Annotated in this window: 50 protein-coding genes, 1 rRNA gene and 1 pseudogene (1 of these 52 only partly in view); 15 read left to right on the top strand and 37 right to left on the bottom strand. The window is 73.3% G+C overall.

Annotation, left to right across the window (positions count from 1 at the left end; all coding sequences use genetic code 11):
* Nucleotides 1–142: the beginning of an MFS transporter gene (locus ACFYXE_RS35320; protein WP_389319691.1), read on the bottom strand. 1520 nt of this gene lie to the left of the window's left edge; 142 of the gene's 1662 nt are visible here — the first part of the coding sequence; the start codon lies at nt 140–142; the stop codon falls past the left edge of the window.
* A gap of 227 nt (nt 143–369) precedes the next feature.
* Here ACFYXE_RS35320 and ACFYXE_RS35315 point away from each other — a divergent pair, with 227 nt between their 5' ends.
* On the top strand, nt 370–1539 hold the full coding sequence (locus ACFYXE_RS35315; RefSeq protein ID WP_389319689.1) for a glycosyltransferase family 39 protein: 1170 nt from the start codon (nt 370–372) through the stop codon (nt 1537–1539).
* A 260-nt stretch (nt 1540–1799) separates the two neighbouring features.
* Nucleotides 1800–2825 carry a phosphatase PAP2 family protein gene (locus tag ACFYXE_RS35310; RefSeq protein WP_361178596.1) on the top strand — a complete coding sequence of 342 codons (1026 nt, stop codon included), beginning with the start codon at nt 1800–1802 and terminating at the stop codon, nt 2823–2825.
* Nucleotides 2826–2958: 133 nt separating this feature from the next.
* Here ACFYXE_RS35310 and ACFYXE_RS35305 read toward each other — a convergent pair whose 3' ends face one another.
* Nucleotides 2959–3174 (bottom strand): I78 family peptidase inhibitor, encoded by a 216-nt coding sequence (locus ACFYXE_RS35305; RefSeq protein ID WP_389319686.1) that lies wholly within the window; start codon nt 3172–3174, stop codon nt 2959–2961.
* Between the two features lie 419 nt (nt 3175–3593).
* Here ACFYXE_RS35305 and ACFYXE_RS35300 point away from each other — a divergent pair.
* Nucleotides 3594–5138: pseudogene (locus ACFYXE_RS35300) on the top strand (cbb3-type cytochrome c oxidase subunit I); the annotation flags it as partial.
* A 46-nt stretch (nt 5139–5184) separates the two neighbouring features.
* Here the strand turns inward: ACFYXE_RS35300 and ACFYXE_RS35295 are convergent.
* The 5 genes from ACFYXE_RS35295 to ACFYXE_RS35275 form a co-directional block, all read right to left on the bottom strand.
* A complete protein-coding gene (locus ACFYXE_RS35295; protein WP_389319685.1) occupies nt 5185–6261 on the bottom strand; it encodes a helix-turn-helix transcriptional regulator in 1077 nt (358 codons plus the stop codon).
* 92 nt (nt 6262–6353) lie between these two features.
* Nucleotides 6354–7268: a hypothetical protein gene (locus tag ACFYXE_RS35290; RefSeq protein WP_389319683.1), complete on the bottom strand. Its 915-nt coding sequence runs from the start codon at nt 7266–7268 to the stop codon at nt 6354–6356.
* The gene (locus ACFYXE_RS35285; protein ID WP_389319681.1) at nt 7265–8527 is read right to left on the bottom strand and encodes a glycosyltransferase family 4 protein; all 1263 of its coding nucleotides are present in this window, start codon (nt 8525–8527) and stop codon (nt 7265–7267) included. The genes ACFYXE_RS35290 and ACFYXE_RS35285 overlap by 4 nt, the downstream gene beginning before the upstream one ends.
* 163 nt (nt 8528–8690) lie before the next feature.
* On the bottom strand, nt 8691–9983 hold the full coding sequence (locus tag ACFYXE_RS35280) for an ABC transporter substrate-binding protein (RefSeq protein WP_389319679.1): 1293 nt from the start codon (nt 9981–9983) through the stop codon (nt 8691–8693).
* On the bottom strand, nt 9958–10530 hold the full coding sequence (locus ACFYXE_RS35275) for a hypothetical protein (protein WP_389319677.1): 573 nt from the start codon (nt 10528–10530) through the stop codon (nt 9958–9960). The genes ACFYXE_RS35280 and ACFYXE_RS35275 overlap by 26 nt, the downstream gene beginning before the upstream one ends.
* Before the next feature lie 148 nt (nt 10531–10678).
* On the opposite strand from ACFYXE_RS35275, the gene ACFYXE_RS35270 reads away from it, so the two are divergent.
* From ACFYXE_RS35270 to ACFYXE_RS35260, 3 genes are read left to right on the top strand one after another with little or no spacing between them, the layout of a single operon-like run.
* Complete coding sequence (locus ACFYXE_RS35270) at nt 10679–11230, top strand: hypothetical protein (RefSeq protein WP_389319892.1); 552 nt, start codon at nt 10679–10681, stop codon at nt 11228–11230.
* Nucleotides 11231–11234: 4 nt separating this feature from the next.
* Nucleotides 11235–13877, top strand: a complete 2643-nt coding sequence (locus ACFYXE_RS35265) for a branched-chain amino acid ABC transporter permease/ATP-binding protein (protein ID WP_389319675.1) — start codon at nt 11235–11237, stop codon at nt 13875–13877.
* Nucleotides 13877–14563, top strand: coding sequence for an ATP-binding cassette domain-containing protein (locus ACFYXE_RS35260; protein WP_389319673.1), 687 nt, complete (start codon nt 13877–13879; stop codon nt 14561–14563). The genes ACFYXE_RS35265 and ACFYXE_RS35260 overlap by 1 nt, the downstream gene beginning before the upstream one ends.
* Here the strand turns inward: ACFYXE_RS35260 and ACFYXE_RS35255 are convergent.
* Complete coding sequence (locus tag ACFYXE_RS35255; protein WP_361180895.1) at nt 14529–15110, bottom strand: transglycosylase family protein; 582 nt, start codon at nt 15108–15110, stop codon at nt 14529–14531. The two genes, ACFYXE_RS35260 and ACFYXE_RS35255, sit on opposite strands and share 35 nt — an antisense overlap.
* Before the next feature lie 84 nt (nt 15111–15194).
* The gene (locus ACFYXE_RS35250) at nt 15195–15812 is read right to left on the bottom strand and encodes a transglycosylase family protein (RefSeq protein ID WP_389319670.1); all 618 of its coding nucleotides are present in this window, start codon (nt 15810–15812) and stop codon (nt 15195–15197) included.
* Between the two features lie 529 nt (nt 15813–16341).
* Between ACFYXE_RS35250 and ACFYXE_RS35245 the strand changes: the two genes are divergently transcribed.
* Both ACFYXE_RS35245 and ACFYXE_RS35240 read left to right on the top strand, forming a co-directional pair.
* On the top strand, nt 16342–17124 hold the full coding sequence (locus ACFYXE_RS35245; protein ID WP_361180896.1) for a hypothetical protein: 783 nt from the start codon (nt 16342–16344) through the stop codon (nt 17122–17124).
* 173 nt (nt 17125–17297) lie between these two features.
* A complete protein-coding gene (locus ACFYXE_RS35240) occupies nt 17298–17615 on the top strand; it encodes a hypothetical protein (RefSeq protein WP_389319668.1) in 318 nt (105 codons plus the stop codon).
* Nucleotides 17616–17706: 91 nt separating this feature from the next.
* Here ACFYXE_RS35240 and der read toward each other — a convergent pair whose 3' ends face one another.
* The 6 genes from der to ACFYXE_RS35210 all read right to left on the bottom strand — a co-directional run bounded on the left by der (nt 17707) and on the right by ACFYXE_RS35210 (nt 22799).
* Entirely contained in the window at nt 17707–19185 is a 1479-nt protein-coding gene (gene der / locus ACFYXE_RS35235; RefSeq protein ID WP_361180898.1) for a ribosome biogenesis GTPase Der, read from the bottom strand.
* An 82-nt stretch (nt 19186–19267) separates the two neighbouring features.
* Nucleotides 19268–19999 carry a lysophospholipid acyltransferase family protein gene (locus ACFYXE_RS35230; RefSeq protein ID WP_389319666.1) on the bottom strand — a complete coding sequence of 244 codons (732 nt, stop codon included), beginning with the start codon at nt 19997–19999 and terminating at the stop codon, nt 19268–19270.
* Nucleotides 19957–20652: a (d)CMP kinase gene (gene cmk, locus ACFYXE_RS35225; RefSeq protein ID WP_361180899.1), complete on the bottom strand. Its 696-nt coding sequence runs from the start codon at nt 20650–20652 to the stop codon at nt 19957–19959. The genes ACFYXE_RS35230 and cmk overlap by 43 nt, the downstream gene beginning before the upstream one ends.
* 112 nt (nt 20653–20764) lie before the next feature.
* On the bottom strand, nt 20765–21850 hold the full coding sequence (locus ACFYXE_RS35220) for a prephenate dehydrogenase (RefSeq protein WP_389319663.1): 1086 nt from the start codon (nt 21848–21850) through the stop codon (nt 20765–20767).
* Nucleotides 21847–22209 (bottom strand): chorismate mutase, encoded by a 363-nt coding sequence (gene aroH / locus ACFYXE_RS35215; RefSeq protein WP_361180901.1) that lies wholly within the window; start codon nt 22207–22209, stop codon nt 21847–21849. The genes ACFYXE_RS35220 and aroH overlap by 4 nt, the downstream gene beginning before the upstream one ends.
* Nucleotides 22210–22328: 119 nt before the next feature.
* Nucleotides 22329–22799 (bottom strand): YidB family protein, encoded by a 471-nt coding sequence (locus ACFYXE_RS35210; protein ID WP_389319889.1) that lies wholly within the window; start codon nt 22797–22799, stop codon nt 22329–22331.
* Between the two features lie 155 nt (nt 22800–22954).
* On the opposite strand from ACFYXE_RS35210, the gene ACFYXE_RS35205 reads away from it, so the two are divergent.
* Entirely contained in the window at nt 22955–23707 is a 753-nt protein-coding gene (locus ACFYXE_RS35205; protein WP_389319661.1) for a DNA polymerase beta superfamily protein, read from the top strand.
* A 142-nt stretch (nt 23708–23849) separates the two neighbouring features.
* Here the strand turns inward: ACFYXE_RS35205 and ACFYXE_RS35200 are convergent, their stop codons facing one another.
* The 11 genes from ACFYXE_RS35200 to ACFYXE_RS35150 all read right to left on the bottom strand — a co-directional run bounded on the left by ACFYXE_RS35200 (nt 23850) and on the right by ACFYXE_RS35150 (nt 36555).
* Nucleotides 23850–24851, bottom strand: a complete 1002-nt coding sequence (locus ACFYXE_RS35200) for an ADP-ribosylglycohydrolase family protein (RefSeq protein WP_389319659.1) — start codon at nt 24849–24851, stop codon at nt 23850–23852.
* Nucleotides 24848–25573, bottom strand: coding sequence for an NUDIX domain-containing protein (locus tag ACFYXE_RS35195; RefSeq protein WP_389319657.1), 726 nt, complete (start codon nt 25571–25573; stop codon nt 24848–24850). Before ACFYXE_RS35195 ends, ACFYXE_RS35200 begins: the two co-directional genes overlap by 4 nt.
* A gap of 97 nt (nt 25574–25670) precedes the next feature.
* Nucleotides 25671–26837 carry a pseudouridine synthase gene (locus tag ACFYXE_RS35190; protein WP_361174824.1) on the bottom strand — a complete coding sequence of 389 codons (1167 nt, stop codon included), beginning with the start codon at nt 26835–26837 and terminating at the stop codon, nt 25671–25673.
* Nucleotides 26838–26849: 12 nt separating this feature from the next.
* Nucleotides 26850–27506 (bottom strand): SMC-Scp complex subunit ScpB, encoded by a 657-nt coding sequence (gene scpB, locus ACFYXE_RS35185; protein WP_389319655.1) that lies wholly within the window; start codon nt 27504–27506, stop codon nt 26850–26852.
* Nucleotides 27503–28534, bottom strand: coding sequence for a segregation and condensation protein A (locus ACFYXE_RS35180; protein WP_389319653.1), 1032 nt, complete (start codon nt 28532–28534; stop codon nt 27503–27505). Before ACFYXE_RS35180 ends, scpB begins: the two co-directional genes overlap by 4 nt.
* Nucleotides 28535–28553: 19 nt before the next feature.
* The gene (locus ACFYXE_RS35175; RefSeq protein ID WP_389319651.1) at nt 28554–29147 is read right to left on the bottom strand and encodes a hypothetical protein; all 594 of its coding nucleotides are present in this window, start codon (nt 29145–29147) and stop codon (nt 28554–28556) included.
* Nucleotides 29132–30304, bottom strand: a complete 1173-nt coding sequence (locus tag ACFYXE_RS35170) for a ParA family protein (protein ID WP_361174836.1) — start codon at nt 30302–30304, stop codon at nt 29132–29134. Before ACFYXE_RS35170 ends, ACFYXE_RS35175 begins: the two co-directional genes overlap by 16 nt.
* Before the next feature lie 348 nt (nt 30305–30652).
* Nucleotides 30653–31768 (bottom strand): alanine dehydrogenase, encoded by a 1116-nt coding sequence (gene ald / locus ACFYXE_RS35165; RefSeq protein ID WP_389319648.1) that lies wholly within the window; start codon nt 31766–31768, stop codon nt 30653–30655.
* A gap of 144 nt (nt 31769–31912) precedes the next feature.
* Nucleotides 31913–34006: a tetratricopeptide repeat protein gene (locus ACFYXE_RS35160; RefSeq protein ID WP_389319646.1), complete on the bottom strand. Its 2094-nt coding sequence runs from the start codon at nt 34004–34006 to the stop codon at nt 31913–31915.
* A 159-nt stretch (nt 34007–34165) separates the two neighbouring features.
* Complete coding sequence (locus ACFYXE_RS35155; protein ID WP_361174842.1) at nt 34166–34792, bottom strand: NUDIX hydrolase; 627 nt, start codon at nt 34790–34792, stop codon at nt 34166–34168.
* An 86-nt stretch (nt 34793–34878) separates the two neighbouring features.
* The gene (locus tag ACFYXE_RS35150; protein WP_361174845.1) at nt 34879–36555 is read right to left on the bottom strand and encodes a CTP synthase; all 1677 of its coding nucleotides are present in this window, start codon (nt 36553–36555) and stop codon (nt 34879–34881) included.
* 444 nt (nt 36556–36999) lie between these two features.
* Here ACFYXE_RS35150 and ACFYXE_RS35145 point away from each other — a divergent pair, with 444 nt between their 5' ends.
* Complete coding sequence (locus ACFYXE_RS35145; RefSeq protein WP_389319886.1) at nt 37000–38811, top strand: glycoside hydrolase family 15 protein; 1812 nt, start codon at nt 37000–37002, stop codon at nt 38809–38811.
* 183 nt (nt 38812–38994) lie between these two features.
* Nucleotides 38995–40638 (top strand): PucR family transcriptional regulator, encoded by a 1644-nt coding sequence (locus tag ACFYXE_RS35140; RefSeq protein WP_389319644.1) that lies wholly within the window; start codon nt 38995–38997, stop codon nt 40636–40638.
* A 3-nt stretch (nt 40639–40641) separates the two neighbouring features.
* Here ACFYXE_RS35140 and ACFYXE_RS35135 read toward each other — a convergent pair whose 3' ends face one another.
* A complete protein-coding gene (locus ACFYXE_RS35135; RefSeq protein ID WP_389319642.1) occupies nt 40642–41778 on the bottom strand; it encodes a glycosyltransferase family 4 protein in 1137 nt (378 codons plus the stop codon).
* Between the two features lie 509 nt (nt 41779–42287).
* Complete coding sequence (recN, locus tag ACFYXE_RS35130; RefSeq protein ID WP_361174854.1) at nt 42288–44039, bottom strand: DNA repair protein RecN; 1752 nt, start codon at nt 44037–44039, stop codon at nt 42288–42290.
* A gap of 240 nt (nt 44040–44279) precedes the next feature.
* Here recN and ACFYXE_RS35125 point away from each other — a divergent pair, with 240 nt between their 5' ends.
* Complete coding sequence (locus ACFYXE_RS35125; protein WP_389319639.1) at nt 44280–45647, top strand: FtsX-like permease family protein; 1368 nt, start codon at nt 44280–44282, stop codon at nt 45645–45647.
* An 89-nt stretch (nt 45648–45736) separates the two neighbouring features.
* Here the strand turns inward: ACFYXE_RS35125 and ACFYXE_RS35120 are convergent, their stop codons facing one another.
* Genes ACFYXE_RS35120 through ACFYXE_RS35110 form a run of 3 tightly spaced genes read right to left on the bottom strand, consistent with a single transcriptional unit; the run spans nt 45737 to nt 47800 of the window.
* Nucleotides 45737–46642, bottom strand: coding sequence for an NAD kinase (locus tag ACFYXE_RS35120; protein ID WP_361174859.1), 906 nt, complete (start codon nt 46640–46642; stop codon nt 45737–45739).
* Nucleotides 46643–46653: 11 nt separating this feature from the next.
* Nucleotides 46654–47469 carry a TlyA family RNA methyltransferase gene (locus ACFYXE_RS35115; protein ID WP_361174862.1) on the bottom strand — a complete coding sequence of 272 codons (816 nt, stop codon included), beginning with the start codon at nt 47467–47469 and terminating at the stop codon, nt 46654–46656.
* A gap of 7 nt (nt 47470–47476) precedes the next feature.
* Entirely contained in the window at nt 47477–47800 is a 324-nt protein-coding gene (locus ACFYXE_RS35110; protein WP_361174865.1) for a hypothetical protein, read from the bottom strand.
* 42 nt (nt 47801–47842) lie between these two features.
* On the opposite strand from ACFYXE_RS35110, the gene ACFYXE_RS35105 reads away from it, so the two are divergent.
* Nucleotides 47843–48190 carry an alkyl sulfatase C-terminal domain-containing protein gene (locus ACFYXE_RS35105; protein ID WP_361174868.1) on the top strand — a complete coding sequence of 116 codons (348 nt, stop codon included), beginning with the start codon at nt 47843–47845 and terminating at the stop codon, nt 48188–48190.
* Here ACFYXE_RS35105 and ACFYXE_RS35100 read toward each other — a convergent pair.
* From ACFYXE_RS35100 to ACFYXE_RS35085, 4 genes are all read right to left on the bottom strand, one after another.
* Nucleotides 48187–48975, bottom strand: a complete 789-nt coding sequence (locus tag ACFYXE_RS35100; protein WP_389319636.1) for an ABC transporter ATP-binding protein — start codon at nt 48973–48975, stop codon at nt 48187–48189. The genes ACFYXE_RS35105 and ACFYXE_RS35100 overlap by 4 nt on opposite strands.
* Nucleotides 48976–49054: 79 nt before the next feature.
* A complete protein-coding gene (locus ACFYXE_RS35095; RefSeq protein ID WP_389319634.1) occupies nt 49055–50083 on the bottom strand; it encodes a FecCD family ABC transporter permease in 1029 nt (342 codons plus the stop codon).
* The gene (locus ACFYXE_RS35090) at nt 50080–51123 is read right to left on the bottom strand and encodes a FecCD family ABC transporter permease (protein WP_389319632.1); all 1044 of its coding nucleotides are present in this window, start codon (nt 51121–51123) and stop codon (nt 50080–50082) included. The genes ACFYXE_RS35095 and ACFYXE_RS35090 overlap by 4 nt, the downstream gene beginning before the upstream one ends.
* Before the next feature lie 289 nt (nt 51124–51412).
* A complete protein-coding gene (locus ACFYXE_RS35085; RefSeq protein ID WP_389319630.1) occupies nt 51413–52465 on the bottom strand; it encodes an HAD hydrolase-like protein in 1053 nt (350 codons plus the stop codon).
* A gap of 72 nt (nt 52466–52537) precedes the next feature.
* On the opposite strand from ACFYXE_RS35085, the gene ACFYXE_RS35080 reads away from it, so the two are divergent.
* Nucleotides 52538–53827, top strand: a complete 1290-nt coding sequence (locus tag ACFYXE_RS35080) for a DUF1015 family protein (RefSeq protein WP_389319628.1) — start codon at nt 52538–52540, stop codon at nt 53825–53827.
* A 77-nt stretch (nt 53828–53904) separates the two neighbouring features.
* On the opposite strand, the gene ACFYXE_RS35075 is transcribed toward ACFYXE_RS35080, so the two are convergent.
* Nucleotides 53905–54699, bottom strand: a complete 795-nt coding sequence (locus ACFYXE_RS35075; RefSeq protein WP_361174895.1) for a tetratricopeptide repeat protein — start codon at nt 54697–54699, stop codon at nt 53905–53907.
* 15 nt (nt 54700–54714) lie between these two features.
* On the opposite strand from ACFYXE_RS35075, the gene ACFYXE_RS35070 reads away from it, so the two are divergent.
* Complete coding sequence (locus ACFYXE_RS35070; RefSeq protein WP_389319626.1) at nt 54715–55992, top strand: hypothetical protein; 1278 nt, start codon at nt 54715–54717, stop codon at nt 55990–55992.
* Between the two features lie 120 nt (nt 55993–56112).
* On the opposite strand, the gene rrf is transcribed toward ACFYXE_RS35070, so the two are convergent.
* Nucleotides 56113–56229 (bottom strand): 5S ribosomal RNA (gene rrf / locus ACFYXE_RS35065).
* Between the last annotated feature and the right edge of the window lie 201 nt (nt 56230–56430).

The raw sequence follows: 56430 nt of genomic DNA, 5'->3' as shown, positions 1-56430 counted from the left end.
CGACGTGCAGCACGGTGGCGTCGACGGCGACGAGCAGCAGGCTGACGCAGAGGACGACGAGCACGACCCAGCGGTTGGCCCCGGCACCGGCCCCGGATCCCCGACGGCTCTGCGGTGCTGCGGCCGTGGTCGTCCCGGACATGTGCGTACCTCCCAGTGATCTCGCATCGGCGGCCTGCGGGAGGTGAACTCCCAGCTCCGGCGGCGCGGACAAGGCGAGTGAGCCGTCAGCGTACGCGAGTACGCGCCGGGGGCGCGTGGCGGACCTCTCATGGTTGTGCGGATGCGGTGTGGCATGCGCCACGCCCGCGCGGTCCGGCCCCGCCCCGCCGAGGCGTCCCGGCGCGCCGACGGCCGATAATCGAGCCCGTGACTGATCTTGATCAACGCCCTCCGCCGTCCCGGGCGGGCCACGCGCTGCGCCGTGCGGCGCCCGCGCTGCTGGTGTACGCCGGGGTGCGTGCGCTGGGCCTCGCCGTCCTCGCGGCGTGGGGCGCGGCGGCGGGCAAGAGCCCGCACACGCTGCTGACCGCCCGCTGGGACTCGCTCTGGTACACCCGCGTCGCCGAGCACGGGTACGGCTGGGAAGTGACGCTGCCGGACGGCAGTGTCCACTCGAACCTCGCGTTCTTCCCGCTGCTGCCCTGGCTGGAGCGGCTCGTCGCGACGACCGGCCTGTCGCACGCCGACGCGGGCCTGGTGGTGAGCTGGGTCGCGTCGCTGTGCGCCGCCGCGGGCATCTTCGCGATCGCCGACCACCTCTACGGGCGCCGGGCCGGGATCTGCGCGGCCGCGCTGTGGGCGGTGCTGCCGGTCGGCATCGTGCAGTCGATGGCGTACAGCGAGTCGCTGTTCACGGCGCTGGCCGCCTGGTCGCTGTACGCGGTGCTGCGGGGGCGCTGGGTGACGGCGGGGCTGCTCGCCTCCGGTGCCGGTCTGACCCGGCCGGTGGGCGCGGCGGTGGTCGCCGCGATCTGGGCGGCGGCGGCCCTCCAGGTCGTACGCGAGCGGCGGGCGGGCGCCGTCCGGGAGCGGCGGGCCGACGCGCGGATGCTGCTCGGGGTGGTCCTGGCGCCGCTCGGTGCCGCGGGCTACGTGCTGTGGGTCGGCCACCGCACGGGCGGCGGGCTCCTCGGGTATCTCGACGTGCAGGCGGGCTGGGGCAACGGCTTCGACTTCGGCTACGCCTTCGCGCGCTTCGTCGGGGAGAAGTTCACCTCCGTGCCGGGCGCCCTCGCGGGCGTGGGCCTGATCGTCGGGGTCGCCCTGGTGGTCTGGCTGTACGTCCTCGGCGTCCGTGCGCGCCAGCCGCTGCCGCTGCTGGTGTACTGCGGGATCGTCGTCGTGCTCGCGCTGTGCGCGGCCGGTTACTTCGGCTCGAAGCCACGGCTCCTGATGCCCGCCTTCCCGCTGCTGCTGCCGGTCGCGGTGGCGCTGGCCCGGCTGCGTACGTCCAGGTCGGCGCTGGTCCTGGGCGGTGTGGCGGTGGCGAGCGCGGCCTACGGGGCGTTCTGGCTGCACGGCTCGGGGCCGCCCTGATCCCGTCATGATCGTTTCCGGGGCGCCCCGATGATCGAACGGGAAATTCCACGCCAGGTCGCGGTGAACGAATTCATAAGCGCCATAAAACGCCCCCCGGAAATGATCAACGAATTCGGCAACCGACTCCCAAGTAACTCGCACGTAAAGGGAATCATCCGGGAATAAACTCCCTCCTGAGATCAATCCCACATCACATCGTCATCACAAAGCCACTGATTCGGCCTAGTCCCGCACTCACTCGCTGTAACGTCGATTGGGTGCGTACCGAACGAAACCTCACCCGTCTTGACCGGGTCTTCGCCCGGCTGGACCGTGAGCCGGAACGACCGGCCCACCTCGACGTGCCGAGGATGAGCCGGCACAGGATCGTGCTCTTCAGTGCGACCCTGGCGTTCTACCTGGCCATCGTCGTCGCCGTGCTGGTCACCTCGTGGCTGGTCCGGTTCGACTGGCAGGTCATGTTCTTCCGGCCCTACCAGCAGTGGCCCGAGATCCACGCCTTCCTCGACTACTGGGTCGTGCTCGGCCAGCGCGGGCCGACGGCGGTGATGGTCGCGGCCTGGCTGGGCTGGCGCTCCTGGCGCCAGCACACGCTCCGCCCGCTCCTGATGTTCGGCACCGCCCTGCTGCTGCTCAACGTCACGGTGGGCGCCGCCAAGATCGGCATGGGCCGGCTCGGCCCGCACTACGCCACCACCATCGGCTCGAACGAGATGGGTCTCGGCGGCGATATATTCCCCTCGGGCCACACCGCGAACGCGGTCGTGACCTGGGGCATCCTGGCCTACCTCGCCTCCACCCCGGTCACCCGCCGCTATCTGTCGGCCCTGTCCGCCGTGGTCTCGCTGAGCGTCGGCCTCACCACCGTCTACCTGGGCACGCACTGGCTGAGCGACGTCTTCCTCGGCTGGGCCGCGGGCCTGCTCATCCTGCTGGCGCTGCCCTGGTTCGAGCCGCTGATCACCCGGGCGGAGACCATGATCTTCGGGGTCCGGGCCGCCCTGCGGGAGCGCCGCGCCGGTGTCATCACCGTGCCCGACCAGGGCCCCGCGCCCGTCGGCGCCCCCGTGATGGTGCCGCAGCGCCCGGCCGCGGACGGCGACGCGCCCTCGCGCGAGCCGGTCGGCGCGGCCCGCGGCCCGCGCACCGGCTATCTCGCCCCCGGCCCGCACACGGCCCGCTCCGAGCGCACCCCGGTCACCCCCGCGGGCAGCCGCCGCCCGCCGCACACCGACCGCGTCACCCGCGGCACCACGTCGGCCCGCCCGGTGGCCGGCGGCTGACCCCACGAACGGCGGGGGCCGGTACGCACAGCCCATCCCCCGCACCCGGAAGGCCCCGGTTCCGCACGGAACCGGGGCCTTCGTCGTGGGTGGGCCCAGCCGTCGTGGGTGGGCGCCCCCGTCGTGGGTGGGCTCAGCCCTTCCAGCAGCGCTTCACGACGCCTGCCTCGACCTCGAAGTTGAGCCGCCCCGCGAGGTACTCCATGGTGATCATCGCGCCCGGGGGCAGCGACCTGACCGGGGACCAGCCCTGCTCGCGCGCCTGCCGCTCGGCTCCGTCGGCCGGCAGGCCCACGTAGCGGTCCGGGCTGTCCTGGGGCTCTGCGGGAGGGGTCGGAATAGGTGCCATGGCCGCCACGTTAGGCGGCGCGGCACCGGCGGGGAAGGCCGGGGGCCGACACCTTGCGTCACCGGTACCTCTCCGGTCACGCTTTTGTCACAGGATCACGACGTGCGTTTCGGTCGAACTCCGTCACACGTATGGGCGGTTCCGTACCCGTAACGAGGTAATTCACCGACTACTTCGACCGGTCGCGGAGCACTCTTCGCCATCCCCGGAAAAGGACGCGCCGAATAAGATCACGGGCCCTTTTCCCGGCCGCCGCAATTCTGATTCCCGGCCGCCGCACGGGAGCTGACGGCGCATGGGGGAATTCGCCATTCCGCCACGGCCGGGGCGTGTCCGGCAAGCGGAGTGCCGGTACGCCCCCTGTCGCAGCCGGGGCGACACGAGCATCATGGCTGTGCTTCGGGCAGGCCCAGGACGCAATGGCGAAGGGGCGAGCGATGGGGACCGGGACGGCGCGGGCGGCGGAACGACCGGTGCGGGAGCGACGCCCCGGCCGGGTGGCGGTGGACTGGCTGACGACCACGGACCACAAGAAGATCGGCCACCTCTACCTGATCACGTCGTTCGTCTTCTTCCTGGTCGCCGGTCTGCTGGCCCTGATGATGCGGGCCGAACTGGCCCGCCCCGGGCTGCAGCTGATGACCAACGAGGAGTTCAACCAGGCGTTCACCATGCACGGCACGATCATGCTGCTGCTCTTCGCGACGCCGACGTTCGCGGGCTTCGCCAACGAGATCATGCCGCTGCAGATCGGCTCCCCCGACGTCGCCTTCCCGCGGCTGAACATGCTCTCGTACTGGCTGTTCCTCTTCGGCGGCCTGATGGTGCTCGGCTCGCTGCTCGTGCCCAGCGGGCCCGCCGCGTTCGGGTGGTTCGCCTACGCGCCGCTCAACAGCATGGAGCGGTCGCCGGGCATCGGCGCCGACCTGTGGATCATGGGGCTCGCGCTCTCCGGCTTCGGCACGATCCTCGGCTCGGTCAACTTCCTGACCACGATCATCGGGATGCGCGCCCCCGGGATGACGATGTTCCGGATGCCCATCTTCACCTGGAACGTCCTGTTCACGTCGATCCTGGTGCTGATCGCGTTCCCGGTCCTCGCCGCCGCGCTGCTCGTCCTGGAGGCCGACCGGCGCCTCCACTCGCTCGTCTTCGCCCCGGAGAACGGGGGCGCGCTGCTGTGGCAGCACCTCTTCTGGTTCTTCGGGCATCCCGAGGTCTACATCATCGCGCTGCCGTTCTTCGGCATCATCACGGAGATCATCCCGGTCTTCAGCCGGAAGCCGATCTTCGGCTATCTGCCGCTGGTCGGCGCGACGACGGCCATCACCGGCCTGTCCCTGGTCGTCTGGGCGCACCACATGTTCGCCACCGGCGGGGTCCTGCTGCCCTTCTTCTCCTTCATGTCCTTCCTCATCGCGGTCCCGACGGGCGTGAAGTTCTTCAACTGGACGGGCACCATGCTCAAGGGCTCGCTCTCCTTCGAGACCCCGATGCTGTGGTCGGTCGGCTTCCTGGTGAGCTTCCTGTTCGGCGGCCTGACCGGGGTCCTGCTGGCCTCGCCGCCCATCGACTTCCACGTCACCGACACGTACTTCGTCGTCGCGCACTTCCACTACGTGGTCTTCGGCACCGTCGTCTTCGCGACCTTCGGCGGCTTCTACTTCTGGTGGCCGAAGCTGACCGGCAAGATGCTCGACGAGCGGCTCGGGAAGATCCACTTCTGGACGCTCTTCGTGGGCTTCCACACCACGTTCCTCGTCCAGCACTGGCTGGGCGCCGAGGGCATGCCCCGCCGGTACGCGGACTACCTGGCGGCGGACGGCTTCACGGTGCTCAACACCGTCTCCTCCATCGGGGCGTTCCTGCTCGGCCTGTCCACGCTGCCGTTCCTGTACAACGTCTGGCGGACCGCGAAGTACGGCACGAAGGTCGACGTCGACGACCCGTGGGGCTTCGGCCGCTCCCTGGAGTGGGCGACCTCCTGCCCGCCGCCGCGGCACAACTTCCTCACGCTGCCCCGGATCCGCTCGGAGTCCCCGGCGTTCGACCTGCACCATCCGCGGTACGCGGCGTTCGCGGCGCCGGACGGGAACCGGGTGCCCGAGGATCCGCAGACGGAGCACCCCGGTCCAGGGCCCGGCTCAGGAGGTCCCGGGCCGACCTGACCCGGTCGGCGAGCCCGGCGGGCTCGACCACCTCGAACTCCATGCCCATGAACAGCACGTGGAAGACCATCACGTCCAGGCTCGCGGCCCCGGTGCGCAGCAGGCAGGTGTGCTCGGTCTCGGCCTCCAGGGTGCCGTCCGCGGGGGAGAGCCGCTGGGCCGCCTCCGCCAGCGGGACCAGGAGCCGGACCACCGCCTGTGCGGCGTACGCGCGCGTGGACACGCCCCGGGCGACATAGGCGGCGAGGTCCTCGGCGGGCGGGGTGCGCGGCGCGCAGCGCGGCCCGTGCGGCGGCCGCGGCGCGATGCGGTCCGCGCGGAAGGTGCGCCAGTCCGCACGGTCCAGGTCCCAGGCCACCAGGTACCAGCGCCGCTCGGTGCACACCAGCCGGTGCGGCTCGACGGTCCTGCGGCTGGAACTGCCCGTGTGGTCGCGGTACTCGAAGCGCAGCCGCTCCGAGTCGCGGCACAGGTCGGCGAGTTCGGTGAGGACCGCCGGGTCGACGCCCTGTGCCTGCGGGGCGCGCAGCAGCGGGACGGTGAACGCGTTCAGCGCGCTCACCCGGCGCCGGAGCCGGCCGGGCAGCACCTGTTCGAGCTTGGACAGCGCGCGCACCGAGCTCTCGCCGATGCCCTCGACGCCCTGGCCCGCGGCGGTGCGCAGGCCGACGGCGACGGCGACCGCCTCGTCGTCGTCCAGGAGCAGCGGCGGCAGTTCGGCCCCCGCGCCCAGTTGGTAGCCGCCGCCGGTGCCGGGGCTCGCGTTGACCGGGTAGCCGAGCTCGCGCAGCCGGTCCACGTCGCGCCGGACCGTGCGCGCGGTGACGCCGAGCCGGTCGGCGAGGTCCGCGCCGGACCATTCGCGGTGCGCCTGCAGCAGGGACAGCAGGCGGAGCAGTCGTGCCGAGGTCTCCAACATGCAGGTGATTGTGCCGGTGATCGAGGACAGCCACGGTCCGCGATGCCCGCTCGTCCGGTACGCCGGTGTCCGCTCGCGTCCGGCAGGGACCGTCAGCTCCCGGTGCCGCCCGCCTCCGCCTTCCCGTCCGCCCCGGTGCCGGCCTGCGCCTCGCGGACGCGGACGGCCAGGTCGTTGTCGTTGGTGTAGTACGGGCCGGTCTCGACCGTGCCGTGCCCGGCGGTCGTCAGCCGCGCCACCGGGTAGGTGAAGATCGTCTTCTTGTCCGGCACGTCGTCCAGGAGCCGGGCCAGGCGCACCCGCGGGCCGCTGTCGCCCGCCGGGCGCAGCCACAGGTCCCAGGGCCCGGCCCCGGCGGCGGCGAGCGGGCCGTAGGGCAGGGCGAAGGTGAACTCGGGTCCCTCGGCGGTGAGGGCGGTCCGGTGGACGGTGTCCGGCTCGGCGCGGCGGACGGCCTCGACATGGGCGGTGTCGGTCAGCGGGGTGCCGTACACGCGGCCGTGCACGGTCATCGCGGCCTCGGCTATCTCGATCTCGCCGGTCTCGGCGTGCGGGGCGCGCAGCCAGCTGCGGACCGAGAGGTTGCCCTGCTTGGTGGCGTAGGGGATGCGCACGGCGACATGGCCGCGGCTGCCGCTCGGCGCGCGGTCGACCAGCGAGCGCAGGTCGTTCACGCCGGGCATGAGGCGGCGCGGCGGGCCGCCCGCGACCTGCGCGTACGCGTTCCAGCGGCCCTCGGCGAGCTCGACGCTGCTGGGCAGCGCGGCGCGCAGCCTGCCGTCCGCCGACGGGGAGAGCGGCAGCCGCACGTAGTCCTCGGCGGAGTCGGCGTCGCGACGGCGCAGCAGCAGGTGGGCGGCGTCCGTGGCGCCGGGCTCGCCGGGGTCGGTGACGTCGAAGGTGAGACCTCCGGCGGAGTCGGCGATGCAGTCGGCGCGGGGTGCGGCGGACGCCTCCTCGTCGTCCCCTGCGTGCGATGCCGCCTGCGAGGTGGCCAAGGCCGTCATGCGGTCGATCCCTTCGTCTGTACCCGGCCGAGATCCCGCACCGCGTACGCGCCCCCGAGCAGCGCGCCGCGCGAGCGGTGCAGGGAGCCGCGCATCCGGCCCCCCAGCGAGCTCCCGCGGGCGAGCATCCCGGAGAACATCGCGTCGTAGCGCTCGGCGATGCGTTCCGGGTCGAAGCGCTCGGAGTCCTGGAGCGCCGCGCCCGCCATCCGCTGCCGGAGCGAGTCGTTGTTGATCAGTTCGAGCAGTCCGCCGGCGATCGCGTCGGCGTTGCCCGCCTCGACGAGCCGCCCGTCGACACCGTTGTCGATGATTTCGCCGGGGCCGTGCGGGCAGTCGGTGGCCACCACGGGGAGCCCGCAGCGCATCGCCTCGACGATCGTCATGCCGAAGGACTCCAGGCTGGAGGTGACGGCGGCGATGGAGCCCTTGGCCCACTCGGGCTCGATGGGGTGGGCGGGGCCCATGAGGAAGACGTGGTTGTAGAGGCCGAGCTCGTCGATGAGCGCGCGCAGCTTGTCCTTCTGCTTGCCGCCGCCGTAGATCCGCAGCCGCCAGTCGGGGCGCTCGCGGCGGACCGTGTCGAAGGCTCTGATCAGCAGGTCGTACCGCTTGACGGGGGCGAGCCTGCCGGCCGCGACGACCCACTTGTGGGAGCCGTCGGCGGGCTCGATGCCGGGCGCGGGGACGGGGTTGGGCACGGCCTGGACGTGCACGCCGGGCAGGCGCATCTTGCGGGTGTACGCGCGGGCGTCGGCCTCGGTCGTCGTGGTCAGGACGTCGAGGCGCGGGTAGACGCTGCGCAGCTGGCGGCGCAGTTCCTTGGAGTGGCTGTCGAGCGTGAGGTGTTCCTGGCCCACCCGCAGCGGGCCGCGCGCGGTCTGGCGGGCGATGTGCACGTTGAGGCCGGGGCGGGTGCCGACGACGACGTCCGCGTCGAGCGCCGCGAGGTGGTCGGCCACGCGGCGGTCGGTCAGGGCGCTGTACTGGTCGTAGCGGCCCTCGGCACTGGGGAACGTCCGGGCGGGGCGCAGGTGCTCCGGGTCGTCGCCCTCGTAGCCCGCGGTGCCCTTGCGGAGGTCGACGAGATGGCTGAGGCGGACCCGCGGGTGGGGTGCGAAGACTGGTTCGTCGCGGTGCCGGAAGACGGAGACGACCTCGACGTCATGCTGCTGGGCCAGCGTGTTCGCCAGGTTGTACGTCGTCCGGATCGTCCCTCCGATTCCGTACGCGTTGTGAATCAGGAAAGAGATGTGCATGCGTCCCCGTATCCCGCGTTTCCATGCGGACCGTCCCCCTCGTCCGCCTACCGCAGGGTTAGACGGGGATTCCTGGCCAAGGGTTGGGTTTCATCATCATCCTGTTCCCGAACAGATGCGTGATCGGTAGCCACGGACGGGAACTATTCTGCGATCCCGGACATCAAGGCTGGTAGGCGAGCTGGGGCACCACGAAGCAGTTGTGGTCCATGTCGCCGCCCTGGGTGACCCAGCCCCGCCCGTCCCGCCAGCGGGCCACCGACACACACGTCCTGCGCGTCGCGGGCGGCTCGGCGCGGCGCTCGAAGCGCACGGGCACCAGCAGCCCCCGCGCGGAGTACGGCTCGTCGCGGCTCAGGTAGCGGTCCACGCACGCGCGCGTGACGTCACCGTCCCCCTTCAGGCAGGACCGCGCGGCGTCGGTGAACCACATCGCGGCGGCCCAGCCCTCCAGCGCCCACTGGGAGAGCGCCGTGCCCTTCATCGCCGCGCGGAACTCCCGTACCGCCGGGTGCCCGGCGTCCGCGAAGTTCCGGCTCGACCCGGTGGCCCACAGGGCGTTGCGGCAGCGCGGCGCGTCCTTGTAGTCCTCGGCCACGTCCGAGGTCCAGTTCTGCACATTGGTGACCTTGGCGGTGACCTGCACGCCGACGGCGTCCATCGCCTCGCACAGCTTCGCGTTGCCGTGCGTGTCCATCGCGTCGAAGACCAGGTCGGCGCCCTGCTCCTTCAGATCGGCCGCGGCGGCGCGGAAGTTGGGCAGCGCGAAGTCGACCTGCTCGGTGACCACCCGGTAGCCCTCGGCCTTCAGGCCCCGGGTGACGAGCCGGGCGTAGGCGGCGGAGGCGGCCTGGTTGTAGGAGACGACGGCGGCGGTCCGCGCGCCCTGCTCCCGCTTGAAGTAGCGGTAGACCTCGGTCCCGCCGTACAGCTCGCCGCCCCACCCCGGCGTGCCCTCGCGCGGGGCGAGGCTGCCGTAGATCCCGTACAGGTGCGGATACGTCTCGTACGCGGACCCGATGGGCTGGCCCCCGACGTCGGGCACGCGCGCGCGGGAGACCCGGGGCGCGCCCGCGTAGTCCAGGGCGGACGTGGCCACGAGCGCGACGACCTTCTCCTCCTCGACCAGCCGGTGCACGCAGTCGTTGTTGCCGACGCCGCTGCCGCCGTCGTCGCAGGTGCGGACGTCGACCGGGCGGCCGCCGATGCCGCCCCGCGCGTTCAGCCGGTCGAACCAGGCCCGGGCGCCGTCGCGCGGACCCGTGAACGCGGAGCCGCCGACCGGGCTGGTCGCGCTGGTGATGATGCCGACGCGGACCGGCGCTCCCCCGGCCGGGGCGGACGCCGTGCCGCGCCGCTCGAAGTCGCTCTCGGGCAGCCGGCTCCCGCAGGCCGTGCCGGCCACCAGGAGCGCGACGGCGAGCAGCGCCTCAGCAGCCCGGCCCCGGCGACGCATTCCCGCTCAGCTTCACCAGGGCGCAGAGCGTCTTGACGGAGACCTTCCAGGTGTCGTCCTCGTGCACGGCCGTCCCTGCGGCGTCGGGCAGCGCGGTGGCGCCCTTCAGGGTCAGCGCGTACGTCACGTCGGCCCCCGTCGCGGAGGTGAACTCGACCTTGCCGACGTCGGCGGCGACCTGCTTGCCCCGCTCGTCGCCGCTGAAGCTCTTCAGGACGGCGCGCATGTCGGGGCCGTTCTCCAGGACGGACTCCTTGTCCTGCATCGACACGTCGGGGTCGAAGAACTTCTCCCAGTTCTCCCTGACCTGCTTCTCCGCGGCCGCCGGGTCGGCGGGCGCGGACGCGGACGCGCTCGGCCCCGCGGAGGAGGTCGTCCGCCCGACGGACGGCTCGGGCGGCTCGGCGCCGTCCCCGCCCCCGCTGTCGTCACCGCAGGCGACGGCGGCCGGGCCGATCAGCAGGGCCGCGGCGGCCGCCAGTGCCGCACCCCGCGCCCTGCCCCGCCGGAGGTACGTCCCGCGCCTGGGGCTGCTCCCGAGAACCATCTGGCTCACCACCGGGTGTCGGTCCGGGCCCATCCGGGCCCGGCGCTTTCAGGGTCGGCTTCCAGAAGGCATAGTGCAATCCATCGGCTGACATGGACAGCCCAGCGACGTGACCGATGTGACCGACGACGTGTGCCAGGGGGCCTCGATGCGGGCGGCTCGGACAGCTCGGACGGCCGGTGCCCCCGGCGCCTCCCGGTCACGCGCCCCGCACCCGGTGCTGTGGGCGGCCCTCGCGGCCCTCGCCGTCGGCGCGGTGCTCTGCGTGATCGGCTGGTACGGGGTCTCCGGGGAGCGGTTCGCCGAGCGGCAGTTGCCCTATCTCGCGTCCTGCACGGTGCCGGGCGCCGCGCTGATCGTCGCGGGCGCGGTGCTGCTCGCCCACGCCAGGAGCGCCCTGGCGGCGGCGCGCGTCGAGGAGTTGTACGGACTTCTGGTGGCGACCGGACCCGCGGAGCCGGCCCCCGCCGCCCGGGCCGCGGCGGGCGGCGCGCTGCGCATGGTGCCCGGCGGCACCCTCTGGCACCGCGCGGACTGCGCGCTGGTCGCCGGGAAGCGGGAGGCCGTCCCCGCGGACGCCGGCATCCTGTCGGCGGGCGCCCTGGCCCCCTGCCCGATCTGCGAACCCGAGCGCCCCCAGGAGTCGGACGACCCGCCGAGCGCCCCCGGACCGGCCCCCGAACCGGCCCCGGAGCCCTGACCCGGTGGCCTCCCTGAGCTACGACCTCACGCTGGCCGGGCTCTCCGTCGGCAGCGCCGCCGCCCTGACCGGCATCGGACTCGTCGTCACCTACCGCGCCACCGGCGTCCTGAACTTCGCGCACGGCGCCGTCGCGATGGTCTGCGCGTACGTCCTGCGCCAGCTGACGGCCGAGTGGCACTGGCCGCTCCCGGCGGCCGCGGCGCTCACCCTGCTCGTGGTCGCCCCCGGCATCGGACTGCTCCTGGACCGCGCGGTCTTCCGGCCGCTCGCGGTGCTGGGGTGGGGGTCCCGGTCGTCCGGACCCGGCGGCGATCCGGCGCAGACCCTGGTCGCGTCGATCGGTGTCTTCGTCCTGCTCGTCGGCGGCGCGGCCCTCGTCTGGGGCCCCGGCGCCCGCGACGACGCGCCCGAACTCCTCCCCGCCGACCCGTGGGCGCAGCTGGGCACGGCCGTCGCCCTCGCCGCCGCGGTGGGGGCGGCGACCCGCTGGACGCGCTTCGGCGGCGAGCTGCGCGCGGTCGTCGACAACCGCGCCCTCGCCGTGCTCTCCGGCATCGACGCGGACCGGGTGGCCGCGGCGGGCTGGGCCTTCGGCTCCTTCACGGCGGGCCTGACCGGCGTGCTCCTCGCCCCGTTCGTCCGCCTGGACCCGTACGGCATGCCCCTGCTCGTCATGGAGGTGGTGGCCGTCGCGGTGGCGGCGGGCATGCGCAGCCTGCCGGTGGCCGTGGCGGTCGCGCTGGGCCTCGGCGTGGCCCAGAGCCAGCTGACGCGCCTGCACCCCGGCGGTCTGGCGGAGCAGTTGCTGCAGACCACAGGCGCGAACCTCTTCGTCGTCGCCCTGCTGGTCGCGGCTCTGGTCCTGCCGGGCATCGGCACCCGCGACGCGCTGCCGCGCACCGCGACGGCCCGGGTCCCGACGCCGCCGGGGGCCTGGCTCGTGGCGGCCGTGCTCTTCCTGCTGCCGCTGGGCTTCGCGGGCTCCGACCTGACGACCGCGGTGCAGGTCCCGGCGCTCGCGGTGATCCTGCTCTCGCTGGTCGTCGTCACCGGCAGGGGCGGCCAGATCTCGCTGGGGCAGGCGGCGTACGCGGGCCTGGGCGCCCTCTTCACGGCCCTCCTCGCGGCGGGCCGCTTCCCCGGCCTGCCCGAGCTGCCGCACCTGGCGGCCCTGCCGGTCGCGGTCCTCCTCGTGGCGCCGCTCGGCCTGCTCACCGGGTGGCCCGCCATCAGCCGGCACGGCCTGGCCCTCGCCCTCGCGACGTTCGCGGTCGGCGTGGGCGTCAGCCGCTTCGTGTTCACCCAGCCGTACGCGACGTCGGGCCTGGCGCTGGACCGCCCGGCGGGCCTGACCGGCGACCGCGCGTACTACGTCCTCGAACTCGCCCTGCTGACCGGCGCGCTGCTCCTGGTCGCGGCGCTGCGCCGGGGCCGCACGGGCCGGGCGCTCGCCGCGCTGCGGGACCACGAGGCGGGGGCGGCGGCGGCCGGGGTCGCGGTCCCGGCCCACAAGCTCGCCGCGTTCGTGGCCGGGGCGGCGCTGGCCGCGCTCGGCGGCGGCATGCTCGCCCTGGGTCAACGGGCGTTCGACGCCGGGGCGTACGACCCGGTGCGCGGCCTCCTCTGGTTCGCGGCGATCGTGGTCCTCGGCTCGGACAGCATGCTCGGGGCGCTCGCCGCGGCGGCGCTGCTCGTCGGCCTGGACGCGGGCACGCGCGGCGGGGTGGCGGCGGCCCTCGTCGGCCTGCTGGCCGTCCTGATCGGCCGCTTCCCCGGCGGCCCGTACGAGGCGCTGCGCGCGGTCACCCGCAGGTTCCGCGGGACCCCGCGCCTGACGCCCCTGGGCGAACACGTCCGCACGACCCTGACGCCACGGCCCGTCCCCCACCCGGCGCCGACGGCCGAGGACCCACGGGTGGAGCCGTCCCCCGATCCCCCGGAACCCGCCGCTCCCCCGCCTCCGTCCCACCCCACCCTCACCGCCCACCACCTCACCGTGGCCTACGGCGGCTTCAGGGCGCTGGACGACGTCACCCTCTCCGTTCCCCCGGGCCGCGTCACGGCCGTCGTGGGCCCCAACGGCGCGGGCAAGAGCACCCTCTTCCACTGCCTGGCCGGCACCCTGCGGCCCGCGTCCGGCCGGATCGTCCTCGGCGGCCGTGACATCACCGCGCTTCCCGCGCACGCCCGCACCCGCGCCGGGACGGCCCGCACCTTCCAACAGGTCGCGGTCTTCCCGTCCCTGACGATCGCCGAGAACGTCCGGGTGGGCGCGGAACAGTCGCCCCGCCGCACCGGCGCCGCCACCGCCCGGGCGCTGCGCCTCCTCGGCCTGACGCCGCTGGCGGCCCTCCCCGCGGCCGGGCTCCCCACCGGCACCCTGCGCCGCACGGAGCTGGCCCGCGCCCTCGCCGGGGCCCCGCACACCCTGCTCCTCGACGAGCCGGCCGCGGGCCTGGACGAGGCCGAGGTGAGCGCCCTGGCCACACTGCTGCGCGCCCTCGCCGCCGACGGCATGGCGCTGCTGGTCGTCGAGCACGACCTGGACCTGGTCGCGGGCCTCGCCGACACCGTGCACGTGCTGACGGCGGGCCGCATCGTCGCCTCGGGCCCGGCGGACCGGGTCCTCGCGGAGCCGCGCTGATGGACGGATTCGGCATCGGGCTGCGCGCGGCGCGCGTCCACTACGGCCCCCTGGAGGCCCTGCACGGCGTCACCCTGTCCGCCCCGGCCGCTGCCCTCACCGTGCTGCTCGGCCGCAACGGGGCCGGACGCACCACGGCCCTGCGCGCGCTGGCCGGCACGCTCGCCCTCTCCGCCGGCGCGGTGGTCCGCGACGGGCGGGACATCACCCGGCAGCCGGCCCACGAACGGGCCGCCCGGGGCCTGTGCTTCGTGCCCGACCGCCAGGCGGTGTTCGCCGCCCTCACCGTCGCGGAGAACCTCGCCCTGTCGCCCGCGCGGGACGCCGTCGCCCGGGCCCTGGACGCCTACCCCGAGCTGCGCCCGCTGCTGCCCCGGCGCGCGGGCACCCTCTCCGGCGGCGAGCAGCGGATGCTCGCGCTGTCCCGTGCGCTGCTCGCGGACGCCGGGGTGATCCTCGTGGACGAGCCGACGCAGGGCATGTCACCGGCCGTCGCGGCCCGTACGTACGCGCTGCTCGACGCCCTGGAGGCCTGTGTCGTGGTGGCCGAACAGCGGCTGCCGCCCGCCGTGCGCACGGGCGCGGGGCGGACGGCAGTGGTGCACGAACTGCGCCGTGGCGCGGTGGTCTTCAGCGGTGAGCCCGGCGAACTCAGCCCTTCCCGGTCGCGGTACGCCCCGGAATGACGAGCAGGGTGCCCACGGCCAGCCGGTCCGGGTGGCTGCCGAGCTTGTCGCGGTTGGCCTTGTGCAGGGCCTGCCAGCCTCCCTTCACGTGCTGGGTGCGCGCGATCGAGCTCAGCGTCTCGCCCGCCTTCACCCGGTGCAGGCGGCGGTCGAACCGCTCGATCCGCACCTCCTTGGAACAGACGGGCCAGGCCTTCCAGCCCTGGGTGCGCAACACCTTCTCGGCGACCTTGATCTGCTCCTCCTTGGTGGCGAGGTCGGCACGCGGCGCGTACGTGAGCCCGCCGTGCTCCTCCCAGGTCGGCTGCCAGAACTGCAGTCCGCCGTAGAAGCCGTTGCCCGTGTTGGTCTGCCATCGGCCGCTGCTCTCGCACTGGGCGAGGCAGTGCCACGGCCCCTTGGCCAGGGAGCAGTCGTACGTCTCGGACGGTGCGCCCGGCCGCGGCGGGGCCGCGGACGCGGCGGGCGCCGGGAGCGCCACCGCCGCGAGGATCGCGCCGACGACCAGGGACACGGACCGGACACGCTTGATCAACTTCGGGTGCATCGGGTCACGCTAGGCGGCTCCGCGACGGGCCCGTGGCGTGCCGCGCCGCCGCGGAGCCGACCCCCACCCGGTCGGACTATCAGGTCAGACGTTCAGTCGCTGACCCGGCACGATCACGTCCGGGTCGGAGCCGATGACCTGCCGGTTGGCCGCGTAGAGGTGCTGCCAGCCGGTGCCGTGCCGGGCCGCGATGCGGCTGAGGGTGTCGCCCTGGCGGACGGTGTAGGTGCCGGACGCGCCGCGCGCGGCGCCCCGGTCGGAGCGGGCGGGTGCCGTGCCGGGCCGCTGCCCGACGGCCTTGGGCGCGGGCTTGGCCGCCTTGGGGACCGGCGCCGCGGCGGACGGCGCGCTGCCGTACGCGCCCGCCCGGGCCGCACAGGTGGGCCACGCGCCCCACCCCTGTGCGCGCTGGACCTTGCCGGCGACAGCGATCTGCTGCGCCTTCGACGCGCGGTCGGCGGTCGGCGCGTAGGCCCCGCCGCCGTAGGCACGCCACGTACCGGCGGAGAACTGCAGCCCGCCGTAGTAGCCGTTGCCCGTGTTGATCTGCCAGTTGCCGCCGCTCTCGCACCGTGCGATGCGGTCCCACACTCCGCTGTCCGCCGCGCCGGCCTGGCCGGTCGCGGCAAGCAGGCCGAGGGGGGCCAGGAGTACGGCCCCTCCGATCACTGCCGTCATGCGCGTCCTGGGACGTGCTGACATGAATATCCCTCTCGAAGGCCCCGGGCTTCCCCCGGCCGTGCGGACCCCTTCGCGCATCCGGCGCCCCGGGGTCCGTTCGGCCCCGCCCGCCGGGGTCGGTCCTGGGTCGTGCTGGTGCGGTCGGCGGACGTACCCGAGCGGTGCTCGCTGCACACGGCGGTGGAATCTAGGAGGCCGCTCGCCCCGGCATCAACCACGCCCTTGTCGCGCCAGGCCAGTCGAGCGTTACCCCGGGTATCGGCGAGTTCAGGACACCCACTTCATCGGGCGATTTCCTGATTTGCGCACCGCGCAGGCCGCCGATCTGTGACTCGGCTCACCGCCCCAACTTCGGTGTCCCCGGCATGTGTTGGCGCGGAGTGACAGATTCCGCCGCCGGTCTCACCCTCCGCTGCGGATGGTTCGATTCCGTTCGCCTTCGCGCGTGACCTGCGCCACTGATCCGCCGTTGTCTTCCTATGAGCCGGACACGCTCCGGCCCGCCACACCCTCCCCATGCACCCCAGATGACGATCCCGAGGAGCCACCCGTGCCGCGCATGCTCGACGTCAGCGACGACGTACGCGCCGAGATCGGCGACGAAGAAGCCGACCGGCTGCTCGCCGGAGAGAACACCCCGGGCAGCTACGACTGCACGTCCTGCCGCACGCCGGGCGACGCCGAACAGGAGCGCACCAGCACCGTCCTGTTCGTCGGCGACGAGACGGCCGTGCTCGCCTTCGCCCACGCCACCTGCCTGCCCTCCCAGATCGTCACGGTCTCCGAGGAGCAGCTGCAGGGCGCCGTGCGGTCGATCACCGGCGAGGACGGCGAGGCCCCGGCCGAGGCCCCCTCGAACCAGGCCGTGCTCGGCGTCACCAGCGGCCTCGTCCTGATCGAGGGCGAGCTGCGCCCCGCGCTCGTCGTCGAGCCGACCGGGCCCATCGCCCGCCCCGGCGCCGCACCGGGCGGCGGCGACGACTTCCTGCCGCTCCTGATCGAGCAGGGCTTCATGCCGGTCGCCTCGCTCGACTCCGTGCCGCCCGCGCTGCCCGGCTGGTCGGTGCTGCTCGCCATGGGACAGCTGCACGCCGTCCTGCAGCCCGGCACCTCCGGCGGCTCCCCGGTCGCCTGGTGGCAGGCGCACCACCCGCTCCAGGTCACCGAGGACTGGCGGACCGCGGCCAACAAGACGCACACCGTGCTGCTCTTCGCCGCCCCCGTCGGCTCCATCGGCCGCCAGCCGCGCGAGGACCTGCTGCGGGACGCCCTGGACAAGGCGGCGACCCTCGGCCGCCTCGTCGCGTGCGCGATGCCGCTCGCCGGCACCTGATCGCCGGGCCCCGCGGGGGCCGCTCCGCTTCCCGAACGCGCCGGTCACACCGGTTTCGGACCGGGAAAGCGGCGCGGCCCCCGCATCCGTAGGGCGCCGCTTTCGTTGGCACAGACGTGCACCCATACGACCCCTCCCGCCACCGGCCGGCGTACCAGAACCCCATCCCGTCCATGCGTACGGCGCAGGACACGACGGGCGAGCACTCGGCCACACCCATCTACGACACGCTGTACTCGGAGTACCTGAGGGCCTTCAGGGCCCTGCCGGGCGACCGGACCGGCGAGGAGGAGCTGGGGTTCACCGCCTTCGGCACGGGGCCCTACGGCAGCCAGCACCGGCACGACTACCGCCACGACCAGCGGCACGGCTCCTACGGCCAGTTCCAGGTGGCCCGCTACGGCCAGCACGACCACTACATGGGCCACCACCCCACCGGCCACCACCAGTTCCCCGCGGCCCTGCCCCCCGGCCCGCGCCGCGAACACTGAGCCAGCCCTCGGACAGCCGAATGCCCGGCCCCCCACGAAGGGGGCCGGGCATTCCCGTCAGGGGCGGACGGGCGCGCGGGCGCCCGAACGGCTACTTCTTGCGGCCGCGCTTCTCGCGCACCCGCACCGAGATGTGGATCGGCGTGCCCTCGAAGCCGAACTCCTCGCGCAGCCGGCGCTCCAGGAAGCGGCGGTAGCCCGCCTCGATGAAGCCGGAGGCGAAGAAGACGAACCGCGGCGGCTTGGTGCCCGCCTGCGTGCCGAAGAGGATGCGGGGCTGCTTGCCGCCGCGGACCGGGTGCGGGTGGGAGGCGACGATCTCGCCGAGGAACGCGTTCAGCCGGCCGGTCGGCACGCGCGTCTCCCAGCCCGCGAGGGCCGTCTCGATCGCCGGGACGAGCTTCTCCATGTGGCGGCCGGTGCGCGCCGACACGTTCACCCGGGGCGCCCAGGCGACCTGGGCGAGCTCGGTCTCGATCTCCCGCTCCAGGTAGTAGCGGCGCTCCTCGTCGAGGGTGTCCCACTTGTTGTACGCGACCACGATCGCGCGGCCCGCCTCGACGGCCATCGTCATGATGCGCTGGTCCTGGACCGAGATGGTCTCGGAGGAGTCGATGAGGATCACCGCGACCTCCGCCTTCTCGACGGCGGCGGCGGTGCGCAGCGAGGCGTAGTAGTCGGCGCCCTGCTGGAGGTGGACCCGCTTGCGGATGCCCGCGGTGTCGACGAACTTCCAGGTCACGCCGCCCAGCTCGATGAGCTCGTCGACCGGGTCGCGGGTGGTGCCCGCCAGCTCGTTGACGACCACGCGGTCCTCGTTGGCCACCTTGTTGAGCAGGGAGGACTTGCCCACGTTCGGCCGGCCGATGAGGGCGATGCGGCGCGGGCCGCCGAGGGCCGCGCCGAAGGTCTGGGAGGGGGCCTCGGGCAGCGCCTCCAGGACGGCGTCCAGCATGTCGCCGGTGCCGCGGCCGTGCAGCGCGGAGACGGGGTGCGGCTCGCCGAGGCCGAGGGCCCACAGGGCGGTGGCGTCGGCCTCGCCGGACGGGCCGTCGACCTTGTTGGCGCACAGCACGACGGGCTTGCCGGCCTTGCGCAGCAGGCGCACGACGGCCTCGTCGGTGTCGGTGGCGCCGACCGTGGCGTCGACGACGAAGACCACGGCGTCCGCCGCCTCGATCGCGTACTCCGCCTGGGCGGCGACGGACGCGTCGATGCCGAGCACGTCCTGCTCCCAGCCGCCGGTGTCGACGAGCTTGAAGCGGCGGCCCGACCACTCGGCCTCGTAGGTGACGCGGTCGCGGGTCACGCCGGGGCGGTCCTCCACGACGGCCTCGCGGCGGCCGATGATGCGGTTCACCAGGGTCGACTTGCCGACATTGGGCCGGCCGATGACGGCGAGGACGGGCAGCGGGCCGTGGCCCGCCTCCTCGATGGCGCCCTCGACGTCCTCGACGTCGAAGCCCTCCTCGGCGGCGAGCTCCATGAACTGTGCGTACTCGGCGTCGCCGAGCGCCCCGTGGTCGTGCTCGGCGAAGCCGTCGCCCTCGGGCTGGGTCTGATCGTTCATGAAGTCCGTACCTCGTCGTTCATCGTGGTGATCGGTGCACCGGCCTCTCGTGTCGGCCGGGGCACTACTTGATAAGTCTCGCTCAGCGCCCGGTCAGGCGCCTGGCGTTTTCCAGGTGGGCGGTGAGCCGCTCCTGGATGCGCACGGTCGCCTCGTCGAGCGCCTTGCGCGTGCGGCGGCCGCTGCCGTCGCCCGCGTCGAAGGGGTCTCCGAAGACCACGTCGACCCGGCTGCGCAGCGGGGGCAGCTGCTTGATCAACCGTCCCGGGCGCTCGGTGCTTCCCAGCACCGCGACCGGCACGATCGGGGCACCGGCGCGCACCGCGAAGTACGCGAGCCCGGCCCGCAGCGAGGCGAAATCGCCCTCGCCCCGGGTGCCCTCCGGGAAGATCCCGAGGACGCCGCCCTGTTCCAGGACCGCGACGGCCCGGGTGATGGCCGTGCGGTCGGCGCCCGAGCGGTCCACCTTCAGCTGGCCGATCCCGTGCAGGAACGGGCCGAGCGGGCCGATGAACGCTTCCTTCTTGATCAGGAAGTGCGTCGGCCGGGGCGCGACGCCCATGACCATCGGGCCGTCCACGTTGTGCGCGTGGTTGACCGCCAGGATGACGGGGCCGCTCGCGGGCACCCGCCAGGCGCCCAGCACGCGCGGCTTCCACAGCCCGTACATGAGGCCGACGCCGATGCGGCGGCCGACCTCGGCGCCCCGCTCCGAGGCGCCCCGCTCCGAGGCCCCCCGGTCGGCGGCCCCCCGGTCGGAGGGAGCCCCGCTCACTTCCCGGCCCGCTTCTCCTCGACGAGGGTCACGACGCACTCGATGACCTGCTGGAGCGTGAGCTCGGTGGTGTCGACCTCGGCGGCGTCACCGGCCTTGGCCAGCGGGGACGTCTTGCGGCTGGAGTCGGCCGCGTCCCGCTTGATCAGGGCCTCCTGGGTCGCCTTGACGTCGGCGCCCTTGAGCTCGCCGGAGCGGCGGGCCGCGCGCGCCTCGGGCGAGGCGGTGAGGAAGATCTTCAGGTCGGCGTCGGGCAGCACGGTCGTACCGATGTCACGGCCCTCGACGACGATGCCCTTCTCGGCCGAGCGGGCGATGGCGCGCTGCAGCTCGGTGATGCGGGTGCGCACCTCGGGGACGGCGCTGACCGCGCTGACCTTGGAGGTCACCTCGGCGGTGCGGATGGGGCCCGCGACGTCCGTGCCGTCGACCGTGATGGTCGGGGCGAGCGGGTCGGTGCCGGAGACGATCTCGGGCTTGCCCGCGACGGCGGCGATGGCGCTCGGGTCGGTGAGGTCGATGCCGTTGTGCACCATCCACCAGGTGATCGCCCGGTACTGGGCACCGGTGTCCAGGTAGCTGAGGCCGAGCTGGGCGGCGACGGCCTTGGAGGTGCTCGACTTGCCCGTGCCGGAGGGACCGTCGATGGCGACGATCACGGCTGCCGGGGCGGCGGTTGCTGCGGAGTCCACGGGGTGCGGGCACCTTTCGCTGTACGCGGGCCAGGGAAGCGGGACGCGAACGCGCCCCGCACAAGGTTACTGGCTCCCGCACGCTGCCCCGACAGCCCCCGCGACGGCCGCCCTACTGCCGTATCGACCAGCCCCGCTCCCGCAGCGAGGCGCTCAGCACCGGCGCGGACGACGGCTCGACCATCAGCTGCACCAGACCGGCCTGCTGCCCGGTGGCGTGCTCGATGCGCACGTCCTCGATGTTCACGCCCGCCCGGTCCGCGTCGGCGAAGATGCGGGCCAGCTGGCCCGGCTGGTCGTCGATCAGCACCGCGACGACCTCGTAGGCCGCCGGGGCCGCGCCGTGCTTGCCGGGCACCCGGGTCTGGCCCGCGTTGCCGCGCCGCAGCACGCTCTCGACGCCCGCCACGCCCTCGGAGCGCTTGCCCTCGTCGGCGGACTGCAGCGCGCGCAGCGCCGCCACGGTGTCGTCCAGGTCGGTGGCGACCGCGGCGAGCAGGTCGGCGACCGGGCCGGGGTTGGCGGAGAGGATGTCGATCCACATCCGCGGGTCGGACGCGGCGATCCGCGTGACGTCACGGATGCCCTGGCCGCACAGCCGGACCGCGGTCTCCTCGGCGTGCTCCAGGCGGGCCGCGACCATGCTGGAGACCAGGTGCGGCATGTGCGAGACGAGGGCGACCGCGCGGTCGTGCGCGTCGGCCGCCATGACGACCGGCACGGCGCGGCAGAGCGCGACCAGCTCCAGGGCGAGGTTGAGCACCTCGGTGTCGGTGTCCGGGGTCGGGGTGAGCACCCAGGGGCGGCCCTCGAAGAGGTCGGCGGTGGCGGCCAGCGGGCCGCTGCGCTCGCGCCCCGACATCGGGTGCGTGCCGATGTACGGGGTGAGGTCGAGGCCGAGCGCCTCCACATCCCGGCGCGGGCCGCCCTTGACGCTCGCCACGTCGAGGTAGCCGCGCGCCGCCCCGCGCCGCATGACGTCGGCGAGCGTGGTCGCGACGTGCGCGGGCGGCACGGCGACCACGCACAGGTCGACGGGCCCCGCGGGCTCCTGGTCGGTGCCGGCGCCGAGCGCGGCGGCGGTGCGGGCCTGCGCCGGGTCGTGGTCGGCGAGGTGCACGGCGACACCGCGGGAGGCGAGGGCCAGGGCTGCGGAGGTACCGATCAGGCCGGTGCCGATGACGAGGGCGGTTCTCACTGGGCGATGTCCTTGCGGAGTGCGGCCGCGGCGCCGAGGTACACGTGCGTGACCTCGGAGCGGGGCCGGTCGGTGTCGATGTGCGCGAGGATGCGCACGACGCGGGGCATGGCACCGTGCACGTCCAGTTCCTGCGCGCAGATCAGCGGTACGTCGACGATGCCGAGACCGCGGGCGGCGGCCGCCGGGAAGTCGGCGTGCAGGTCGGGCGTGGCCGTGAACCAGATGCTGATCAGGTCGTCCGCCGTCAGGCCGTTGCGCTCCAGGACGGCGGTGAGCAGCGCGCCGACCTGCTCCCCCATGTGCCCGGCCTCGTCCCGTTCCAGTTGGACGGCGCCCCGGACCGCTCGTACCGCCACAGTGCTGCTCCTCGCTCGCGTACGTACGACTGCTGTACGACAAGCGTAGTCAGGGCCCGGCACGCGAGTGCGCGGCGCCCGTCTGCCGAGACGGGCGCCGCGCACGGTACCGAGGGGGGTCAGAGCTGCTGCTGCCGGATCAGGTCCTCGAGCGACCCGGAGGGCACCTGGCCCTCGGGGGTCAGCTTGTCGACGGCCTGCGGCAGCACCTGAGCGATCTCGTTCGCGGCCTGCTCAGGGGAGACTCCGGCCTCCTCGGCGGCTTGCCGGAGGGCGTCGTCGGGCAGGGCCTGCTGCACCTGCTCGCCGGTGACCTCCTTGTTCTCTCCGGTGCCGACCCAGGACTGGGCCTGGTCGACGAGCCCCGCCTTGTTCAGGCCCTCCAGCAGGCCGGACAGCGGGTTGCCGCCGCTCGCGCCGCCCTTGCTCATCAGGGCGCCGAGCAGCGCGGCCAGGATGTTCCCGCCGCCGCCGGCGCCGGATGAGCCGCCCTGCTGGCCGCCGCCCAGGAGACCGCCGAGAAGGCTGCCCAGATCGTTACCCGCCATGGTGGTGCCTTTCGCGTGAGGGGCCGGACCCGCGCGCCCCACCGGGCCGCGGACCTCGGACCCTGCCAATGTCACCCGGATCGGCACCTGTCGCCACTTGGGCCGAACGGGGGTCCGGCCGGGCCGCCGGGCGCGGGCGGATCCGGCCGCCGGAAATTCGGTCACCCCTGGGCCGGGCCCGGCCGTACGCTCCCCGCATGCACCCTCAGGACCTGGTACGCGACCACACGGTCTACTCCTGCGTGATGGGCTCGCGCGCCTTCGGCCTGGCCACGGAGTCCAGCGACACCGACCGCAGGGGCGTCTTCCTGGCCCCCACCCCGCTGTTCTGGCGGTTCGAGAAGCCCCCGACGCATGTGGACGGGCCCGCCGACGAGCAGTTCAGCTGGGAGCTGGAGCGTTTTTGCGGGTTGGCCCTGCGCGCCGACCCGAACGTCCTGGAGTGCCTGCACTCCCCGCTCGTGGAGCGGCTCACGGACACCGGCCGGGAACTGCTCGACCTGCGCGGCGCCTTCCTCTCCCGCCGGGCCCACGCGACCTTCGCCGGCTACGCGCTGGGCCAGCGCAAGAAGCTGGAGGCGGACGTGCGCACGCACGGCGCCCCGCGCTGGAAGCACGCGATGCACATGCTGCGGCTCCTGATGTCCTGCCGGGACCTGCTGCGCACCGGCGAGCTGACGACCGACGTCGGCGAGCGGCGCGATGAGTTGCTCGCGGTCAAGCGCGGCGAGGTCTCCTGGCCCCGGGTCGAGTCCTGGATGAACCGGCTGGCCGCCGAGGCCGACGAGGCGGCGCCGCACAGCCCGCTGCCCGCAGGACCCGACCTGCGGCGCGTCGAGGACTTCCTCCTCCGCACCCGGCGGGCGTCGGCCCTCGGCTCCCCGCGGCCGCACCCGGACGACGAGGTCGGGCAGGGCGTCGTGGGCGGTGTGCGCCCCGGGCAGCGCTGAGTCGGCCTGCGCCTCGTCGAGGACGGCGGGCACGCCACCTCGCCCACCAGCGTGGGCGGATCGGCGATCACCTGACCGCTGCGGGTGCGCGCCGCGCAGGTCCCTCCAGGTCGACGGCGAGGCCCGGGTCGGTGTTCACGGCTCAGGAATCCCAGAGCGCGCCGAACGCGAGCAGCTCGTCCCGGTGTTCGATCCGCTCCGTCCACGCGGCGGGCCAGGCGTCCGCCCCGAGGTGGGCGCCCGCGAAGGCGCCGGCGAGGCAGGCGATCGAGTCCGAGTCGCCGGACGTGCAGGCCGCCCTGCGCACCGCGGTGACCGGCTCGTCGACGAACATCAGGAAGCAGAGCAGCCCGGTGGCGAGGGCCTCCTCGGCGATCCAGCCCGCGCCGGTGGCCAGGCACGGGTCGGTCTCCGGGTTGGCGTGCTTCAGGGCGCCCTCGAGGCGCTCCAGGACGGCCAGGCACTCGTCCCAGCCGCGGCGGATGAAGGCCCGCGGTGTCGGCGACCCGTCCCGCGTCCACAGCTCGCCGAGCCAGCGCTCGTGGTACGTCTCGCGGTTCTCGTACGCGTACGAGCGGAGGAGTCCGACCAGGCCCGTCGGCTCGGCCCCCGCGGCGAGCAGCCGCACGGCGTGCGCGGTGAGGTCGGAGGCGGCCAGCGCCGTCGGGTGGCCGTGGGTGAGCCCGGACTGGAGCTGCGCGGCGCCCGCCCGCTGTTCGTCGCTCAGGCCGGGGGCGAGTCCGAGGGGCGCGACGCGCATGTTGGCGCCGCAGCCCTTGGAGTGCACCTGGCTCGCCTCCTCCCAGGGCCTGCCGTTCTTGAGGTGGTTGCAGGCCGTCAGGCAGGTGTTGCCGGGCGCGCGGTTGTTCTCCGGCGACTGGTACCAGTCCACGAACTCCTCGCGCAGCGGCCGCTCCAGGCGCTTGGGCCCGAGCGTCCCCCGGTCCATGGCGGTGCGCAGCGCGCGGGCCAGCGCGAGCGTCATCTGGGTGTCGTCCGTGATGAAGGCCCGGCCGGGCAGCTCCATCTCGCGCCAGGGCCCGCACTTGGAGAGGATCGACGGTACGTCGTTGAACTCGGTCGGGAACCCCAGGGCGTCCCCGAGGGCCAGCCCGACGAGGGATCCGGTGGCGGAGCCCGTCATGACGAGCTCCCTTCCGGGGCGGGGCGCAGCAGCGGCGGGTGCAGGGCGCTCGCGGTGCCGGCCCGGAAGAGGGCGGCGGGTTTGCCGCGCCCCCCGGTCAGCCGGGCCGCGCCCGGCACGGCCTCGACGAGTCCGGCGGTGCCGACGACCTTGCGGCGGAAGTTGGCGGGGTCGAGCTCGGCGCCCCACACCGCCTCGTAGACCTGGCGCAGCTCGCCGAGGGTGAACTCGGGGGCGCAGAAGGCGGTGGCGAGGCCGGTGTACTCCAGCTTGGCGCCGACCCGGTCGTGGGCGTCGGCGAGGATCCGGTCGTGGTCGAAGGCGAGCGGCCGGTAGGTCGCCGGGCTGTAGGGCAGCCAGGCCGCGCGGGCCGCGTCGCCGCCCCCGTGGACCTCCGGCGGGTCGGGCACGAGCGCGGCGAAGGCGACGGAGACGACCCGCATGCGCGGGTCGCGGTCCGGGTCGCTGTAGGTGCGCACCTGCTCCAGGTGCAGCCGCCGCACGTCGGAGATCCCGGTCTCCTCGGCCAGCTCCCGCCCCGCGGCCTGCTCGGCGGACTCCTCGGGGAGCACGAACCCGCCGGGCAGCGCCCAGCGGCCCGCGTACGGCTCCTGGCCGCGCTCGACGAGCAGCACGTGCAGCGCGCCGTCGCGGACGGTGAACACGGCGAGGTCCACGGTGACGGCAAAGGGCTCGAAGGCGTGCTTGTCATACCCCTGCATGCACAACCACCCCCCTCTCTTTATAGTCCTGTTGACTATAAAGAGAGGGGGGTGGGCCGCGCAAGGGATTCCCGGAGGCGGGCTCCGGAAGGGGCTCCTAGAGGTCGACCTCCTTCATCAGCATGCCGACCTCGGTGTTGGACAGGCGGCGCAGCCAGCCGGACTTCTGGTCGCCCAGGGTGATCGGCCCGAAGGCCACCCGCACCAGCTTGTCGACCGGGAACCCGGCCTCGGCGAGCATCCGCCGCACGATGTGCTTGCGGCCCTCGTGCAGGGTGACCTCGACCAGGTAGTTCTTGCCGGTCTGCTCGACGACGCGGAAGTGGTCCGCCTTCGCGTACCCGTCCTCCAGCTGGATGCCGTCCTTGAGCTGCTTGCCCAGGTCACGCGGGATCGGGCCCACGATGTGCGCGAGGTAGACCTTCTTCACGCCGTACTTGGGGTGGGTCAGGCGGTGCGCGAGCTCACCGTGGTTGGTGAGCAGGATGACGCCCTCGGTCTCGGTGTCGAGCCGCCCCACGTGGAACAGCCGCGTCTCGCGGTTGTTCGTGTAGTCCCCGAGGCACTGACGGCCCTCGTTGTCCTCCATCGTGGAGACGACACCGGCCGGCTTGTTCAGCGCGAAGAACTGGTACGACTGCGTGGCCACGGTCAGCCCGTCGACCTTGATCTCGTCCTTCTCGGTGTCGACCCGCAGCCCCTGCTCCAGGACGATCTCGCCGTTGACCTCGACGCGGGCCTGGTCGACCAGCTCCTCGCAGGCGCGCCGCGAGCCGTACCCGGCGCGGGCGAGCACCTTCTGCAGCCGCTCGCCCTCCTGCTCGGCGCCCGGGAAGGTCTTGGGGAGCTTCACGTCCTTCTTGCCCGCGTACCGGTCGCGGTTGCGCTCCTCGGCCCGCGTCTCGTACTCGCGCGAGCGCGACGGCTCGGTCCGGCCGCCGGACGGCTGGCCGCGCCGCGGGCCGCCCTTCGCGCCGCCGCGCGCCGAGGCGCCGCGGCCCGACTTCGGGCCGTCCTGGGTGCCGCCGGGGCCCACGTCGTAGCGACGCTCCTCGGGGCGCGGCTTGCTGGGGCGGCCGCTGCCCTGCTTGTCGTCGCGGCCGTTGCCCGCGCCTCGGTAGTTGCCGCGGCCGCCGGCGCTGCCGCTTCCCCGGCCGCCGCCGGTGCCACCGCGGCTCCCGCCGCCGTTGCCGCGGCCGCCGCTGTTGCCACCACGGCTCCCGCCGTTGTTTCCGCTGCTGTTCCTGCCGCTGCTGCTTCGCATCAAAAGTTCCGTCTAGTCGGCTGTGTCCTGGGGGTACTCGTACCCCGGCGCATCGGGTGCGTCCGGGTCGAACGACGGGACCCCCTCCTGCGTCTCGCCCTCGATCGCGTCCGCCTCGGGGAGGAAGGGCGCGAGCTCGGGGAGCTCGTCCAGGCCGCGCAGGCCCATCCGCTCCAGGAAGTAGTTCGTCGTCCTGTACAGGATCGCACCTGTTTCGGGTTCCGCGCCCGCCTCCTCCACCAGACCCCGCTGCAGGAGGGTGCGCATCACGCCGTCGCAGTTCACCCCGCGCACCGCGGAGACCCTGGAACGGCTGACGGGCTGGCGGTAGGCGACGACCGCGAGGGTCTCCAGAGCCGCCTGGGTGAGCCGGGCCTGCTGCCCGTCCAGGACGAAGCCCTCCACGGCGGGGGCGTACTCGGGCCGCGTGTAGAACCGCCACCCGCCCGCGACGAGCCGCAGCTCGAAGCCGCGCCGCTGCACGGTGTACTCGTCGGCCAGCTCCCGCAGCGCGTCGGCGACCTGGCGCCGGGGCCGCTGCAGGATCTTCGCGAGGTGCTCCTCGGTGGCCGGCTCGTCGACGACCATGAGGACCGCCTCCAGGGCGGGCCGCAGCTCCAGCTCGGCCACGGCACCGGCCGGCTCCCGCACGGGACTGTGCTCGCTCACGCCTTCTCCTCCATCGGCTCGGGGGCCCGGTCGAACTCGTCGGTCACGGTCGGCTCCGCGTCGCCGTCCCCGCCGGTCCAGCGGACCAGCAGCTCGCCCAGCGCGTCCTCCTGGTCCAGGGCGACGGCCTTCTCCCGGTAGAGCTCCAGGAGGGCCAGGAAGCGGGCGACGACCGTCAGGGTGTCCCCCGCGTCCTCCACGAGCACCTGGAAGCTGACCTCGCCCCGCTCGCGCAGCCGGGCGACGACCAGACCCGCCTGCTCCCGCACGGAGACCAGCGGGGCGTGGATGTGGTCGACGTACACCTGCGGCTTCGCGCGCGGCTGCATGGCCTTCACGGCGAGCTGGGCGAATCCGTCCGCGCCGATGCTGATGACCACCTCGGGCAGCAGCTCGGCGTGGTGCGGCTCCAGGCCCACGGTCCGGGGGTAGCGCCGCGCCTCCGCTTCCAGGCGTTCGCTGAAGATGTCCGCGATGCGCTTGTACGCGCGGTACTGCAGGAGCCGCGCGAACAGCAGGTCGCGGGCCTCCAGGAGCGCGAGGTCGGCCTCGTCCTCGACCTCGGCGGCGGGCAGCAGCCGGGCCGCCTTCAGGTCGAGCAGCGTGGCGGCGACGACCAGGAACTCGGTCGTCTGGTCCAGGTCCCAGTCGGCGCCCATGGCCCGGATGTGCGCCATGAACTCGTCGGTCACCTTGGACAGCGCGACCTCGGTGACGTCCAGCTTGTGCTTCGAGATCAGCTGCAGCAGCAGGTCGAAGGGGCCCTCGAAGTTCGCAAGGCGTACCTTGAAGCGCCCGTCACCGGGCTCGGCGGCGCCTTCCCGGCCGCCCGCGCTCTCCGGGCCGGTGGTGGCATGCTGCGGCTCCGCGGACGAGGACTCCGACCCGGCGGGCGACGGCCCGGGGTCGTCCTGCGAGGGCTCCGGTTCGGCCGGCACCGGCTCGGGTCCGGCGGGAGAAGCCCCCGGCCCGCGCCCCAGGATGCGGCGCCGGGCGGCGGGCGGTGTGGATTCACTGTTCGAGGCCATGAGGCCAGAAACGCTACCCCTACCGCCCGCGCAACCGTCGTACGAGAATGCTCGCGTCCCCGCGCGACTCCAGGTCGGCGAGGACGACGGCGACCGCCTCCCGGACGATCCGGCCGCGGTCGACCGCGAGTCCGTGCTCACCGCGCAGCACGAGCCGCGCGTGTTCGAGGTCCATCAGCTCCTCGGCGGAGACGTACACGGTGATCTTCTCGTCGTGCCGCTCACGCCCGCTGGGCCGCCGGTTGGCCGCCCGCGCCCGCCGCCGCGCCTGCGCGGTCGACGCGCCGCCGGACTTGCCGCCGCCCTGGCTGCCCGAACCTTCCTGCGCCGCCGGCCTGCGGCCCGAGCCCTTCTCGCCCTCCGCACCGGCCGCGCGGCTGCGCGACTCGGCGCCGGACTCCGCGTCCGACGCGGTGTGTTCGGCGGGCTCACCGCCCTCGCCCTGGGCCGCCGTGTCCTCGGCCGACGCCGCCGTCTCGTCGCTCTCGCCCGCCGGGGCGGGCACCCGCGCCTCGCCATTCGCCGGGCGCCGCGGAGACGACGACTGGAGCGCCATCCCACCGGTTGTACGGAACAGTTCGTCGGCCCCGGGCAGACTCACTCGGCGTGACACCGGGCGAGCACCTCCCTGGCGAGCTGGCGATAGGCGGCCGCGCCGACCGAGTTGGAGGCGTACGTCGTGATCGGCTCACCGGCGACCGTGGTCTCCGGGAAGCGGACCGTGCGCCCGATGACCGTGTGGTAGACGTGGTCGTCGAAGGCCTCGACCACGCGCGCGAGCACCTCACGGCTGTGCACCGTGCGGGAGTCGTACATCGTCGCGAGGATGCCGTCGAGCTCCAGGTCGGGGTTGAGCCGCTCCTGGACCTTCTCGATGGTCTCGGTCAGCAGGGCCACCCCGCGCAGCGCGAAGAACTCGCACTCGAGCGGCACGATCACCTTGTGGGCCGCCGTCAGGGCGTTCACGGTGAGCAGGCCGAGCGAGGGCTGACAGTCGATCACGATGTAGTCGTAGTCCTGCATCAGCGGCTTCAGGGCGCGCTGCAGCGTGGACTCGCGCGCGACCTCGCTCACCAGCTGGACCTCGGCGGCGGACAGGTCGATGTTGCTCGGCAGCAGGTCCATGTTGGGGACCGCCGTCTTCAGGAGCACCTCGTCCGCGGACATGCCGCGCTCCATGAGGAGGTTGTAGACCGTCAGGTCCAGCTCCATCGGGTTGACCCCGAGACCCACCGAGAGCGCGCCCTGCGGGTCGAAGTCGACCAGCAGGACCCGGCGTCCGTACTCCGCGAGGGCCGCACCCAGGTTGATGGTCGACGTCGTCTTGCCCACGCCGCCCTTCTGGTTGCACATCGCGATGATCTTCGCGGGACCGTGGTCGGTCAGGGGGCCCGGGATCGGGAAGTACGGCAGCGGGCGTCCCGTCGGGCCGATGCGTTCACGGCGCTGGCGGGCGGCGTCCGGCGCGAGCGTGGCCGCGTACTCCGGATCGGGCTCGTACTCGGCGTCGGGGTCGTAGAAGTGCCCCTGGGGCAGTTCCTCGTAGTCGGCGAGGTGGGTGTGGGTGTTATCGCCACTCCGGTCGCCGGCCATGGCGTTCACGTGATGGCCATCCATGCTCTGGGGTGCTGACTGTGTCGGCTGGGGACCCTGCCGGGCCTCGAAGGTGCGGACAGCGACCGAGCCGACGGCCTCGAGCCCCACGGGACCCTGGCCTCGCGCAGACGTTCCTGGTTGACCACCCCCGGGAGCAAATGTCGACTCATTCACAAGTCGTCTTACCTCCTTGGTGACCAGGAAATTTCTCGATAGGTCAGCGTGGCACCATGCCGACGGTTGGCGACTCTATGGCGTGTCACCGGTCGACAGCAACACAATCCGCCGGACCCGGCCCGATGTGTCGGCAACGGAACACCCTTGTGTCAAGGGTGTACGGCTCGCCATCACCACGTTTCGAGGGTGGGCGAATCGGTTAAAGGGTTACGTTCACGGCCAGTTGAGCGTGTCCCGACTGATACGCATACGGCCGGACCCCTCTCAAGGTCCGGCCGCGGGCGTGAGATTGACGACTTTCGTTGACGAAAGCGTCGTGTGACCGACCGGAGTCGGTCACCTGGGTCAGCCGAGGAGCGTCTCCAGCTCGACGTGGTCGAGCCCGTGGGCCTCGGCGACCTCCTTGTAAACGACCTTGCCGTCATGGGTGTTGAGGCCCAGGGCGAGCGCCGGGTCGCGGCGCAGGGCCTCGGCCCAGCCGCGGTTCGCCAGCTCGACGATGTACGGCATCGTCGCGTTGGTCAGCGCGTACGTGGAGGTGTTGGGCACCGCGCCGGGCATGTTGGCGACGCAGTAGAAGACCGAGTTGTGGACCGGGAAGGTCGGCTCGGCGTGCGTGGTGGCGTGCGAGTCCTCGAAGCAGCCGCCCTGGTCGATCGCGATGTCGACAAGGACACTTCCCGGCTTCATGCGCGAGACGAGCTCGTTGGTGACCAGCTTCGGGGCCTTGGCGCCCGGGATGAGCACCGCGCCGATGACGAGGTCGGCCTCCAGGCAGGCCTTCTCCAGCTCGAAGGCGTTGGAGACGACGGTCTGGATCTTCGTGCCGAAGATCTTGTCGGCTTCCTTGAGCTTGTTGATGTCCTTGTCGAGCAGGGTCACGTGGAAGCCCATGCCGATGGCGATCTGCGCGGCGTTCCAGCCGGAGACGCCACCGCCGATGACGACGGCCTTGCCCGCGGCCACACCCGGGACGCCGCCCGGCAGCACGCCGCGGCCGCCGTTGGCGGCCATCAGGTGGTAGGCGCCGACCTGCGGGGCGAGACGGCCCGCGACCTCGGACATCGGGGCGAGCAGCGGGAGCGCGCGGCCCGCGGTCTCCACCGTCTCGTAGGCGATGGCCGTGGTGCCCGACTCCAGGAGCGCGTCCGTGCACTCCTTGGAGGCGGCCAGGTGCAGGTAGGTGAAGAGGGTCTGGTCCTTGCGGAGGCGGTGGTACTCCTCCGCGATGGGCTCCTTGACCTTCAGGAGCAGGTCCGCGGTGGCCCAGACCTCGTCGGCGGTGTCCAGGATCCGGGCACCCGCCGAGACGTACTCGGCGTCCGTGATCGAGGAGCCGACGCCGGCGTTCCGCTCGATGACGACCTGGTGGCCGTGGCGCACCAGCTCGTGCACACCGGCGGGGGTGATGGCCACCCGGAACTCGTTGTTCTTGACCTCGCGGGGGATGCCGACCTTCATCGTCGATCACGGTCCTTGGCTCAGGGGATTTTTCGGGCAATGCGACACAGACCGGTGCACTCGGGGCGCACCGGGGGACACCGCGGAGGTACGCGGCGGAGCCAGTCTAATGAAGGATTTCCTGCTGTCTAGCCTTTCAATACTTCAATCTCCCGCAGATGCACTACGGATTTCGCAGGCGGAAGGCTCCGCTCCACCATTCGTTTCAAGCCTCGCGTCCTCCGGGAGCTCACTTCCCAGCATGCGCTCGGCCGCCCCCCTGTGCAGCCGGGCGGCCGCCGGGTCGCCGAGCCGCTCCAGGGTGTCGGCGAGCCGCAGCTGCAGCGCGGCCTGCAGGCGCACGTCCTCGGCGTGCCGCGCCCATTCGACGGCCTCCTGGCAGGTGCGCAGCGACTCCTCGGGCCGCCCCGCGTACTCCTGCACCCGCGCCATCTCGCTCAACGCGCGCGCCTGGGCGGCCACATCGCCGTTCTTGCGGTGTCCGGTGACCGCCGAGCTCCAGTTGCGCAGCGCCTCGCCGTAGCGCCCCGCGTAGGTGTGCACCGCGCCGATCCGGCCGTACAGCCGGGCGGCGTCCGCCCGCTCGCCGCGCGCCAGCCGGTGGGCGAGCGCCCGGCCGAACCAGTCGGAGGCCCGCGACCAGTCCCCGAGCTCCTGGTGGGCACCACCTACGGATTCCATCGCGCGACCGGTGGCGTACGGGTCGTTCGCCGCCCGGCCCGCGTCCAGCGCCGCCCGGTAGCGGGCCAGCGCGTCCTGGGTGCGCCCGGTCCGCGCGTCGAGATCGGCGAGGTTCAGCAGCGCCGCGGCCTGCTCGCGCGGCAGGTTCCGCCGCTCGGCCACGTCGAGGACGAGCTGGTGGACGCCGTAGAGCACGGGCGCCGCGTCCTCGGTGCCGCGGTGCGCGACCAGGGCCCGGGTCAGGGCCGCCATCAGGCGCCGGGCCAGGGTGTCGAGCTCCCCGTCGGCCACCGCGAGGCGGGCGGCGGCCAGCAGGGCGGGCTGGCGGATCCGCAGCCACTCGGCGGCGGCCCGCGGGCTCGGGAAGCGCAGGGCGCGCGGCATCCCGGCGAGCTTCCTGCGGGCCGCGGAGCCGTCCGGCTCGGTGATCGCCCGGCACGACTGCAGCAGCCGCACGGTCCGCTCCAGCATCCGGGCCCTGGCCAGCTGGACCTCGGCGGGCCGGTCCTGGCTCTCGGTGCGGGCCCGCAGCAGCGGCACCAGGCAGCCCGGCACCTCGTACTGCGGCAGCGGCGAGTCCACGGCCCGCACGAGCCCGAGGCCGACGAAGTCGTCGAGCGTGGTCCGCGCGGCCGACACCGAGCAGCCCGCGAGCGCGGACGCGGTGTGCGGGTCGACGTGACCGGCCGGGGCGAGGGAGAGGAAGCGCAGTATCCGCGCGGCGGGCGCGGGCAGGGCCGCGTAGGTGTGCGTGAAGACCCGGGCGAGGGCCGAGCCCTCGTCGGGCAGGTCGTGCACCTGCTTGGCGAGGTCGGCGACGGCGGCCTTGGGCCGCACCGCGAGCCAGCCCCCGGCGAGCACGAGCGCCGCCGGGTGGGCCGCGCACGCCTCGACCAGGGACTCCGCCGAGCGCGGGTCGACGGTGATGCGCACCGGCCCCGCGGCACGGGCCAGGAGCTCGACGGCGGCCGGCTTGTCCAGGCCGCCGAGCGTGCACGGCCGCACGTCGGGGATGCCGGTGAGGGGGCCCTCGGCGACCGCGACGACCAGGCAGTCGGGTGTGTCGGGGAGCAGCGGGTCGACCTGTTCGGCGTCCGCCGCGTCGTCCAGGAGCAGCAGCGCCCTGCGGGTGGCGAGCGTGTCCCGCAGGAGCTGGGTGAGGTCGTCGTCGGCGGCGCCCGGGGGCGCGGGCACGGCCAGCGCGTCCAGGAGCTCGCGGGCGGTCCGCCCGGTGGGCACCCGGCTGCCGTCGGGCTCCGTGAGGCGGGCGCGCAGCACCCCGTCGGGGTAGCCGTCGGCGAGCTGGCGGGCCAGCTCCTCGGCGAGCGCGGTGCGCCCCGAGCCGGGGCGGCCCGCGACGAGCAGCACGCGCGCGCGGGGGGCCTTGCGGCCCGCGAGGGTGTCGAGCCCCGCCCGGTCGATGTCGGCGCGGAGCTCCTTCAATTCGCGGCGTCTGCCCACGAACTGAGCCCTTGTCGACTCCAAGGAGGCACTCGCGGGGGGCGGCACCGCGCCGCCCGCCGCCGCACCGTCCGTGTCGACCGCCTGATCCGTCACGGGCCACGCTCCCGTCCGCCTGCGCACGAACCCGCCGGAACTCCGGGCGGGACGCTTTCAGAGCCTAGTTCAGGCCCCGCCGCCTGCCCGGACACACCGCACGCACAAGTCGCCCGATCGGATCAGTAGATCGTCACACCGGAGCGCGTACGGCCCCGCTCAGGCCTCGAAGGGGCGGGCCGGCCAGGGCGCCTCGGCCGGGCGCAGCGCGTCGAGACCGGCGCCGTGCCGGGCCGCCTGCAGCGAGAGGGCGCCGACGACGAGGCAGTTGTTGTGCAGCTCGCCGCCGAGCACGCCCTGGACGAGCTCCGCCAGGGGCACCCGGGCCAGCTCCATGTCGGACTCCTCCTCGGAGACCTCGAAGCGCTCGCCGTCGGCCTCGGAGAGGTCACGGGCGAGGAAGACGCGCACGGCCTCGTCGCAGCCGCCGGGGGTGGTGTAGACGTCGGTGAGGACGCGCCAGTCCTCGGCCTTGACGTGCGCCTCTTCGTAGAGCTCGCGCTGGGCGGCGTGCAGCGGGTTCTCGCCGGGGATGTCGAGCAGGCCCGCGGGGATCTCCCAGAGCTTGTGGCGGACGGGGTGCCGGTACTGGCGGATGACCAGGACGCGGTCCTCGTCGTCGAGCGCGAGGACGGCCACCGAGCCGGGGTGGACCTGGTAGTCGCGGCGGACGACGGACCCGTCGGGCATCACCACGTCGTCGGTGCGCACGGAGGTCTTGTTCCCGACGAACGGGGTCTCCGTCGCCGTGACCTGCCACTCCTCGGCGGTGTCCTTGATCGTCATGTCGCCCTGTCCTCCCACACGTGCAAACAGAAACCGGGGCACGCGCCCCAAAAGGCGCGCACCCCGGCAACCGTATCGCCCTGGTGTTACTTGCCGGACTTCGCGCCCGCCGTGCGTGCGGCCTGCTGGCGCTCGACGGCGGCCTTCACCAGACCCGCGAAGAGCGGGTGCGGGCGGGTCGGCCGGGACCGCAGCTCCGGGTGCGCCTGGGTGGCGACCAGGTAGGGGTGGACCTCGCGGGGGTACTCGACGTACTCGACGAGCTTGCCGTCCGGGGAGGTGCCGGAGAACTGGATCCCGGCCTTCTTCTCCAGGTCGGCGCGGTAGGCGTTGTTCACCTCGTAGCGGTGGCGGTGGCGCTCCTCGACGTACTCCTTGCCCTCGTACACCTCGCGGGCGATGGAGCCCTCGGCGAGCTTGGCCGGGTACATGCCCAGGCGCATCGTGCCGCCCATGTCGCCCTCGCCGGCGACGATGTCGAGCTGCTCGGCCATGGTGGAGATGACCGGGTGGGCGGTGGCGGCGTCGAACTCGGTGGAGTTGGCGTCGGGGATGTCCGCGAGGTTGCGGGCGGCCTCGATGACGATGCACTGCAGGCCCAGGCAGATGCCGAGCAGCGGCACCTTGTTCTCGCGGGCGTACTGGATCGCGCCGACCTTGCCGGAGACGCCGCGGTCGCCGAAGCCGCCGGGGATCAGGATCGCGTCGCAGTCGGCGAGCTGCTTCTTGGCGCCCGCCGGGGTCTTGCAGTCGTCCGAGGTGACCCACTTGACCTTGACGCGGGCCTTGTTGGCGAAGCCGCCGGCGCGCATCGCCTCGGTGATCGAGAGGTAGGCGTCGGGCAGGTCGATGTACTTGCCGACCAGGGCGACGGTGACCTCGTGCAGCGGGTTGTGCACGCGGTCCAGCAGGTCGTCCCACTGGGTCCAGTCGACGTCGCGGAACGGCAGGTCGAGCTTGCGCACGACGTAGGCGTCCAGGCCCTCGGTGTGCAGCACCTTGGGGATGTCGTAGATCGACTTGGCGTCGATGGCGGCGACCACGGCGGCCTCGTCGACGTCGCACATCAGCGAGATCTTGCGCTTGATGGCGGTCGGCACCTCGCGGTCGGCGCGCAGCACGATGGCGTCCGGCTGGATGCCGATGTTGCGCAGGGCGGCGACGGAGTGCTGGGTCGGCTTGGTCTTCAGCTCGCCGGAGGGGCCGATGTAGGGCAGCAGCGAGATGTGCACGACGAAGACGTTGTCCCGGCCGACCTCGTGGCGGACCTGGCGGACCGTCTCCAGGAACGGCAGCGACTCGATGTCGCCGACCGTGCCGCCGACCTCGGTGATGACGACGTCCACGTCGTCGGTCGCCATGCGGCGGATGCGGTGCTTGATCTCGTTGGTGATGTGCGGGATGACCTGGACGGTGTCGCCGAGGTACTCGCCGCGCCGCTCCTTGGCGATCACCTGGGAGTAGACCTGGCCGGTGGTCACGTTCGCCGAGCCGTCGAGGTCGACGTCCAGGAAGCGCTCGTAGTGGCCGATGTCCAGGTCGGTCTCGGCGCCGTCGTTGGTGACGAACACCTCGCCGTGCTGGAACGGGTTCATCGTGCCCGGGTCGACGTTCAGGTACGGGTCGAGCTTCTGCATGGTGACGCGCAGGCCGCGCGCCTTGAGGAGCGCACCCAGGCTGGAGGCAGTCAGACCCTTGCCGAGGGAAGAGGCGACACCCCCGGTGACGAAGATGTGCTTGGTCGTCGTGGATTTGGGCTGCATGGCCAAAGGGGGGCTCCCGTGGTCGCGGTCTGGAGGGTGCGTTCCGGCGCCCTCACCAGGGATTCGGGGAGGTGCCGTCGCTGCGGTTCGGGGGTTCTATGACCACCGGCTCACGGGCTACCAGGGTATCAGCGACGCGGCGAGGGTGCTTCCGGCCACGCTCCGCCATCAGGCGCACACACCTCGCTCACGAGACCCGCACGCCGTCACTTTTGTCTTCCGCACCCGCTCTCACCAGGCGTTCACCCGTTCGGCGGAGCCTCGTTGCCGGGAGGGGCGCGCAGATCACTATGGTGCGTCGTATCCTGCTCGGACACTCGCTGCCGAGCCCCCTCCGGCACACGGCACCATCCCGCCTTGCACCCGGAACAAGCGCTCGTCAACGATCACTTGACCGCTGACCAGTAAGCGCCCCGCGGGGCGAACGTGGCCGTTCGACTGGAGATGCACGTGGCCGGGCGCATCGAGGACTACGCACTCATCGGAGACATGCAGACCGCTGCCCTGGTCTGCCGGGACGGCACAGTCGACTGGCTGTGCCTGCCCCGCTTCGACTCCCATGCCGTTTTCGCCGCCCTGTTGGGCACCGACGAACACGGCTTCTGGCGACTGGGGCCCGCGCACAGCCCGGAGGCCCAGCCCCCGGCTGCCACCCGCCGCACGTACCGCGGCGACTCGCTGGTGCTCGAATCGGAGTGGGACACCCCGCGCGGCACGGTCCGCGTGATCGATTTCATGCCGCCGCGCGACACCGACGCGCCGCAGCTGGTGCGGATCGTCGAGGGCGTCAGCGGACGCGTGCCGATGCGCTCCGCGCTGCGGATGCGCTTCAGCTACGGCCGTGTCGTGCCCTGGGTGCACAAGGTCGACGGGCGCACGGTGGCCGTCGCCGGGCCCGACTCGGTGTGGCTCGACACGACCGCCGAGACCTTCGGCAAGGACCTCACGACGTACTCGGACTTCACCGTGGCGCCGGGCGAGCGGATCGCGTTCACCATCTCGTGGCAGCCCTCGCACAAGGACCAGCCCGCCTACCCGGAGCCCGAGAACGCCCTGGTGGCGACGGAGGACTTCTGGCGGGAGTGGGTGGAGCACTGTACGTACCACGGGCCCTACCGCGAGGCGGTGATCCGCTCGCTGATCACGCTCAAGGCGCTCACCTACGCGCCGACCGGCGGGATCGTCGCCGCGCCGACCACCTCGCTGCCCGAGGACATCGGCGGCTCGCGCAACTGGGACTACCGCTTCACCTGGCTGCGCGACGCGGCGATCACCCTGTCCTCGCTGCTGCGCACCGGCTACCGCGAGGAGGCCCGCGCCTGGCGCGAGTGGCTGCTGCGGGCGGTGGCGGGCGACCCGGAGAACCTGCAGATCATGTACGGCATCGCGGGCGAGCGCGAGCTCGGCGAGCAGGAGCTGGACTGGCTGCCCGGATACGAGGGCTCGCAGCCGGTCCGGGCCGGCAACGGCGCCGCGCACCAGCTGCAGCTCGACGTGTACGGCGAGGTCACCGAGGCGCTGCACCTGGCGCACATGACGGGCCTGGCCCGCAACGACTACGCCTCGCTCCTCCAGCTCAAGCTGATCCGCTACCTGGAGGACCACTGGGACGAGCCGGACGAGGGCATCTGGGAGGTGCGCGGCCCGCGCCGCCACTTCGTGCACTCCAAGGTGATGGCCTGGGTCGCGGTGGACCGCACGATCAAGCTCATCGAGTCCGGCGAGGCGGACGGACCGCTGGAGAAGTGGCGCGAGCTGCGCGACGACATCCACCGGGACGTCTGCGAGAAGGGCTACGACAAGGAGCGGAACACCTTCACGCAGTCGTACGGCTCCAAGGAGCTGGACGCCTCGCTGCTGCTGATTCCGCAGATGGGCTTCCTGCCGCCGGACGACAAGCGCGTCATCGGCACGATCGAGGCGATCCAGCGGGAGCTCTCCACCCCGGACGGCTTCATCCTGCGCTATCCCACGACCGGCGACGACGCGGGCGTGGACGGCCTGGAGGGCGACGAGGGCGCGTTCCTCGCCTGCTCCTTCTGGATGGCCGACGACCTCGCGATGATCGGCCGGGTCGACGAGGCCCGCAAGCTCTTCGAGAAGCTGCTCGCGCTCCGCAACGACCTCGGCCTGCTCGCCGAGGAGTGGGACTCGCGGCTGCAGCGCCAGGTCGGCAACTTCCCGCAGGCGTTCAGCCACGTCCCGCTGATCGACACGGCACTGCGCCTGACGGCCTCGGGGGCGTACGGGGGCTAGCGCCCCGGCCGCGTCACGGTGGCCGGCACCCGCCCGCCACCGTGACGTACACCACACCCCCCGGGCGCCCGTCCACGCAAGTGACGTGCGGGAACGACCAGTTGCCGGGGCACCGGTCATGGTGACGGCGCCGTGATCAGCCGGAGATGTTCCCGGTACGCGCGCCCCGGTAGCGTCCGCGCCATGGACAGTCAGGGCACTCAGGGCGGCATCACCGTGCAGCGCGCGCTGGAACTCCCGGGGTTGCGCGGTGGGCTCCCCGAGGTCGTCGCGGGCGCGGAGCGGCTGCAGCGGACCGTGCGGTGGGTGCACGCGGGCGAGGTGCCCAACATGGCCTCGCTCCTCAAGGGCGGCGAGCTGCTGCTCACCACCGGCCTCGGCCTCGGCGCCCGCCCGGCCGACCAGCGGGCCTTCGTGCGCAAGCTCGCCGAGCGCGGTATCGCGGCCCTCGTCGTCGAGCTGGGACCGCGCTTCACCCGGCTGCCCGCGGCGCTCGTGGAGACCGCGCGGGCCGCCGGACTCCCGCTGGTGCAGCTGCACCGCGAGGTGCCCTTCGTGACGGTCACCGAAGAGGTGCACACCGAGATCGTCAACGGCCACTACGCGCTGCTCCAGCAGGCCGAGGAGGTCCACCGGCGCTGCACGGAGGCGCTGCTCGGCGGGGGCGGCATCCCGCAGGTCCTGGCGATCCTCGCCGAGCTCAGCGGCAACCCGGTCTTCCTGGAGACGGCCGACGGGCAGCTCCTGTACGCCGCGGGGGCGGGCACGGAGTGCGCGGACCCGCTCCAGGTGTGGGAGGGACTGCGGGGCCGCACCGTGGACCGGGAGGGCCCGCCCGCGGGCGCGGTCATCGTCGACGTGCCCGGCGGCGGCCCCGGCGGGGGTTCGGTGCGGGCCCGGCTCGTCCTGCTCGCCGTGGAATCCGCGCCGCTCCCGGTGCACCGCATCGCGGCCGAGCGGGCGGCGGGCAGCCTCGCGGTGGTGCTGATGCAGGCCCGCCAGGAGGAGGAGCTCGCCGCGCGCGGCCGCGGCGACTTCCTCACCGATCTCGCGGAGGGCCGGATCGCCGCCGAGGACGCCCCCGCGCAGGCCCGCGTCCTCGGCTTCCGCCCGGCCCCGGCGGGCGGCCCGCTGCTCCCGGTGGTGATGCGGATCGCGGACGGTCTGCCGACCGGGGGCGGCTGGGCGGTGCTCGCCCGCGCGGTCGCGGAGGAGCTGGCGTCGGTGGGGGTGCCGGCGCTGCTCGGCGTACGCCCCGTGGAAGGCCGGGTGCCGCTGCTGCTCGGGCTGCGCACGGAGTCCGAGCGGACGGCGGTCGCCGACCGGGTCGCCGCGGCGCTGCGGGCGGGCGTCGAGCGGGCCGGGATGCGGCGGCCCGGCGCCCAGCCGCCCGTCGTGGTGGTCGGGGTCGCGGGCGGCTGGGCGGCGGCCTCGGCGGGCCTGCGGCACGCGGCGGAGACGGCGACGGCGGCGCAGGGCCTGTCCGACCGGCCCTGGTACGACGCGCGGCGCCTCGACATCGACCTGCTGCTGTGGCGGCTGCACCGGCACGACGAGGACGGGGTGCTCGCGGCGTTCGTGGACCGCGCGATCGGCCCGCTGCGCGATCACGACCAGCGTGCGAAGCCGCCGCTGCTGCCCACGCTGCAGACGTATCTGGCGCACGCGGGACGCAAGGCGGAGACGGCCCGCGAGCTGCATCTGAACCGGCAGACCCTCTACAACCGGCTGGCCCGGATCAGCGAGCTGCTCGGCACCGACCTGGACGACCCGCAGACGGTCCTCGCGCTGAGCCTGGCGCTGCGGGCGCGCCGGCACGTCGCGTAGGCGTCAGGCGTACGGCAGGGGCTGGGTCAACTCGTCGTAGACGCTGAGGACCTGGGTGACCGTCTCGTCCTCGGTCGGCCAGGTCGCGGCCTGCGCCTGCCCCTTGTCCTTCAGGTGGGCCCGGCGGACCGGGTCGGCGAGGAGGCGGACGACGGCGGTGGCGAGCGCCTCGGCGTCGCCGTACGGGACGAGTTCGGCCGCGTCGCCGACCAGTTCGGGCACGCCGCCGGCGGCGGTCGCCACGAGCGGCACACGCGCGTGCAGGGCTTCCTGCGCGAGCACCGAGCGGGACTCCCGGCTGCTGGGCAGCACGGCGACGTCGGTGGCCGCGAGCAGGTCGGGGATGTCGTCGCGCCGCCCCACCAGGCGGGCCGGCAGCTGCTCGTCCTCGATCCGGCGCTGCAGGGCGGCCCGTTCGGGCCCCTCCCCCGCGACGACGAGGAGCGGCAGCGGGTCCAGGTGCCGCCACGCGCGGGTGGCGTCCAGGAGTACGTCGTATCCGCGGTGGCGTTCGAGGGCGCCGACGGCGAGGATCAACGGCCGGTCGACGGCGCCGAGTTCGGCACGGGCCTTGTGCAGGAGGCTGTCGGGCTCCTCGACGGTCTCCGGGCGGCGCGGGGCGGGCAGCGCGATCGCGGCGAGGCGGGCGTCGCGGGCGCCCCTGCGGCGGGCCCGGTCGACGAGGTCGGAGGAGGCGCCGAGCACCACCGACGCGGCCCGGGCGACGCGCCGCTCCAACAGCCGCAGCACGCTCGCGCGGGCGCCCTCCGCGTGCGGGCGGGTGTGCCAGGTGACGACGAGCGGCGTGGTGCGCCCGGTCAGGGCGACGGCGGCGCGCAGCGCGGCGTGCAGTCCGTGCGCGTGGACGAGGTCGGCGTCGGCGCACGCGGCGCGCAGGGCGGCCACGGAGGCGGGGTCGCCGCTGCGGGCCACGTGGACGTGGCGGGCGCCGGTCCCGGCGAAGTCGTAGACCCGGGCGGCCTCGTCGGGGGCGCACACGGTGACCCGCACGCCCCGGGCGGCGAGTCCCGCCGCCAGCGACCTGACGTGCGCGCTGCTGCCCGCGCTGCCGCCGCCGAGGACTTGAACGGTGTGCAGCGGCGTCTGTCCGTGCGGCGAGTGGCTGCTCACGTGGGTCACGCGGCCGGGGCTCCTGGGTCTGCGTCGGTCGGTGCTCGGACTGGTCTTCGGGCAGATGCTGCGCCAAGGATGCCAGTCCGCACGGGCGTTCCGGCACTGCCGAAAGGTCACTTCCGCAATTGGCCGGGCAACTCCACGGACGCAATCACCCACACGGGTGAGGCTTGCGAACTTTGTACGCGCAACACCCCCCCCACCCGCGCCCCGCCCGGGGGGGGACTCACAGACCACCCCCACCGCCCCGCACCCACGACGGACGCCCCACCGCCCCGCACCCGCCGAACCGGCCGGAGGGGACGTGGGGGTATGTGCGCACGGAGCACCGAGCAAACAATGGCGCCTTTGTTCGTGCAGCGGGGCGCAGGGATAGCGAGTACGCACATACCCCCGCGGCCCCGCCCCACGACGAGACCCGGGGCGCAGACACCCACCCAAGCCGGAGGCCAAGGCACAAGACCCACCCAAGCCGGAGGCCAAGGCACAAGACCCGCCCAAGGCCCAGGGGCCAGCTACCCGTTGGACCGAGCCGCCGCCAACAACTCCTCCGCATGCGCCCGAGCCGTCTCCGAATCCTCCTGCCCCGCCAGCATCCGCGACAGCTCCCGCACCCGGTCCTCCCCCTCCAGCACCTGCACCCCGGACCGCGTCACCATCCCGTCGTTCGTCTTCTCGACCAGCAGCTGACGGTCCGCGAACGCCGCCACCTGCGGAAGGTGCGTGACGACCACGACCTGCGCCGACTTGGCGAGCCGCGCAAGCCGCCGCCCGATCTCGACCGCCGCCTTGCCGCCGACGCCCGCGTCGACCTCGTCGAAGAGATACGTCGGCACCGGGTCGGTCCCCGCGAAGACGACCTCGACCGCGAGCATCACCCGCGACAGCTCACCGCCGGAGGCCCCCTTGGCGATGGGCCGGGCGGGCGCCCCCGGATGCGGGGCGAGGAGCAGCTCGACCTCGTCGACGCCCGAGGGCCCGTACGCGACCGTGCGGCCCCCGACCTCCACCCCGTCGGCCCCCTCCGGAACCTCCGTACAGCTGATGGCGATCGACACGCGCGCGTGCGGCATCGCCAGCGAGGCCAGCTCCTCGGTGACGGCCGCCGCGAACCGCGAGGCCGCCTCCTGCCGCGCGTCGGTCAGCGCCTGCGCGAGCCCCGCGAGTTCCGCGCGCAGCGCGTCCCGCTCGGCGGTCAGTTCGCCCAGCCGGTCGTCGTCGCCCTCGAGTTCGGTCAGGCGTGCCGCGCCCTCCTCGGCCCAGGCGAGCACGGCGTCGATGTCCTCGCCGTACTTCCGGGTGAGCTGGGTCAGCGCGGCCCGCCGCTCCTCGACCGCGGCGAGCCGCAGCGGATCGGCGTCCAGGTCGTCGGCGTACCCGGCGAGTTCCCCCGCCACGTCGCCCAGCAGGATCCCGATCTCACCGAGCCGGTCCGCGAGGGCGGCCAGGACGGGGTCGTGGGACCGTACGGCCTCCAGGGCCCGCGAGGCACCCGCGACGAGCGCCGTGGCGTCGATGCCCTCGGGGTCCTCGGGGTTCCCGGCGAGCCCGGCGTGCGCGGACGTCGCGGCGGAGGCGAGTGCCTCCGCGTGACCGAGCCGCTCCGCCTCGGCGGCGAGCTCCGTGTCCTCGCCCGCGCGCGGCTCGACGCCCCCGATCTCCTCGAGGCCGAAGCGCAGCAGATCCGCTTCCTGGGCCCGCTCGCGCGCCCGGGTGGTGATCTCCTCGACCTCGGTGGTGACGGCCCGCAGCCGGCGGTAGGCGGCCGTGTACTTGTCGAGCGGCACGGCGACCGCGTCGCCCGCGTACCGGTCGAGGGCACCGCGCTGCCTGGCCGGCTTGAGCAGGCCCTGCTGGTCGGTCTGGCCGTGCACCGCGACGAGGTCGTCGGCGAGTTCGGACAGCAGGCCCACCGGGACGGAGCGCCCGCCGAGGTGCGCCCGGGAACGCCCTTCCGCCGAGACGGTACGGCTGATGAGCAGCGCCCCGTCGTCGAGTTCGGCCCCCGCCTCCTCCGCGCGCACGATCGCCGAGGCGCCGGCGGGCACGGCGATGCGGCCCTCCACCACCGCCGACTTCGCCCCGATCCGCACCAGGGCGGGATCGGCGCGCCCGCCGAGCAGCAGGCCAAGGCTGGTGACCACCATCGTCTTGCCCGCGCCGGTCTCACCCGTCACGGCGGTGAACCCTGGCGACAGCTCGACGACCGCGTCGTCGATGACTCCAAGCGACCGTATCCGCATCTCCTCCAACACGCACCTGACCATACGAGGTTTCCCCGGTGCACCGCGACGTCACCCCTGCGTCGGCCCGCGAAGACGCAGGTTGGCGACCGGACAGAGACCCGACTGTCACTCTCCGAGGGGACCCGCGCCCTGCCCCGCCCCGGCCCCGGCCCCCACCTCGGCCCGAGCAGCGAACTCCGACCCCAGGTAGGGATATCCCCCGCAAGACCCACCGGCCCACCGCATGGCACACCCCGCCACCGCCCGAGGACCATGATCCACATGGCGACAGGACTGGCACTGGCAGCACTCCGGGCGCACCGCCCGGCGTTCGTGGGCACGGCGGTGGCCGCGCTCTTCGCGGCGACCGTGGTGAGCGCGTCGACGATGATGCTCGGGACGACGAGCACGCACCGCGCCGACATCCCCGGCGGGCTCTCCGCGCCGGCCCGCAGGCAGCTCGCGGAGAACGGCGTGGGCGACATGGCCGTGGTCCTCCTGATCGGCTCGGTCTACATGTCGATCTTCGTGGTCGTCTCGACGATGGGCACGGCCGTCGTCCAGCAGCACCGCGAGCTGGCGATGCTGCGTTCCATCGGTGCCAGGCCCCGCCAGATCCGCCGCGCGGTGGCCGTCCAGGCCCTCGCCGCGTCGGTCCCCGCGGCCCTCGCCGGCTTCGTGCTCGGCGGCTTCGGCGCCCGCTGGTGGCACGCCGGCATGGTCGACCACGGCCTGCTCCCCGCCGAGGCCTCCTTCCGCTTCAGCTGGCTCGCCCTGCCGGTCTGCGTCGGCGTGGCCGCGCTGACGACGACGCTCGCCGCCCTGCTCTCGTCCCTGCGCTTCTCGCTGCTGCGCCCGGCGCGGGCCCTCTCCGAGGCGGCGACGGGCCGCCGCGGCCTGGGCGTGCCGCGGGCGCCCCTGGGCGTCGTCGCGGTCGCCGGCGCCTGCGTGGTCTCCGTACTCCTGTCGAGGCAGCCCGCGCAGGAGGCGGCCGAGGGCGCGTTCCTCGTCCTCATCCTCTTCTGCGCGGGCGCCGGACTGCTGGGCCCGCGGATCATCGGCCCGGCGGCCTGGCTGGTCTCGGCGCTGATCGGCCGGTTCGGCCCGAGCGCCCGCCTGGCGATGCTCAACGTCCGTTCGCAGCCCCGCCGCTTCTCCGCCGCGGTCGTCCCCCTCGTCCTGGTCGTGGGGTTCGGCCTCACCAAGATCGGCATGCACACGTCCGCGCGGCACCACACGGGTTCGGCGGGCGGCAGGGGCGAGGTCTGGCTCGACTACGTGGGCACGGGGCTGTACGCGGGCTTCGCCGCCATCGCGGCGGCGAACACCCTGGCCATGATCTCCTTCGAGCGCCGCCGCGACGTCGCGCTGCTGCGGGTCGTGGGCAGCGGGCGCGCGCAGGTCGGGGCGATGGCGGCCTGGGAGGCCCTGGTCGTGGCCGGTACGGCGCTGCTGCTCGGCACGGCGATCGCGCTCGGCACGCTGGCGCCGATCCTGAGCACGGCCTTCGGTTCCGCGCTGCCGTATCTGCCGTGGCCCGTGCCGACCGGTGTCGTGGCGGGCACGCTGCTGCTCACCCTGCTGGCCACCGGCATCCCCGTGCGGGCGGTCCTGCGCAGGCGGGCGATCACCGTCATCGCGGCGACGTGACCCGTGCGGGCCGACAAGTCGACCCGCGCGGGCACACCACCCGATCCCGCACCCGGCTCCTCCGGCTCCCCGGGCTCCCTCGGAACGCCTTAGTGCGGCGCCCCCCGCCACCCCGAGACCGGCAGCGCGAACTTGGCGACAAGTCGATCCGTGAACGACGCGTGGTGCAGCCGCGCGAGCCGCACCGGCACCTCGCCCCTGCGCACCTCGACCCGCGCCCCCGAGGGCAGCTCCACGGTCCGCCGCCCGTCGCACCACAGCACGCCGTTCGGCGTGTGCGGCTGGACCTCGACGGCGAGCACCGTGTCCGGCGAGGTCACCAGCGGCTTGGCGAACAGGGCGTGCGCGCTGATCGGCACCATCAGCAGCGCCTCCACCTCCGGCCACACCACGGGCCCGCCGGCCGAGAAGGCGTACGCCGTCGAGCCGGTGGGGGTGGCGCACACGATGCCGTCGCAGCCGAAGCCGGTGACGGGCCGCCCGTCGATCTCCAGGACGACCTCGAGCATCCGCTCGGGCGACACCTTCTGCACGGCGGCCTCGTTCAGCGCCCAGTCGCGGTGCACGACGTCGCCGTTGCGGTGCACGACGACGTCGATCGTCATGCGCTCCTCGACCTCGTACGCCTTGGTGACCACCCGGTCGACGACCTTGTCGAGGTCGTCCCGCTCCGCCTCCGCGAGGAAGCCCACGCGCCCGAGGTTCACGCCGAGCATCGGCACTCCGGAGGCCCGTGCGAACTCGGCGCCGCGCAGCAGCGTGCCGTCACCGCCGAGGACGACGATCAGCTCGCAGTCGTCGATGCACTCGGCGGTGGCCTCCTTGACCGTCTCGACCTCGGAGGGCAGCGGCAGGTCCGCCGCCTCGGCCTGCAGGACCCGCACGCCGAGGCCGCTGCGCAGCAGCCCCTGCACGACGAGTTCGGCGCTGCGGATGGCCGCGGGCCGTCCGGTGTGCGCGAGCAGGAAGACGGTTCGAGCTCGGGTCTGGGTCACTCGGGTCTGGGTCAACGGGGCCCCTCCGCCACAGCACGGTCAACGTCCGCCGGGTCCAGCTCATCGGCCCCGGCGCGCAGCCACAGAAAGTACTCGACATTTCCGGACGGTCCAGGCAGCGGGCTCGCGGTCACGCCGCGCACGCCGAGGCCGAGGCCCCACGCCTGCCGTGCCACGTCCCGCACGGTCTCGGCCCGGAGCTCGGCGCTGCGCACCACACCGCCGCTGCCGAGGCGTTCCTTGCCGACCTCGAACTGCGGCTTGACCATCAGGACGAGGTCCGCGTCGGGCGCCGCGCACCGCGCCAGGGCGGGCAGCACCAGGCCGAGCGGGATGAAGGAGAGGTCGCCGACGACCAGGTCGACGGGGATGCCGTCGAGGGCGTCCGGCGTCAATTCACGTACGTTCGTACGGTCCTTCACGGTGACCCGGTCGTCGCTCTGCAGCGACCACGCGAGCTGGCCGTAGCCGACGTCGACGGCGACGACGTGCGCGGCGCCCGCGCGCAGCAGCACGTCCGTGAAGCCGCCGGTGGACGCGCCCGCGTCCAGCGCGCGCCGCCCCTCGACGCGCAGGCCCTGCGGCACGAAGGCGGCGAAGGCACCGGCGAGCTTGTGCCCGCCGCGCGAGACGTAGTCGGGGTCGGCGTCGTCCTGCGAGACCACGATCGCGGCGGCCGTCTCCACCTGCGTCGCCGCCTTGGTCGCGACGGTCTTGCCGACCGCGACCCGGCCTGCGGCGATCAGCTGGCTCGCGTGCTCGCGCGAGCGCGCGAGCTTCCTGCGGACGAGCTCGGCGTCGAGGCGGCGTCGTGCCACTCCTGCCACGTTCGGTTCAGCTCCTGTAGTCGGAAGAGGATGAAGGCGTCCCCACCGGAGTGGGGGCCGGCGGGCCGGGGCGCGCGTCGAGCGCGGTCAGCGCGTCGCGCAGGCCCCGGTGTACATCCTCGTACACCTCGATGTGTCCGTCCGTGGCGAGGTGGTCCGCATCGCCGAGCCGGGCGAGCCGCTCGTCCACGTCGGCGTTGCCGGTGGGCGTGCGCTCGACGCCCAGGGGCGCGGGGGCGGCGGGATCGTACGACGGCTCGTCCGGAGCCTGAGGCTCCGGCTCCACCGGCTCCCCCTGGTGCGCTGCGGGGCCCGCGTATGAGTCGCTCATGGCACGACGCTACCGCGAAGGCCTGGGGTACGGTCGATCACGATGGCGACCATGGCGGAGTGCCGTACGGCACTCGACAGACTCTCGGACAATCTCGCGTCGGCCGACGGCGACGTGCGGGGCGCGGCTGCCCTGAACCGCTCGCTGAGCTGCCGCATCACCGATCTCGACGTCACCTTCACCGGTCGGCTGGAGAACGGCCGGATCACGGTGCTCGACAGCCACCCGGGCCCGCCGCGCGAGAAGGCGGAGATCCGCCTGGCGATGGCCGGCGACGACCTGGTCTCGATGGTGGCCGGCGAGCTCAACTTCGCGAAGGCCTGGGCCTCGGGCCGGGTGAAGCTGGAAGCCGGTTTCCGGGACCTGCTGCGCCTGAAGTCACTCCTCTAGCGCCCCGCGCGCGCCGCCGGGATCACCAGCGGCGTCCTCGACTCCGGGTCGTCGATGATCCGGCACTGGATCCCGAAGGTCTGTTCCACCAGCTCCGCCGTGACGATCTCGGCGGGCGGGCCCTGGGCGACCACCGCGCCGTCGCGCAGGGCGATCAGGTGGGTGGCGTAGCGGGCGGCGTGGTTGAGGTCGTGCAGGACGGCGACCAGCGTGCGGCCCTGTTCCTCGTGGAGCTCGGCGCACAGGTCGAGGACGTCGAGCTGGTGCTGGATGTCGAGGAAGGTCGTCGGCTCGTCCAGGAGCAGCAGCGGGGTCTGCTGGGCGAGCGCCATGGCGATCCACACGCGCTGGCGCTGGCCGCCGGAGAGCTCGTCGACGTAGCGCTCGGCGAGCTCGCGCACTCCGGTGGACGCCATGGACTCGTCCACGATCCGCTCGTCCTCCGCCGACCACTGCCGCAGCAGGCCCTGGTGGGGGTAGCGGCCGCGGGCGACGAGGTCGCCGACCGTGATGCCGTCGGGTGCGACGGAGGACTGCGGGAGCAGGCCGAGGGTCTTGGCGACCTTCTTCGCCGGCAGGGACTGGATGACGTTCCCGTCGAGCAGCACCCGCCCCGCGGACGGCTTGAGCATCCGGGACAGGGCGCGCAGCAGCGTGGACTTGCCGCACGCGTTGGGTCCCACGATCACCGTGAAGGAGTTGTCGGGGATCTCGACGGACAGCTTCTCGGCGATGACGCGCTGGTCGTAGCCGAGAGTGACGTCGTCGGCGATGAGCCGGTTCACAGCAGCACGCTCCTGGTGAGGGGGTGGTACGAGTTCGTGGCGGCGCGCGAGGGGCGCCGCGCCCGGCGCGTCCCGGGCCTCATATGCGTCCCGCCTTGCGCTGGGTGACCAGCAGCCACAGCAGATAGACGCCGCCGAGCACACCGGTGACGACCCCGACGGGCAGCTGGTCCGCGCCGAAGGCCCGCTGCGAGGCCCAGTCGGCGACGATCAGGAGCGTGGCGCCCATGAACATCGCGGGCATCAGGTTGGGTCCCGGCGAGCGGGTCAGGCGGCGGGCCAGCTGCGGCGCGGTGAGCGCGACGAAGCTGACCGGGCCCGCGGCGGCGGTCGCGGCCGCGGTGAGCAGCACGGAGGCGATGAGCAGGACGAAGCGGGTGCGTTCGACGCGGATGCCGAGCGCGTTGGCGACGTCGTCGCCCATCTCCAGCATCCGCAGCGGCCGTCCGTGGACGAGGACGGTCGGGACGAGGACGGCGCAGAGCACGAGGAGCGGCCAGACCTGTTCCCAGTCGCGGCCGTTGAGCGAGCCGGTCATCCAGACCACGGAGCGGGCGGCGTCGACGAAGTCGGCCTTGGTGAGCAGGTAGCCGTTGATGGCGGTGAGGAACGCGGAGACGCCGATGCCGACCAGGACGAGCCGGTAGCCGTGCACCCCGCGCTTCCAGGCGAGCAGGTAGATGGCGATGCCGGTGACGAGGCCGCCGACCAGCGCGCCGCCCGCGACCTGGACCGCGCTGCCCTGGAAGACGACGATCATGATGAGCGCGCCGGCGGTCGAGCCCTGGCCGAGGCCGAGCACGTCCGGGCTGCCCAGCGGGTTGCGGGCGATGGACTGGAAGAGCGCGCCGCCGAGCCCGAGAGCCGCGCCGACCAGGAGGCCGACCAGGACACGGGGCAGCCGCAGGTCGTTGACGATGAACTCCTGCCCGGCGTCGCCGTTGCCGAGCAGGGTGCGGATGACGTCGGCGGCGGGGATCTCGAAGTCGCCGGTGCCGATGAGGACGACGCTCGCGGTGATCGCGGCGAGCACGAGCACGGTGACGACCACGGCCGTGCGCGGGTCGATCCTGACGGAGAGGCCGCCCCGGGTGCGTATCGCCTTCACAGCTGGGCCAACTTCCGACGACGTACGAGAAAGACGAAGACGGGCGCGCCGATGACGGCGGTGACGATGCCCACCTGGAGTTCGGCGGGCCGTGCGACGAGCCGTCCGACGACGTCCGCGCCGAGCAGCAGGACGGGCGAGAGGACGGCCGCGTACGGCAGGATCCAGCGCAGGTCGGGTCCGGTGAAGGAGCGCACGATGTGCGGCACCATCAGGCCGACGAACACGATGGGTCCGCAGGCGGCGGTCGCGGCCCCGCACAGCAGGGTCGCCGCGGCCATGGACAGGGCCCGGGTGCGTGTCAGGTGGGCGCCGAGGGCGCGGGCGGTGTCGTCGCCCATGGCCATGGCGTTGAGCGGCCGGGCCAGGGTGAGGGCGAGGACCGTGCCGACCGCGAGGAAGGGCAGCACCTGCTGGATGGTGTCCATGCTGGCGGAGGCCAGCGAGCCGACGGTCCAGAAGCGCATCTTGTTGAGCGCGGCGTTGTCCATGATCATGACGGCCTGCAGATAGCCGTAGAGCGCCGCGCTGATCGCGGTGCCGGCGAGCGCGAGCCGTACGGGGGTCGCGCCGCGCGCGCCGCCGAGGATGTACAGCAGGACGCCGACGGCCATGGCGCCGACGAAGGCGAACCACACGTAGCCGCTCAGCGACGTGACGCCGAAGAAGCTGATCGCGGTGACGACGGCCGACGAGGCGCCGAGGTTGATGCCGAGCAGTCCGGGATCGGCCAGCGGATTGCGGGTGAGCGCCTGGAGGACGGCGCCGGAGAGGCCGAGGGCGACCCCGGCGAGGACCCCGAGCAGGCTGCGCGCCAGCCGCTCACCGACCACGACGTCCGTGTACGAGCCGGTGTCCTGAAACAGCCCGTGCCAGACCTGACCCATGGACATCGATTTCGCACCGACGGCGATGCTCACCAGGAAGACGAGCAGCAGGACGGCCAGCGAGACGAGCAACCCCATGCCGCGCAGCACGCGCCGTCTGGGGGGCCCGTGGGCTGCTTGCGCGCGGGCATCGGGGGGACTGTCGACCAACACCAGGTTAGGTTAGCCTACCCTCGCACTCGGTTTCGACGGGGGAAGCGGCCTCCGCGCAGGTGCCCCCGCGCCGCCTCTCGCCTGCCCGCATGACCACGGCGTACGCGTCACGGGCCGCACCGTCGACCTCGACGCGCCACCCGACCGGAAGCACAAGAGCATTTTCGGCCCACAACAGGCTCCCGATCAAATGACCGCCCCGTATGGGCGCCGGGGGACGACCACGGACCAGCTCATCGACAGCGGCGAGAGCGCCTGACCCCGCCCCACCGCCCCACCCGTCACGGCCTCACAGGTCGAGGCGGGACAGCGCCTTGTCCGCGTCCAGCTCGCACACGCCGTCCCCGGCGTCCGTCCAGGCCGCCGCGCACAGCGCCCGCAGCCCGTCCGTCGCGGCACCGTCACCGTCGAGCACCAGCGCACCGCCACGCACCGCGGCGGTCCACCCGCCGCAGCCGAACCCGCCGTCCACCGGGGTGACGTCAGGCTGCCCGGCGAGCATCCCGCGCAGGTCCGCGTCCACATACGTCGGCCGGTGCTCGGGCCGCGCGGCCAGCAACTGCGCGGCGTCCGTGACCCCGGTCAGCACGAGCAGCGAGTCCACCTCGCCGTTGAACGCGCCCTCGATGTCCGTGTCCAGCCGGTCGCCGACCACCAACGGGCGCTTCGCGCCGGTCCGCAGGATCGTCTCCCGGTGCATCGGCGGCAGCGGCTTGCCCGCCACCGTCGGCTCGGCGCCCGTCGCGATCCGGACGACCTCCACGGCCGCGCCGTTGCCCGGCGCGATGCCCCGCGCGCTCGGGATCGTCAGGTCGGTGTTCGACGCGAACCACGGCACCCCGCGCGCGATGGCGTAGCAGGCCTCGGCGAAGCGCCCCCACGCCATGTCCGGGCCGCCGTACCCCTGCACGACCGCCACCGGCTCGTCGTCGGCCGACTCCACCGGTTCGAGCCCCCGCTCGCGCAGCGCGACCCGCAGCCCCTCGCCGCCGATCACCAGGACCCGCGCCCCCTGCGGCACCTGCTCGCTCACCAGCCGCGCCGCGGCCTGCGCCGAGGTGATGACGTCCGAGCCCTCGGTCGCGATCCCCAGCTCCGTCAGGTGCTCCGCCACCGCGTCCGGCGTGCGCAGGGCGTTGTTCGTGACGTACGCGAGGTGCATGCCGCCCTCCCGCGCGGTCCCCAGCGACTCCACCGCGTGCGCGATGGCCCGGCCGCCCGCGTACACCACCCCGTCCAGGTCGAGCAGGGCGGTGTCGTAGACCTCACTCAGCGCCCGTCCACTGCCGTCCGGCCGCGTCCTGACGCTCCGGCCTGCACTGCCGCTCGCGGTCTGGCTCATTACGCATCGCTCCTCGCTCGATCCCACTCCCCCGATCATCGCTTATGCCACGGACACACATACGATGCCCTAATGAACACAGCGGGTCACAGCGACGACGGCGGCCTCGACCTGATCCCGTTCCGGGGCGTGCGCTACGTCCCCGAGCGGGTCGGCAGTCTGGCCGCGGTGACCTCTCCCCCGTACGACGTGGTCGTCCGGCCGGACGGCCTGCTGCACCTGGAGTCGGCGGACCCGCACAACATCGTCCGGCTGATCCTCCCGCAGGCCACCACCCCGGCCGCCCGCAACCAGCAGGCCGCGGACACCCTGCACAGCTGGCTCGCCGAGGGCATCCTCGCCCCCGACCACCAGGCCAGTCTGTACGTCTACGAGCAGCAGGACAGCGACATCCTGCAGCGCGGTGTCATCGGCGCGCTGCGCCTTTCGGAGGCGGCGGACGGGATCGTCCTGCCCCACGAGGGCGTCATGCCGCACGTCGTCGAGGACCGCGCGGCCCTCATGCGGGCGACGTCAGCCAACCTGGAGCCGCTGCTCCTGACCTACCGCAGCGACGACGACGGCGAGGACGCCCCGCAGGGCGCGATGGCCGTCATCGAACGTACCGCGCGGCGCGAGCCGCTCCTCTCGACGACCACGGAGGACGGCTTCCACCACCGGCTGTGGGCCGTCACGGACCCCGCGGAGATCGCCGAGATCCGCACGGACCTCGCCCACCACCAGGCCCTGATCGCCGACGGCCACCACCGCTGGGCGACCAATCTGCGCCTGCGCGCCGAGCATCCTTCGCCGAGCGCCTGGGACTACGGTCTGGTCCTCCTCGTGGACACCGCCCGCTATCCCCTGCGGGTACGCGCCATCCACCGTTACCTCCACCGGCTGCCGGTCGCCGACGCCCTCGCGGCCCTCGGCGACTCCTTCCGCATACGCACGGTCGAGGGCCCGCTCGACCACGCCCTGGAGGCGCTGGCGCAGGCCGCGTCGAAGGACAACGCGTTCATCCTGGCCGGTGACGGCGCCTTCCACCTCGTCGACCACCCGGCTGCGGAACTCCTGGCCCGTACGGTCCCGGCGGACCGCCCGGAGGCCTGGCGCACCCTCGACGCGACGGTCCTGCACGCCACGCTCCTCGACCACGTGTGGCAGATCCCCGACACCCCGGACCACATCGCGTACATCCACGACACCGAGGCGACGGTCGAGAAGGCGGAGCGGGACGGCGGCACGGCGGTCCTGATGCACCCGGTCCGGGAGGAAGTGGTCCGCGACCTGGCCCGTCAGGGCGTCACGATGCCCCGCAAGTCGACGTCCTTCGGCCCGAAGCCGGCCACCGGCCTGGTCCTGCGGGACCTCGCGGTCTGAGCCGGGGGCGCGATCCCCGCTGAACGACAAAAGGGCGGGTTCCCCAACTGGGGAACCCGCCCTTTTCGTACAGGAGATCAGTCCTTGTCGGGACCGCCCGCGTCGGGACGGCTCTCGTCGAGATCGTCGTCCTTCTCGGCGTCGGAGACGTCGGCGAGGTCGGCGTCGTCCTCGGCGGCCGGCTCCACAACGGCGTCCGCGGCCTCCGCCGGTCCGGCGCTCTCCCCGGCCTCGTCCTCGACCAGGGCGTCGACGAACTCGACGCCGTCCAGCTCGGCGAGCCGGTCCGAGGCGTCGGTGCTGCCGTCCTTGTCGGACTCGATCACCTTCGCGAACCACTCCCGCGCCTCGTCCTCGCGCCCGGCCGCCAGCAGCGCGTCGGCGTACGCGTAGCGCAGCCGCGCGGTCCAGGGCTGCACGGAGTTCGAGGCCAGCTCGGAGCTCTGCAGGGTGACGATGGCGGCGTCGATCTGGTCCATGTCGCGCCGGGCCCCGGCGGCGACGAGGCGCATCTCGACCTGCCCCGCCTTGTCGAGCTTCTGCACCTCGGGGGCGCCGGCCATCTCCAGGGCCTTCTCGGGCCGGCCGAGACCGCGCTCGCAGTCCGCCATGACGGGCCACAGCTCGACGCTGCCGGTCATCCGCCGGGCGGCACGGAACTCGGCGAGCGCCTCGCTGTACTTCTGGTTCGCGTACGCGGCGAAGCCGGCGGCCTCACGCACGGCGGCGACCCTGGAGGCCAGCCGCAGCGCGATCCGCGAGTACGCGTACGCCTGCTCGGGGTCCTCGTCGATGAGCTTGGCGACCATCACCAAGTTCCTGGCGACGTCCTCCGCGAGCCCCTTGGGAAGGCTCTGCAGCTCCTGCTGCACGTCCTTGTCGATCTCGTGGCCCGTGACGTCATCCGGGATCGGCAGCCGCTTGATCGGCTCGCGGTCGCGGTCGTCGCGCCGGTCGTCCCTGCGGTCGTCGCGCCCGCGGAAGCCACCGGGGCGCCCGCCGCGGTCGTCCCGGCGCGGCCCACCGCGGCCGCGGTCGTCCCGGCCCCGGTCGTCACGGCCGCGGTACCCGCCGCCGCCACGGTCGCCGTCACGGCGGTCGTCCCTGCGGTCGTCCCGCCGGAAGGCCGGGCGGTCGCCGTCACGACGGTCGTCCCTGCGGTCGTCGCGCCGGTCGTCACGTCCCTGGTAGCCACCACCGCGGTTGTCGTCGCGGCGGAAGCCGCCACGGTCACCACCGCGGTCGTCACGCCGGTCGTCACGACGGAAGGCGGGCCGGTCACCGTCACGGCGGAAGCCACCGCCGCCACGGTTGTCATCACGGCGGTCGTCCCTGCGGTCGTCACGACGGTCGTCCCGCCGGAAGGCCGGGCGGTCGCCGCCACCGCGGTTGTCGTCACGACGGAACCCGCCACGGTCGCCACCGCGGTCATCACGCCCACGGAAGCCGCCACCGCTGCCACCACGGTTGTCGTCACGGCGGAAGCCGCCACGGTCACCACCGCGATCGTCACGCCGGTCATCACGCCGATCGTCACGACGGAAGGGCGGACGATCACCGTCACGACGGTCGTCCCGCCGGAAGGCCGGGCGGTCGCCGCCACCGCGGTTGTCGTCGCGGCGGAACCCGCCACGGTCGCCACCGCGGTCATCACGCCCACGGAAGCCACCACCGCTGCCACCACGGTTGTCATCGCGGCGGAACCCGCCACGGTCACCACCGCGGTCGTCACGACGGTCATCACGCCGATCGTCACGACGGAAGGGCGGACGGTCACCGTCACGACGGTCATCCCGCCGGAAGGCCGGCCGGTCGCCGCCACCACGGTTGTCGTCACGACGGAACCCGCCACGGTCACCACCGCGATCGTCACGACGCGGGCCGCTGGGCCGGTCGTCACGACGGAACGGGGGACGCCCGCCGCGGTCCCGGTCGCCCTCGCGCCGGTCGTCCCGACGGTCGTCGCGACCCCGGTAGCCGCCGCCACCGCCGCTGCCACCGCGGTTGTCGTCGCGGCGGAAGCCGCCACGGTCACCGCGGTCGTTGCGGTCGCCACGGTCGTTGTCGCGTCGGGGAGCCCCGCGATATCCGCCCCGGTCACCACCGTCCCGGCGGCGCTGGTCGCGCTCCGGTCGCTCGTCGGGAGAGTTGGGGGACATCGGTGACTCCTAGTCTTCGGTACCGCAGTCATTCTCGCGCAGCCGGCAGAGCGGCGCGCTTCGACAAAAAACAAAAGGACCCTTGGTCCCAGCGTGGACGCTGGGACCAAGGGTCCTCCAAAAATTGTTCGGCGGCGTCCTACTCTCCCACAGGGTCCCCCCTGCAGTACCATCGGCGCTTTGAGGCTTAGCTTCCGGGTTCGGAATGTAACCGGGCGTTTCCCTCACGCTATGACCACCGAAACCCTATGAAATATCCGAACGAAATCGTCGGATCTCAAACAGGGCAGCGAACAAGCACACTCTTCAATTAAATAGTGACGCTGTTCAGCCGACACAACTGTTCGTTGTTTCAGAACCAACACAGTGGACGCGAGCAACTGAGGACAAGCCCTCGGCCTATTAGTACCAGTCACCTCCACCCGTTACCGGGCTTCCAGATCT

Origin of the sequence: Streptomyces sp. NPDC002564, assembly GCF_042889645.1 — a bacterium.
GTDB lineage: Bacteria > Actinomycetota > Actinomycetes > Streptomycetales > Streptomycetaceae > Streptomyces.
The sequence above is the reverse complement of the archived record's forward strand: the minus strand, read 5'-3'. Positions and strand labels throughout refer to the sequence as shown.

Excerpts from the sequence above, each read along its gene's own strand:
- ACFYXE_RS35155 (WP_361174842.1), bottom strand. The coding sequence starts at position 34,792 with ATGACGATCAAGGACACCGCCGAGGAGTGGCAGGTCACGGCGACGGAG.
- ACFYXE_RS35085 (WP_389319630.1), bottom strand. The coding sequence starts at position 52,465 with ATGAGCCAGACCGCGAGCGGCAGTGCAGGCCGGAGCGTCAGGACGCGG.
- ACFYXE_RS35125 (WP_389319639.1), top strand. The coding sequence starts at position 44,280 with ATGGCGACAGGACTGGCACTGGCAGCACTCCGGGCGCACCGCCCGGCG.
- ACFYXE_RS35105 (WP_361174868.1), top strand. The coding sequence starts at position 47,843 with ATGGCGACCATGGCGGAGTGCCGTACGGCACTCGACAGACTCTCGGAC.
- ACFYXE_RS35200 (WP_389319659.1), bottom strand. The coding sequence starts at position 24,851 with ATGACGGGCTCCGCCACCGGATCCCTCGTCGGGCTGGCCCTCGGGGAC.
- ACFYXE_RS35150 (WP_361174845.1), bottom strand. The coding sequence starts at position 36,555 with ATGCAGCCCAAATCCACGACGACCAAGCACATCTTCGTCACCGGGGGT.
- ACFYXE_RS35285 (WP_389319681.1), bottom strand. The coding sequence starts at position 8,527 with ATGCACATCTCTTTCCTGATTCACAACGCGTACGGAATCGGAGGGACG.
- ACFYXE_RS35190 (WP_361174824.1), bottom strand. The coding sequence starts at position 26,837 with ATGCGAAGCAGCAGCGGCAGGAACAGCAGCGGAAACAACGGCGGGAGC.
- ACFYXE_RS35145 (WP_389319886.1), top strand. The coding sequence starts at position 37,000 with ATGCACGTGGCCGGGCGCATCGAGGACTACGCACTCATCGGAGACATG.
- ald (WP_389319648.1), bottom strand. The coding sequence starts at position 31,768 with ATGAAGGTCGGCATCCCCCGCGAGGTCAAGAACAACGAGTTCCGGGTG.
- ACFYXE_RS35260 (WP_389319673.1), top strand. The coding sequence starts at position 13,877 with ATGGACGGATTCGGCATCGGGCTGCGCGCGGCGCGCGTCCACTACGGC.
- ACFYXE_RS35140 (WP_389319644.1), top strand. The coding sequence starts at position 38,995 with ATGGACAGTCAGGGCACTCAGGGCGGCATCACCGTGCAGCGCGCGCTG.
- ACFYXE_RS35275 (WP_389319677.1), bottom strand. The coding sequence starts at position 10,530 with ATGGTTCTCGGGAGCAGCCCCAGGCGCGGGACGTACCTCCGGCGGGGC.
- ACFYXE_RS35305 (WP_389319686.1), bottom strand. The coding sequence starts at position 3,174 with ATGGCACCTATTCCGACCCCTCCCGCAGAGCCCCAGGACAGCCCGGAC.
- ACFYXE_RS35180 (WP_389319653.1), bottom strand. The coding sequence starts at position 28,534 with ATGGCCTCGAACAGTGAATCCACACCGCCCGCCGCCCGGCGCCGCATC.
- ACFYXE_RS35195 (WP_389319657.1), bottom strand. The coding sequence starts at position 25,573 with ATGCAGGGGTATGACAAGCACGCCTTCGAGCCCTTTGCCGTCACCGTG.
- ACFYXE_RS35255 (WP_361180895.1), bottom strand. The coding sequence starts at position 15,110 with ATGCACCCGAAGTTGATCAAGCGTGTCCGGTCCGTGTCCCTGGTCGTC.
- ACFYXE_RS35280 (WP_389319679.1), bottom strand. The coding sequence starts at position 9,983 with ATGCGTCGCCGGGGCCGGGCTGCTGAGGCGCTGCTCGCCGTCGCGCTC.
- der (WP_361180898.1), bottom strand. The coding sequence starts at position 19,185 with ATGAACGATCAGACCCAGCCCGAGGGCGACGGCTTCGCCGAGCACGAC.
- ACFYXE_RS35205 (WP_389319661.1), top strand. The coding sequence starts at position 22,955 with ATGCACCCTCAGGACCTGGTACGCGACCACACGGTCTACTCCTGCGTG.
- ACFYXE_RS35250 (WP_389319670.1), bottom strand. The coding sequence starts at position 15,812 with ATGTCAGCACGTCCCAGGACGCGCATGACGGCAGTGATCGGAGGGGCC.
- recN (WP_361174854.1), bottom strand. The coding sequence starts at position 44,039 with ATGGTCAGGTGCGTGTTGGAGGAGATGCGGATACGGTCGCTTGGAGTC.
- ACFYXE_RS35290 (WP_389319683.1), bottom strand. The coding sequence starts at position 7,268 with ATGACGGCCTTGGCCACCTCGCAGGCGGCATCGCACGCAGGGGACGAC.
- ACFYXE_RS35270 (WP_389319892.1), top strand. The coding sequence starts at position 10,679 with ATGCGGGCGGCTCGGACAGCTCGGACGGCCGGTGCCCCCGGCGCCTCC.
- ACFYXE_RS35110 (WP_361174865.1), bottom strand. The coding sequence starts at position 47,800 with ATGAGCGACTCATACGCGGGCCCCGCAGCGCACCAGGGGGAGCCGGTG.
- ACFYXE_RS35240 (WP_389319668.1), top strand. The coding sequence starts at position 17,298 with ATGCGTACGGCGCAGGACACGACGGGCGAGCACTCGGCCACACCCATC.
- ACFYXE_RS35080 (WP_389319628.1), top strand. The coding sequence starts at position 52,538 with ATGAACACAGCGGGTCACAGCGACGACGGCGGCCTCGACCTGATCCCG.
- ACFYXE_RS35295 (WP_389319685.1), bottom strand. The coding sequence starts at position 6,261 with ATGTTGGAGACCTCGGCACGACTGCTCCGCCTGCTGTCCCTGCTGCAG.